This is a genomic window from Bacillus sp. LLTC93, assembly GCF_002993125.1.
Taxonomy (GTDB): domain Bacteria; phylum Bacillota; class Bacilli; order Bacillales; family Bacillaceae; genus Bacillus; species Bacillus zhangzhouensis.
The window spans coordinates 173,015-230,685 of sequence record NZ_PVME01000001.1; the positions used below are offsets into that span (position 1 = coordinate 173,015).

Consider the following 57,671-nt stretch of genomic DNA (forward strand, 5'->3'; position numbering starts at 1 on the left):
GGCTTTATGCCCCGCTTTCTTTCCTGGCTTTACTTCGAGAATAATGGTTCCTGCATCATAGTCTTGATTCGGTGAAGCGGTGAGAGCAGATATTTGTGCACCGTAGTATTGATCCTCATCACTCCACGGCAGATCAATGGAATATCTCGTATCATCAAACCAAGTGTCATCTGCTACAAGCTGCCCGCGAACTGTATGTATTCCAGCCTTTTTGACTTGTTTGGCAAGTGCTGCAAAATCCTCCTCTAATAAAGTCGGATCTCCTGTGCCGCGAAGATAAAGGTTGCCATGTAACGTTTTCTTTTGAATAGAACCATCCATCCAGATGTCTGTAGGAAATGTGTGTGTTTCTCCAAGTATATCAAGGGCGATGGCTGATGTGAGCAGTTTCATATTAGAAGCCGGAGTAAGACGGATATCAGCTTGATGTTCATAAAGAAGAGAGGTGTCAGAAGTATCGCGGACGCTGATGCCGGAGATAGCGCCCTCTAAGTCAGGTGCTGTTCGTATGAATTCGTCTAAAGCTGTGATCCATTTTGATTGATCATCACGAGCCGTGAGTTGTTCATCTTTCACTGAAAAAGGGAGAAATAAAATCGACAGGATACATATTTGTAGAAACATGAACTGTGAAAAACGCTTCACGCAATTCCTCCTTTTTAGAGAAGCAGCTAATTTTAGAAGATTATGTTCATTATACACAAAAGAACGTTTGTTCTCAAAGGTTTTTTAAACAGAAAAGTCAGCTTTCTTTGACGAAAACTGACAAGCCCTTTACCTCTTTTTTGGATTCCAGCCATCGGTGCCGCCAAGTACAGACTGAACCGTGATTTGACTTGCTTCGTTTTTTGTTAAAATCGTTGACCATTTCACGCGGTTTGTCACATTGCTTCCTGCCCCCGTTGATCCAAATTCTTTATACCGTGCAGTTCTTTCATTATCACGGTTATCCCAATTATGCCAGCCCTCTGTTTTGATATGATCATCCATTTTTGTATGAAGAAACGTCACAGCAGAATAAGGTCTCCACGGACGGCCTAAATAAACAGATTGAGCAGCAGCTGTTCCCTTATTTAACGTGGATTCAATGAAAACGTAGCCGTACTTTTGGGCTTCTGTTGTGGATGCCGCAGTAATATACCCATTTCCAAGACTTTTTATTTCAGCTCTTTTAAACACAGCCGTTGCTGAACCAAAAATGAAATCTACCGTGCCCTCGATGTAGCAGTTTTCGTAATATTGCCGGCCTGTGCCTGTTGCATAAAGCGTATCTTGATAGCCAAGGACACGTACTTGCTTGAACGCGGCCCGGTCTCCAGACACATAAAGGGCAACAGCCTGACCTGCATGTCTGCCAGCTGTGTTTTGAAAGGTGATATTTTCTGCATAAAAGTCGTTCGCACGAATCATTGTACTCGAGCTATTGGTTGTACTCCCAGTGCTAGCATTTGTATCATCATACGTCAGAATCGTCTTGTGCTGATTTTCTCCGATAAAGGACACGTACGGCTTATTTTGCGGAAGGAGAATCTTTTCTTTATAAACACCATTCTTAATATATATCGTCGTTGGCTGTTGATTGTTTGCTGGAATCGCATCAATAGCAGATTGAACCGTTCGAAATGACCCATTTCCTTTTTGATCGACCACCAGAACACGGTTTGTTTGATTCTTGTGTCCAGCCGCTTTAAGTGAAGCTGAGTCAAAAAGGAAGAAAGACAATACTATCATAAGCAGTACCCTTCCATACTTCATCACATATCTCCCCCTCGTTTTGTGAACGTTTTCATCGAAACATTCTTTTTGATCTTATTCATTGACCAGACGAAAAAACACCCACCTTTTTATATTGTGGATGTTTTTTCAGATTTCTCATATTTCATCGCATAAATGCCTTCATTTTCAATCCATTCACAAAATAGAACGTCTCGATAGGAAGAAATGTGCTGCTTTTTTAATTGCTCAATCAGCCATGACTCGTCAAATCCAGCTTCCTGTAAGTCTTTTTTTAAAATTTCCCCATCGATAATAAACGTTCTAGGCAATTTGACTTCTTTTCCTTTCACGTTCACATCTTCTGCTGTGGCTGGTGCGTATTTCATTTTCGGTAGCACGCTGACTGACCCGTCCGTTTCTAAAATGGCAAATTCAATTTCATTAAGGGCAAAATGGCCCTTCGCTCGAATAAGTGTCTGCAGCTGATTTAAATCAAGCATATTCTTCTTCAAGCGATTGTAGCGAATTTTTCCCTTATCAATCACAAGTGTTGGTCTTCCTTCTAAAAGAGCACGAATCGATTTAAATCTTTGCGAAAGCCATTCAACTGTGTAAATCAAAACGCCCCATACCGCAACAGCAAAAAGAATGTGCTGAATGCTGACTTTTGGATCAAAGATGGCGTTTCCGACCATTTCCCCTAATATCAGCGCAGAAATAAAATCAAATGGCGTGATTTGTGCAAATTGTGTTTTCCCTAATAATTTTGTAATAGAAAATAAGGCGAAAAATCCGATCAATAGTTCAATCAAAATGTTAAAAAACGGCACAAGCTTACCTTCCTTTCTTACTGCATTTATCTACAGCATGTACATGTAAGGTAGGATCTAAACCGTTTACAAAGGCAGCAAAATAAAAACGTCGTCTTCCTCAACCAATGTTTCATACGTTTTGACGCACCCGTGATCTGGTGCTTGAACGTTACCTGATGAAAGATGGATTTTCCAATCAGCGTTCTTTTAGCTGTATCTCCACTAGAGCGGGAAAAAGTGATAGTAAATCAAACCATATCTGAATCATAAAAAGCCATGATCACTATTGGATCATGGCTTTTCTATATATCATAAACACCCTTTGTTTGACCTATTTTGGCAGAACCGAACTCCCCATTAAATAACGGTCTACCTCGTGTGCCACTTGTCTGCCTTCGTTAATTGCCCAAACAATCAGACTTTGGCCACGTCTTGCATCTCCCGCTGCAAATACGCCTTCTACATTTGTTGTATATTCCCCATACTTTGCGTCAATGCGATTGTTTTTGCTGTCCACACCAAAGTGTTTCACTAGTGGCTGTTCAGTTCCCTCAAAACCAATTGCAATAAAGACAAGCTGAGCAGGCCATACCTTCTCTGTTCCTGGAATCTCATGAAATTCAAACTTCCCATGTTCGTTTTTCACCTTTTCCATTTGAATGGTATGAAGCTCTTTTAATTTCCCGTTTTTATCTGCCACAATCTTTGTGGTTTGAATCGAATATTGACGTGGGTCTTCTCCGAATTTTGCTTGTGCTTCTTCATAAGCATAATCGAGTGAGAAGACATAAGGCTGCTCTGGCCACATATTATCCCCTACACGTGTATCTGGAAGCTTTGGATGCTTTCCGAATTGAACAACACTTTTTGCTTTTTGGCGAAGCGCAGTTGCTACGCAGTCAGCACCTGTATCTCCTCCGCCAATGACAATTACGTCTTTTCCTTTTGCATCAATGAAATTTTTATCTTTAAATCCTGAATCAAGCATGCTTTTTGTTGCGAGTGTTAAATAATCCATCGCCAGGTGAATCCCTTTTGCTTCACGGCCTTCGATTAATAGGTCGCGCTGCTTTTGTGCACCTGTACAGAGGATAACCGCATCAAATTGCTCTTTTAGCTCATCGGCAGTGATATCCACGCCAATTTCTGTGTTCGTGACAAAGTCAATGCCTTCTTGTCTCAAAAGTTTCACTCTGCGCTCAACGACTTCTTTGTCCAGCTTCATATTCGGAATGCCATAGGTGAGCAGTCCGCCAAGTCGATCAGATCGTTCAAACACGGTCACGGCGTGTCCTGCTTGGTTTAATTGATCAGCACTTGCAAGTCCTGCTGGCCCTGAACCGACAATGGCAATCTTTTTCCCTGAACGGCTTGAAGGAATTCTTGGCGTAATCCATCCATTCTCAAAGCCTTTATCAATGATCGTGCGTTCGATATTTTTAATCGAAACAGCTGGATCATTGATGGCGACTGTACATGAGCCTTCGCAAGGCGCTGGACATACTCTCCCAGTAAATTCAGGAAAATTGTTCGTTTTTTGCAGTCTTTCGAGCGCTTCTTTCCATCTCCCGCGATAGACAAGGTCATTCCACTCTGGAATTAAATTGTAGATCGGGCAGCCAGACACGCCGCCCCTGATTTCCATCCCAATTTGACAAAACGGTGTTCCGCAATCCATACATCTAGCACCCTGCTTTTTCAATACCTCATCTGTATAAGGAGCTGAATATTCTTTCCAGTCATTTTGACGAGTGAGAGGGTCACGTTCATTTGGCTTTTCTCTTTGATAATCCATAAAACCTGTTGCTTTGCCCATTGTCCTCTCCCCTTTCTTAATGAGCGAGGGCTGCTTTTTGCCCGTTTGCCGTTTCTTTATTTTTCGGTTTTGTATTTGCTTCAAAAGCGAACATCACTGCTTCTTCATGACTGAGACCCGCTTGTTTTTGTTCTTCAATGCTTTGAAGCATCATTTTGTAATTTCTCGGAATGATCTTAATGAATTGATCCTTTTCTTGCGCCCAGTTTTCTAGAAGTGCTGATGCTTTTGAGCTGTTTGTATAATCAAGATGCTCCTTAATCATTTGTTTTACTTCTAGTTCTTCTTCATGATCTGTAAGCTTTTCAAACATGATCATTTCCATGTTGCACATTCTTTTGAACTGCTTTGCATCCGATGTATGCACGTAAGCCACACCGCCAGACATGCCTGCGCCAAAGTTTTTTCCGACGTCCCCTAAAATCACAACACGTCCGCCAGTCATATACTCACAGCCGTGATCGCCGATTCCTTCAACGACCACATGTACCCCAGAATTACGAACGGCAAAACGCTCACCAGCACGCCCGTTAATATAAGCCTTTCCGCTTGTTGCACCATAGAATGCGACGTTTCCGACAATCACGTTTTCATGTCCATTTTGCACAAAGTGGTCAGAGGTTTTGACAGCAATTTTGCCTCCAGAGAGTCCTTTGCCGATATAGTCATTTGAGTCACCTGTTAAATATAAGGACATACCCTTTGGCACAAATGCGCCGAAGCTTTGTCCAGCTGAACCAGTGAAACGCAGTGTAATCGTATCCTCTGGCAATCCTTCTTCCCCGTAGCGCTTAGACACTTCACTGCCAGTAATTGTTCCGGCCACACGGTTGATGTTGCGGATGTTCAGTGATAGATCCACCGGTGTTTGATGATTCAGCGCTTCCTGTACATAAGGGAGGATCTCATTCATATCAAGTGATTCATCAATTTTATGATTTTGCGGTGTTCTGAACATTCGCGGCCCTTCTGGTTGATAAAGCAGTGTTTCGAGGTCTAGCTGTCCTGCTTTCCAGTGAGATTTTGCTCGTTCACTGACCGCTAAAACGTCTGTGCGTCCAATTAGTTCATCCATTGATCTAAAGCCAAGTTCAGCTAAGATTTCTCTTACTTCCTCTGCAATATACATCATGAAGTTCACAATGTGATCAGGGTTACCCATAAATTTTTTACGAAGCTCTGGATTTTGTGTCGCAACACCGACCGGGCAAGTATCTAAATGGCATGCTCTCATCATCACGCAGCCTAAAACGACTAGTGGAGCTGTCGCAAAGCCGTATTCTTCTGCTCCTAAAATCGCAGCCATGACAACATCGCGGCCTGTCATTAACTTTCCGTCAGTTTCAAGAACGACTCTCTCGCGAAGACCGTTTAAGACAAGGGTTTGATGTGCCTCTGCCAAACCGAGCTCCCAAGGAAGTCCTGTATGTTTAATACTTGTTTTCGGCGATGCCCCTGTGCCGCCATCGTATCCGCTGATCACAATGACATCGGCAGTACCTTTTGCTACACCTGCTGCAATGGTGCCAACGCCAGCTTTAGACACAAGCTTGACACTGATGCGTGCGTCACGGTTCGCGTTTTTCAAATCATGGATCAGCTGAGCCAAATCCTCGATGGAATAAATATCATGATGCGGAGGTGGTGAAATCAGGCCAACACCCGGCGTAGAACCACGTACATCTGCGACCCAAGGATACACTTTATTTCCTGGAAGCTGACCGCCTTCTCCAGGCTTTGCGCCTTGCGCCATTTTAATTTGCAGTTCATCTGCATTCACCAAATAATGACTTTTGACACCAAAACGGCCTGAAGCAATTTGTTTAATCGCACTTCTGCGATCATCGCCGCGTTCATCTACTGTAAAGCGAGCAGGATCTTCTCCGCCTTCTCCGCTGTTACTTTTACCGCCAATTCGGTTCATCGCAATGGCAAGTGCCTCATGTGCTTCCTTACTTAATGAACCAAATGACATCGCACCCGTCTTAAAGCGGCGCACAATGGATTGAGCAGATTCAACCTCTTCAAGAGAAACTGGCTTTTGTTTCGGATGAAAAGCGAATAGATTTCTAAGGAAGCCCATTCTTTCTTCATCTGCTGCCTTCGTATATTGTTTAAATAGATCATAATCTTCGTTGCGGCAAGCCCACTGAAGGGTATGAATAGTTTTTGGGTTAAAGGCATGATGCTCTCCGTTTTTTCTCCACTGGAATTCACTGCCTGATTCGAGTGTTTGGTCAGTAGCTGCCTGATATCCTGCTTCATGACGAAGCTTTGCCTCACTAGCAATGGTGTCAAGATCAATTCCGCCAAGCTGCGATGCTGTTCCTGTGAAATACGTCTGAATGACGTCTTCACTAATGCCGACTGCTTCAAAGATTTGCGCCCCTCTATAACTTTGCACAGTGGAAATACCCACTTTAGACATGACTTTGACGACACCCTCGGTCACGCTTTTGCCAAACTTTGTGACAGCCTCATCAAAGCTGATAGAGATGGCTTCTTCTGCAATAAGCTGTTTGTATGTTTCATAGACGAGATAAGGGTGAATCGCATCTGCTCCGTAGCCAATGAGTGCTGCAAAATGATGGACTTCTCTTACTTCTCCAGATTCGACGATCAGACTCACCTTTGTTCGTAAGCCTTGACGCACCAGATGCTGGTGAAGTGCACTTAACGCAAGAAGTGGTGGAATCGGCACTTTTTCTTCCGTCATTTCACGATCTGAAAGAATGAATAAAGACACGCCCGCGCGAATGGCTTTTTCCGCCTCTTCAAACATCGCATCCAGCCCGCGCTTTAGATCACCGGTGAAAAGTGTATGAATCGTTTTGCTTTTAAAGGCATTATGAACAATCGTTTTCAAACCGTTAAATTGCCCGCTCGTTAAGACCGGTGTATAAAGTTTAATTCTTCGGCATGAATATTCATTCGGGTGTAAAATATCTCCCTCGGCACCTAACCAAGTCATGGTCGATGTGACAAGCTGCTCACGAATCGCATCAATCGGCGGATTCGTTACTTGTGCAAACAGCTGCTTGAAATAATTAAAGAGAGACTGTGCACGATCTGATAAAACAGCAAGCGGTGTGTCACTTCCCATTGAACCGATTGGGTCCTTGCCTTCCTCTAGTAACGGAATTAAATACTTTTGAATGTCTTCGTACGTATAATGGAAAGCACGCTGACGTGTCAATAAATCATCGATTATACTAGAATTTTCTGAATTTTCTTCAGAGCGATTGACGTGGACCATTTCTTCATCGAGCCACTTTTGATAAGGAAGCTCATTCGCAATCGTCGACTTCACTTCTTCATCAGAAATAATTCTTCCTTCTTCTAAATCGATTAACAGCATTTTTCCTGGCTCAAGACGGTCTTTATATTTGACATCTTCTTCATTTGTGTCGATCACGCCGACTTCAGAAGAGAAAATGATATGATCGTCATTTGTGACATAATATCTTGCCGGTCTTAATCCGTTTCGGTCTAAGATGGCCCCGATTTGTTTACCGTCAGTAAAGGAAATCGCTGTTGGTCCATCCCATGGCTCCATGAGAGAACTATGGTATTCATAAAATGCCCGTTTCTCTTTCGACATGTGCGTATTTTCAGTCCACGGCTCAGGAATGAGCATCATGGCTGTATGAGCAGGTGTACGGCCTGCAAGTACAAAAAATTCAAAGGCATTGTCTAAAATGGATGAATCACTTCCGTCTGCATTCAGCACTGGCAAAATCTTGTCTAGATCTTCTCCGAAGGCTTCAGACACGAATTGTTGTTCTCTCGCTCTCATCCAATTGATGTTTCCTCTTAATGTGTTGATTTCTCCGTTGTGAATTAAGTAACGGTTTGGATGGGCTCTCTCCCATGTAGGGAATGTATTTGTACTAAATCTTGAATGAACAAGCGAAAATGCAGAAACAAATGTTTCATCCTGGAGATCAAGATAAAAAGTATCGACTTGATCTGACGTTAAAAGCCCTTTATATACAATGGTTTGACTGGATAGACTGACAAAGTAAAATTGTTTTTCCTCTGCTGTTCCCCAGTTTTCAGCCTGTTTACGAATGACATATAATTTTCTTTCAAATGACAAACGATCTGTTACGTTGTCGTTTGCCCCGATAAAGACTTGCCTGACAACCGGACAGCTCTTCGCTGCAACAGTACCAATTTTCCCTGCATCGACAGGAACCGTTCTCCAGCCAATTAATGTTTGACCTTCTTGTTTAATGAATCCGTTGATTTTCTGTTCGATGGCTTGACGCGTTTTTTCATCATCATCTTTTGAAAAGAAGACCATTCCTACCCCGTAACGGCCCTTTTCAGGAAGCGCAAATTCTTTGCAGTTCTTTCTAAAGAAAGCGTCTGGCAGCTGTACCATTAAGCCAGCACCATCACCTGTATACGGATCACTGCCTTGCCCGCCGCGGTGATCAAGCTGGCACAGCATTTGCAATCCCTTTTTGACGATGCTGTGTGTCGCCTCCCCTTTTAAATGGGCGTACAGTCCGATTCCACATGCATCATGTTCAAATTCAGGACGGTAGAGACCTTGTGGTTGTGGTAGTTGATTATAAGTCATCGTTTCTCTCCCCCGTTTAAAAGATCCGTTTTTTCACAGTAATAAAATCTCACAAACTCTGTAACTTATTTTAAGTTTTCAAATTAATATAAACAATATATAATTTAGATCAAAACAATCTCTTTTTGAGATAGATGGGTGTGAAGTGCAAAAATGGAGCTTCGTCAGTTACGTTATTTTGTAGAAGTTGCGGACCGTGAACACGTGTCAGAAGCAGCTGAAAACTTACATGTTGCCCAATCTGCCATCAGCCGGCAGATTGCCAATTTAGAAGAAGAACTTGGAGTAGCTTTATTCGAACGAGAAGGACGAAATATTAAATTAACGAAGATCGGCAGACAATTTTTAGAGCATGTCAGAACGGCACTAAAGGCCATCGATTACGCGAAGGAGCAAGTCGATGAATACTTAGACCCGCACAAAGGAACGGTAAATATTGGCTTCCCTACAAGTCTAGCAAGCCAAGTTCTTCCTTCTGTCATATCCGCATTTAAGCAGGAATATCCAGAGGTCGATTTTTTACTTCGTCAAGGATCGTATAAATTTCTCATTGAAGCTGTCAAAAATCGAGATATTGATCTCGCTTTTTTAGGACCCGTACCGACAAACGATACTCAAATAGAAGGAAATATTTTGTTTTCAGAAAGCATTTATGCCCTTTTGCCTATTAGCCACCCCTTTAGCGGACAAAGGAGTATTCATTTAAGTGATTTAAGAAAGGATCATTTCGTTTTATTTCCTGAAGGATATGTGCTGAGACAAATTGCGGTCGATGCTTGCAAGCAGGCAGGCTATGAGCCAACCATTTCATCTGAAGGAGAAGATTTGGATGCTATTAAAGGTCTCGTGTCAGCTGGTATGGGCGTTACCTTATTACCCGAAAGTGCCTTTTATGAAACAACACCACGATTTACAGTGAAAATTCCGATCGACTTTCCACAAGTGAGAAGAACCGTTGGAATTATCGCGTCTAAGTCACGAGAGATGTCTCCATCTGCACATGATTTCTATGTGTTTGTGAAGGATTTCTTTTCTAAAATTGAACAATATAAATAATTCATTAAAAAAAGACATTTCATTTGTAGAAATAATCCCTCTTTGTATATGATGGGTTACAGAACAACAGACTATATGGAAGAAAGGTATTCGTATGAAATCAATTTTATCGTTTTTAAAGCCATATCGGCTATCCGTTGTGTCCATTGTCATCCTGACTTTTTTAAGCAGTATGCTCCAGCTATATTTACCGACTTTGACGGCAGATATCGTAGATGTCGGGATCGTACAAGGAGATATCGCTTACATATGGAAGGTTGGCGGCTGGATGGTTGCCTGTTCTTTACTTGCCATATTACTCACGATTTGGAAGTCCTACCTGTCATCAAAGACTGCACTTGGCTTCGGCCGTGATATGAGAAGACAACTGTTCGTTCATGTCGAACAATTTTCACTAGAAGAATTTCAAAAGATCGGGACGTCTTCATTTGTTACAAGATCAACAAATGACGTGAAGCAAGTCCAAGATGTAACGATCATGATCTTACAAATGATGACGAGAGCCCCTCTCATGCTCGTGGGCGGAATTATTTTGGCTGTTTCTAGAGATGCCGTCCTGTCTCTGATCTTTTTAGCAGCCCTTCCCCTGCTTGGCGGGTTTATCTATTTTGTTTCAAGAAAAGCTATACCACTATTCGGCCAGCTTCAGAAAAAAACAGACCGTCTGAATTTAATTATGAGAGAGTCTCTTTCAGGCATCCGGGTCATTCGAGCTTTTAATCGTGTCGATGATGAAAAGGAACGTTTTCAAGAAGCCAACACATCCTATAAAGATACTGGCCTCAAGGTCAACAGATTAATGGCATACTTGTTTCCATTTATGCTCATCATTATGAACTTCACGAATATTGGCATTGTCTGGCTTGGTGCAAACCGGATTGATGCCGGAGAGATGGAAGTCGGGAATCTCATTGCCTTCATTCAATATGCGATGATGATTTTAATGGCTCTCATCATGCTATCAATGAGCTTTATTATGGTCCCAAGAGCACAGGCATCAGCTAAACGTATGAACGAAGTGTTAAACATGGAACCGAAGATTAAAGACAAAGAAGAATCTATTGCCAAGCTTCATCAACCCGCACAATCCATTCGCTTTGAGGATGTTTCATTTTATTACTCAAATGCTGAGAAACCGGCCGTTCAACAAATTACGTTTGAAGCGAAAACCGGTGAAACAACTGCCATTATCGGAAGTACAGGCTCAGGAAAAACGACTCTCCTCCAGCTGATGACGCGCTTTTACGAAGCGACAGAAGGACGGATTACACTAGATGGTGTAGATATCAGAGAGCTGCCCCAGCAGAAACTGAGAGGTCAGATAGGCTATGTCGCTCAAAAAGCCGTTTTGTTCAGCGGAAGTATTGCCGATAATGTGCGCTTTGGCCGGCACGATGCGAGCGATGAAGACATTTGGCAGGCGCTGCGAACCGCACAGGCTGAGGAATTTGTTTTGCAGAAAGATGGCGGAATCGATGCTGAGATTGACCAAGGTGGATCAAATCTCTCTGGTGGTCAAAAGCAGCGGCTTTCCATTGCAAGAGCACTAGTGAGAAAACCCTCATTCTATCTGTTTGACGATAGCTTCTCTGCACTTGATTACAAAACGGACGCAAAGCTTCGGGCAGCATTAGAAGTTGAAAAAGAGCATGCAGCCCTTATCATTGTCGCCCAAAGAATCAGTACAGTGAAGCATAGCGATAAAATCATTGTGCTAGATGAAGGAAAAATCGCAGGTATCGGAACACATGAACAATTACTAAAGGACAATCTTGTATATCAAGAGATTGTCGCATCACAGGAAGGTCAGGAGGTGGAGCAAGGATGAGTAAGAAAATGTCTTCTGGAATGGGCCATAAAGGCGGTCACCCTAGAGGGCCGGTCGCAAAACCGAAGGAATTTAAAAAAACACTTCTTCGTTTGACTGGCTATTTAAAACCGAGGAAATTTCAGCTGATTATCGTACTGATTGCAGCGATCGGTTCAACCGTCTTTAGCGTGATTAGTCCTAAACTACTTGGGGATGCCACCTCTTCCCTATTTGAAAGCTTTACACAAGGAACAGCCGTTCAATTTGATGTCATTTCACGCATTTTATTGCTGCTTGTCGTGTTATACGTCGTTTCCTCTCTTTTTTCATTCGTTCAGCAATACGTGATGGCAGGTGTTTCCCAAGAGACCATTGCTGAATTACGGCAAGAAGCAAATGACAAGCTCACACGTGTTCCCCTTCGTTATTTTGATAAAACAACCCATGGGGACACGCTGAGCCGAGTGATGAACGATATCGATAATATTAATACATCGCTTCAGCAAGCACTCACCCAGGTGATTACATCTGTAATTACGGTCATTGGGATTGTCGTCATGATGCTTTTCATTAGTCCGTTACTCACCTTGCTTGTTTGTTTAACACTACCACTTAGTCTATTTGCGATTCGTGGCATCACGTCATTTTCTCAAAAGCATTTTAAGGCGCAGCAAAAAGAGCTCGGTATGATCAATGGACATATTAATGAAATGTTCACAGGACATCAGACCGTTCGTGCGTATGGCTATGAAAAGAAAGCGATCGATACATTTGATCAATTAAACGAAAAGCTGTATGAATCATCAAGAAAGGCCCAGTTTATTTCCGGTTTAATGATGCCGATGATGACCTTTATCGGGAACCTTGGCTATGTGGCAGTAAGTGTAGCCGGCGGTATTCTTGTCATTAACGGGAATATTCGTGTTGGGGATGTGCAGGCATTTATCCAATACACGCAGCAATTGTCTCAGCCGCTTGTGCAAGCATCAAGTGTCGCAAACTTAGTTCAATCTGCGATCGCTTCTGCTGAAAGGGTCTTTGAAATCCTGGATGAGGAAGAAGAAAGTACCGAAGAGGATGCGGCGATTGATCTTGAATCACTTTCAGGAGATGTAACCTTTGAACAAGTTCAATTCGGATATGAGAAAGATCATCCGATTATTAAAGATTTGAGTTTACATGTCCAGGAAGGACAAACGGTTGCCATTGTCGGGCCAACAGGCGCGGGAAAAACAACCATCATCAATCTATTAATGCGCTTTTATGAATTAGATCAAGGCTCCATTCACATTGGCGGCGTCAAAACAACTGATCTCAGCCGTCAGCAAGTACGTGACTTATTTGCGATGGTTCTTCAGGATACGTGGCTTTTTGAAGGGACGATTTACGACAATATTGCATATGGCAGGCAGCATGTCGCAAAAGAGGATGTCATCAAAGCCGCAAAGCATGCCTATGCAGATGATTTCATCCGCACGCTTCCAGACGGATATGACACGCTCTTAACAGAAGATGCAGGTAACCTGTCACAAGGTCAGCGTCAGCTGTTAACCATCGCCCGTGCGATTTTATCTGATCCGAAGATTTTGATATTAGATGAAGCGACTAGTAGTGTGGATACTCGGACAGAGATGCACATTCAAAAAGCGATGAATGAACTGATGAAAGGCAGAACGAGCTTCGTCATTGCACACAGACTTTCGACGATCAAGGATGCCGACCTCATTTTAGTCATGAAAGATGGCACCATCATTGAAAAAGGAACTCACAGTGAACTTTTGAAAGAAAAAGGCTTTTATGCTGACTTATACATGAGTCAATTTACCGACCATCAAGTGGGTTAAAATCAAAAAAGAGGATAGTCAGCATGGAAAATGCGTGTCTATCCTCTTTTTCATTTCTTAATCTGCTCGCTTTTTCACTTTTACACTAAGTTTTGTCATATATTCTGCTTCATTTTTAGACATGAGCGAATGAAGCAAATATTCCTCAAATACATCTCCATCCAGCACCATGTCCTCTTTCTCGATGTCAGCTAACAGACGTGAATAGGCTGATTCTAGCTCTTCATATGTTCCTTGATCATACATGACCGCATAGAGGCCAGCAGGTTTTTGGACTGCACCTGGTCCTTCCATTCGACAAAACAGCACATCTGACTGATGAAAGTTGCGCTGAAGGAACTGCTCCTTTTTTAAAACAGAACCATTTGCCGCAGCGCCTTTAATGCCAATTTCCTTTAGAAATTCTCCTACAATTCGAGATATTTCTTCTATGGGCGTGTTCAAATCAATCGGATGTGATGCACTAAGTATGACCGGTTCTTCTGGCAGTTCTTGAAACAAGACCTCCCCTGTTTTCACAGATGATAATTCATTCGTCGTCTCAATCACGCGCAAAAGAAAAGACTGGATATCCTGAAGTTTTTCAATCTCCTGCTTGACCTTCTCTACTTGTTCGGTCGCAAGGCTTTGAAGTCTGTCCCGGGAAGGCTCTGTGAAGTATTGTTTTAACTCTTTAATAGGAAATTGAACAGCTCGAAGGGACTGAATCGCAATAAAGTGATCAAATTGCTCGAGAGTATAGTAACGGTACCCATTTTCATGGACCCCAGCCGGCTTAAACAAATTGATTTTATCATAATAAAGCAGCGTATCTTTCTTCACATCGAATAGCTTTGCAAATTCCCCAGTGAGAAATGTTTTTTGAACATCATTGATCATCTACATGTCTCCTCTCTTGACCATGGAGTTACTCCATCCTTTATCATAACATGTAGCAACACCACATACGTGGAGAAAGGATATAAAAATGAACAAAATATCTCAACACCAAGTCACATTATCACTTGCACATAAAGAGGACTTCCCTTCTATGAAAAAAGAATTACAGGAGGCTTTTACAGCTGGCGTAATCGAGGCATTTGGCGATGCACAAGGTGGACCGATTCCTCCAGATGAAGCAATTGATGAATCTTTTCATGCGGCCGGGGCCCTTATTTATCATATTTTGCTAAATGGTGAAAAAGCTGGAGGCGTAGTATTAAAAATCAACCCACAAACAGATCACAATTCGGTGGACTTACTTTACATCTCTTCATCATCACACAGCCGGGGCATTGGTCAGGCTGCATGGAAAGCGATTGAGGCTCAATATCCAGAAACCAAAGTATGGGAGGTTGTGACCCCTTATTTTGAAAAACGGAACATTCATTTTTATGTCAATAAATGTGGGTTTCAAATTGTAGAGTTCTATCACTTACATCATCCAGACCCGAACTTTCCTCTTACTAGTGATAAAGAAAATGACTCTTTAGCACCTGAGACATTTGAGTTTTTTAAATTTGAGAAAGTCATGAAAAAAGACTGTTCAAATGAATGAAAGCATTGAACCTATTAAAAAAACTCCCTATACGAGGGAGTTTCAGATTGTTGACAAAGGGCTAAAATGTTTTTTTTGCCCTTTGTCTTCTTTATAAAGAAGGTAGTGTTTTTAACAATGATTCTCAGCTTCTAATCTGACCATCACCAGACAGAAGCAGCTTAGTTGTCGTAAGTGCAGGAAGCCCCATTGGCCCTCTTGCATGCAGTTTTTGAGTGGAGATGCCTATTTCAGCCCCATATCCAAGTGCGCCGCCGTCTGTAAAACGAGTGGATGCGTTATGATAAACCGCAGCCGCATCTACTTCGTTTAGAAACGTCAGTGCATTTTTTTCATCTTCTGTCACGATGGCTTCTGAATGTTTTGTGCCGTACTGGTCAATATGGTCAATCGCTTCCTCGATTGAATCCACTACTTTTATCGCAAGATCAAGACTTAAATACTCATCTGTCCAATCCACTTCCTCAGCAGGAACCGCATTTGAAAAGAAAGATTGTGCTTCCTGATCGCCATGTACAGTGACTTGATGGTGAAGTAGTGCTTCGTTCAATGCTGCGCCATTCTCTTTCAGCCAATCACGATGAATGAGGAGTGTCTCAAGTGCATTACAAACAGCTGGACGATTCGTTTTCGCATTGATGACAATCTCAATGGCCTTATCGATATTCGCTGTTTGATCAATAAAAACATGGCAGTTCCCTGTTCCAGTTTCAAGGACTGGGATGGTTGATTCTTCAACAACTGTTTTGATTAAAGAAGCCCCTCCTCTAGGAATTAACACATCGATCCATTCCTTTAGATGAAACATCGCTTGAACAGATGAACGGTCTGTTTGTTCAATAAATTGGACCGCATCACGAGGGATCTTTGTATGATCTAATGCTTCATGAATAACGCTTACGATGGCTTTGTTGGAAGAAATAGCGGAGGAACCGCCTTTTAAAATCACTGAATTACCCGCCTTCAAGGCAAGTCCTGCTGCATCGACAGTGACATTCGGTCTCGCTTCATAGATCATACCGATCACGCCGAGCGGTACTCTTCGGCTTTTCACATGTAAGCCGTTTTCAAGAGTCCATTCATCCAATATTTCTCCAACAGGATCTGTTAATCTCGTCACAAGGCGCAAACTTTCTGCAAACTCATGAATTCTCTCCTCATTTAACATTAATCGATCCATCAATGCCTCAGAGAAGCCCTTTTCTTTTCCTGCGTCTAAATCCTTTTGATTCTCCTGTAAAATGAAGCTGCTTTGCTGTTCTAACGCTTCAGCTATTTTAAGCAGCGCCTCATTCTTTTCCTCTGTTTGAAGTAAACCTAGTTTTTTTGATACGTACTTTGCTTTTTTCGCTTTTTCTTTGACCGATGTGACAACTTCAGCTGTCAGTGTCATGAAATTCCTCCCTTTTGGTTAGCAAACTGGTATAGATAAATCTAAATGACAAACAAATGCTTCAAGATCGACGACATGAACAACTTCATCTTGTAACAAGCCACTGTTTAGCGCAAGTTCGTCAGACGTATAATTCACAATGCCAAGCCCTATTTCTCTTCTATCTTGATCTAAAATACGGACAACATCGCCTTTTTTAAACGAACCTTTCACATCTACAATGCCATCAGAATCAAGGCTTTTCTCACGGTGCATGAGGTCCTCCTGTGTTTTCTCTTGAACAACGATCTCGCCTTTTGGTCCAGAATGAAAGGCAATCCACTGCTTCTTATAATTCAGCGGCGCTAAATTTTCATCAGCTGTAAAATATGTGCCGTCCTCTGTGCCATTGATCGCTTTGTCTAAAATGTGAGGCGTATCCGCTTTTCCTAGAAAGCCATTGATGCCTGCGGCCATTGATATTTTAAAGGCGTCGAGCTTCGATTTCATTCCGCCTGTTCCAACGCTGCTCCCTGCATCTCCAGCAGCTGCTTCGATGTCTTCAGTAATTTCTGTGACTTCGAGAATTCTCTTCGCATTTGGGTTTGTATGCGGGTTATCTTCATACAAGCCATCAATATCAGATAAAATGGCAAGAAAATCAGCATCAATCAGTCCTGCTACTTTTGCAGACAATGTATCATTATCTCCGAACTTCAACCGATTGATCGTCACTGTATCATTTTCATTGATAATCGGGATGATGCCTCTATCTAATAACACATTCATAGTGTTTCGCACATTTTGATAGCGCGTTTCATCTGAAAAATCACTTCTTGTGATTAGTAGCTGTGAGGCAATATAACCGTGCGATAAAAATAAAGTAGAATATGATTCCATTAAAAGCCCTTGCCCTATGGAGGCAGATGCCTGCTTTTCTGGTAGTGTTTTGGGTCTATCGATAAATCCTAGTTTTCGGTAACCAGCTGCAACCGCACCTGATGAAACCAAAATGACTTCGTGTCCTTCATCTTTCAGTTTCACAATTTGATTGACGAGGTTTTCTAGTTTTTTTAAACTAATCTCACCTTGAAAGCTAGTAAGAGAGCTGCTTCCGATTTTTACAACAATTCGTTTTCTCTCTTTATCTGCGTACACCTTATCACTCCTGTATTGAGGCTCTATTTATATCGTTACTTTTTGTTTTTGCTGTTCGCTTATCTCTTTTGATCGATTGGCGGCATGTTTGACGGCCTGCTTGATCGCTTCTCCCCCGCCAAAATCATCTAATGCATTCAGTCCTGCTGCAGTTGTTCCATTCGGTGACGTGATTTTTTCTCTTAGGACAGAAGGGTTTTCAGCTGTTTCTTGCAGCATTTTCGCTGCACCAAGTAGTGTCTGTGCACCGATTTGGCGAGACATTTCCTTTGATAAACCTGCTTCTTCTCCTGCTTCTTCGATTCTTTCCATTAAGAAATAAAAATAAGCTGGCCCGCTTCCGGCAATTCCTGTGAAAATATCCATTTGCTCTTCCTGAATGGTATAGACTTCTCCCATTTCAGATAAAAGGGCCTGACTCATACTTACATGTTCTTTTTTCACATAACGTCCTGCAGATAAAGCGGTCGCTGACGCCCCGATCGTACTTGACGTATTTGGCATCACCCTCATGACGGGCTGCCCTTCATGTAGCATGTCTTCAATATACGATTGCTTAACACCTGCAAGTACAGACAAGATGAGCTGATCTGGCTGAATATGAGATTTTAATGATTCTAGTGCTGTTTCAGCATCCTTTGGCTTCATTGCCAGGATCAAGATATCCATTTCTTCAAAAGGAAATGAATCCATTGTGGCTGTTTGTATCCCGTATCGTTTCGTTAGTTCATTCAATCGAAGTTGATTTTTTTTGTTTGTTGCGTAAATTTGGCCTAGCGGCATCTGTCCTGATCGCACAATACCTGCAATCATTCCTTCTGCCATAGAACCTGCTCCAATGAAAGCAACTTTCTTTTGATCAATGATATTGATCCTCTCCCTTGTTCGCTTTTTGTTCGTGTTTTTCGCACGTTAGTTATCGTAACATGATGAGAAATCGTGTCAAGAAAGAGCCAGCGCTTTTCAAAAGTCCCGAATGCACGGTGAACAGCTTGCTGTATGTATGTTAGCCACGTTTTTTCAAATCAGTAATTTAGATCAAAAGAACTATACGGATTTGAATCATAGTACCCTTTCGTTCGACTGAATTCACCATTTTATTTTTGGTTTCGGTGACTTCAATTCTATTTTTTAGAAAGCGCTATCATTTTTAGTGACTTTCTATTTTCCTATACGATGAATGTGCTTGAATATTTCGATTAGACTATTGACATATTTTAGAAAACATGTCCGTTGAAATGAACTTTTTGTGGTGATACGGTGAAAGGGAAATCATGCGAAAAAGGAGCGTTCATAATGAAAGTGAAAGAAAACTACGTCAATGTCATTCCAATGAAAGAAATCCGATCCACTGAGGACCTTCTTTTCCCGTTCCCTATTTACAATGATTTACGTGCGCACGGTGATATTAGATACGATGAGACAAGAAAGTGCTGGGATCTCTTTCGATATGCTGATATCCAGTCCGTTCTTAGGCAGCCAAAAGTGTTCTCATCACAGCGAGGAAGAAGCACGTCTAAAACGAGTATTTTAACAATGGACCCTCCAAAACATACAAAGATGAGAGCACTCGTGAATAAAGCATTCACGCCAAAAGCGATCAAGCAATTAGAAGATAAGATCAAAGACCTGACACATGATCTGTTAAAACAAGTCAAGGATCAACGTACATTTGATATGGTTCAAGATCTAGCAGCTCCCCTGCCTGTGATGATCATCGCTGAGCTACTCGGTGCAGAGGTAAAGGACAGAGAGCTGATTAAAAAACACTCTGATGCTCTTGTGGCAGGTGCTAAGGATGATTCAGAAGAAGCCATTCAGACTGTTGTAGAGATGCAGAAACGCGCAGAAGAAGAGCTGTCCGTTTATTTTGCTCATTTGATCCAAAAACGAAAAGAAACGCCTGCTGATGATTTGATTTCTCTTCTCATTCAAGCAGAAATCGATGGTGAGCGTTTAACAGAAAATGAACTGCTTGGCTTTTGTATTCTATTACTCGTTGCAGGTAATGAGACAACGACCAATTTAATCACAAATGCAGTGCGACTGCTTACAGAGCAGCCACATATCGCCGAATCAGTGCGGCAAGATCCTTCTCTTATTCCTCAATTAACAGAGGAAACATTACGCTATTATCCGCCTGTTCAAGCAATTGGGCGAATTGCAGCAGAGGATGTTGAGATCGCAGGCTCACGTATTGAAAAAGGAGACTACCTCATTAGCTGGGTGGCTTCTGCGAATCGTGATGAACGGAAGTTCGAAGACCCTGATACGTTCCGCCTTGACCGGAAATCAAATCCTCATATGAGCTTTGGTTTTGGTATTCACTTTTGTCTTGGGGCCCCACTTGCCCGGCTTGAGAGCAATATTGCGCTTGACATATTGCTGAATACGTTTCAGGAGATCACCTGTGCAGCAGATAAGCTAAAACCGATTCAAAGCACGTTTGTTTTTGGGGTAAAAGAATTTCCAGTACAGGTCACTCGTTTTTAAAAGTCCCTTTTAAGGGGCTTTTTTTCATTTTCTTCAATTTATCATCTCTTCCTTACCTTCCATCTCTGAACATGCTAAAATATAGTCCATACAAAGCGATAACGGAATGCAGAAAGGAAGCCAAAAACTTATGACCGATTATACAGCAATGAAAGACGGAATATTCAAATCAGTTTGTTCGTTAGATTGCCCAGATCAGTGCGGTCTTTTAATACATAAAGAAAACGGAAAGATCGTGAAAGTTCAGGGAGATCCAGACCATCCCGTGACACAAGGAAACATATGCAACAAAGTGCGGAATGTCACAGCCCGCTTATATGATGCAAAACGATTGACGACTCCTTTAAAACGTATTGGTCGAAAAGGAGATGGTCAGTTTGAGCCCATTACGTGGGAAGAAGCCATTGAAACCATTCGGCAAAAATGGACAAAGCTGATAGAAGAAAAAGGTTCAGAAAGTATTTTACCTTACAGCTTCTATGGAAACATGGGCAATCTTAATGCAGAAGGAATGGACCGACGCTTTTTCTATCGCCTTGGTTCAAGTCAGTTGGATCGAACCATCTGTCAGTCAGCCGGAACGACTGGCTATAAATATACAATGGGCGCAAGCATTGGGACAGATCCAGAAGACACCATTCATACGAAACTATTTATCTTTTGGGGCATTAATGCTGTGTCGACCAATATGCACCAAATTACCTTGGCACAAAAAGCTCGAAAGCAAGGGGCAAAGATTGTTGTCATTGATGTTCACAAAAATCAAACCGGCCGGATGGCTGATTGGTTCATCCCGCTTCGACCTGGCACTGACAGTGCACTTGCCCTTGGCATCATGCATGTCCTTTTTGAAGAGGATCGTACAGATGCTTCATTTTTAGAGACTTACACAGTCGGCCATAAAGAGCTGCGCGAGCATGTGAAGCAGTATGATCCAGAAACTGTTGAGCACATCACGGGTGTCCCTAAAAACGATATCATCACACTTGCGAGAATGTATGCCGAAACATCGCCCTCTCTGATTCGCATTGGCAATGGTTTGCAGCATCATGATAATGGAGGAATGAGTATACGAACCATCGCCTGCCTCCCTGCCCTGACTGGTCAATGGCTGCACAAAGGCGGCGGTGCGATGAAATCGAACTCTTCTTTTCTCAGCTATAATGAAACAGCTCTTCAGCGGCCGGATCTATTAAAGGAACGCACGCCTAGAACATTTAATATGAATCAGCTAGGTAGTGTGCTGACGAATGCAAAGCCTTCCGTAGATTCACTCTTTGTCTACTCTTGCAACCCAGCCGTCGTAACACCTGAAGCAAATAAAGTCAGAGAAGGTTTGCTGAGAGAGGACTTATTTACAGTTGTTCATGACTTGTTCCTTACAGAGACAGCCACATATGCAGACATTGTCCTGCCGGCGACATCCGCCTTTGAAAACGAGGATTTCTATACATCGTACTGGCATCATTATATTCAAATTCAAGAGCCAGTCATTGAGCGCTATGGAGAAAGCAAATCCAACACTGAAGTATTTCGCCTTTTGGCTCATGCCATGGGCTTTGAAGATGAAGCCTTCCACGAAACAGATGCGGAACTCATGAAACAAGCCCTTCATCACCCGGAAAACCCGCATTATGAAGACATTTCATATGAAGCATTAAAAGAGAAAAAGTGGATCAAAGCTAAACGAGGAGCTTTCCAGGACTTAAAGCTTCCTACCCCAAGCGGGAAAATTGAGTTTTACTCTGAACAAATGAAGCAAGACGGATATCCAGCACTACCAACCTATGTACCCCTTTATCAGGAAAGTGATTATCCGCTTACCTTTATACCGGGGCCGAACCATAATTTTCTTAATTCCACCTTCTCACTTCATGAAAAGCATCAAAAGCTTGAGAAATTTCCGAAGCTTCACATGAATGAAAAGGATGCAAAGGAAAGAAAGATTGAGGATGGGGACATGGTGCGTGTGCTGAATGACCGAGGAGAATGTGAGCTTGTCGTTTCAGTCGGTCACAATGTGTTATCTGGTGTTGTGGTCAGTCAAGGATTATGGGCAGATCAAAAAGGCAAAAAGCATTTGGTCAATGGGTTAACACCTGATCGTTTGGCAGATATGGGCGGCGGCGCCACGTTCTTTTCTGGAAGAGTCGAGGTTGAAAAATTATCATAGGAAGGGGAAAAAGCCAGCAACGAGACTGCTGGCTTTTCTTTATGATCTTTTTTAACGCCCAATAAACAACTGGTTGGTCATCACATTCGCACTTCCGCTGCTTTGGTAGCCTTCTACAGTAAATGCCGTTTCATACATTCTGCCCATTGGCATCCCTAAGCTTTCCCATTTATTAAAATGCGCACTGACGGAGACCGTTCCGCTTGTACGCTTTGTTTGACGTACACTCCAATATTGCTTGAAGGTCGCGATCCCGATAATGGAAGGCTGATTGACGCGGGTCGTTTCATAAATGTCATATGTGCCCCCGTCTGCATAAAACGTTCCTTTATGTGCTCCTGTTGGACGATACGTGCCCCATGAATCAACAATGTAGTATTCTGCTAGTGGAGATTGTGTCCAGCCATAGACACATAAATAAGAATTCCCGCCTGGGTTAAAGCTTGCGTTGTAATTGATGGAGATGTTGCCAAGTTGATGATGAGTTTTAGTGGAATCAAACTTCTTTCCTTTCCGAAATAAGGCATTTCCGATATTGTTCCAGCCTGCACTAAATGCCCCGCCGTTATTGAGTGTCATCGATGTATTTCCATAATCCTTCCATAATTCATAATCGTAGCCGCTATGGTTACCCATTTGATTGTTGGTAATCGTCATTGCATGAGCTGGTACAGCAGTCAGTATAAGCGTCAGTCCAATGCACATCACAAACAATAGCCTCAATCTTTTGAAATTCATTCTTTATTCCTCCCTTTTTTCATCAGTATTGTTCTGTCATCCCTATGATGAAACGAGCCCATCACCTCCTTTCATGTAACGACTCTCTGCTAAATGGAACGATACTGCTTTAAATCGACATGTATGTCTCTTGTTTTTGTATAAATGCTTTGATACAAACGAAATAGATGGGCATAGACATCAACACGCTGCTGATTTGGCTCATATACGGCCGCTTGATGGATAAACTGATCAGCACATGCTTCAAGTGATGGATACCATCCACAGCCAACCGCCGCAAGCATGGCTGCACCTAAAGCAGGCCCTTGTTCATTTTCTAACTGGATGACCTCCGCCTGAAAAATGTCTGCTTGCATGTGAAGCCATGTTTGACTTCTCGCCCCGCCGCCAATGGACACAATAGAATCGATTCTTTTTCCTGCCTGCCTAAATAAAGCAATTGATTCATTTAACGAAAAGGTGATCCCCTCTAGCACAGCTCTAACCATATGCGTCCTTTCATGCCTGCTATCTAATCCAATCAAGCTCCCGCGAATGATTGAATCCGCATAAGGCGTTCTTTCCCCAACTAAATAAGGGGTAAAAAGCAATCCATTCGCCCCGGGCGCTACATCAGCCACACCCTCTAAAAGCGCTTGGAACGATTCCTCTGGAGCCAATAAGGATTTTGTCCAATCAAGGCTATATCCTGCTGAAAGAGTGACACCCATCGTATAAAAAGCGTCTTTTTTTGCATGATGAAACAAATGCAAGTTTCCTTGCAGCTCTCTTTCACAGTCCTCTTCGTAGGAGAGAATGACACCGGATGTGCCAATGCTGCATAACGTGTGACCGGATGACAAAATACCTGCACCGATTGCCCCGCATGCATTATCTGCTCCCCCTGCAAAGACTTTTGCACCTTCTTTGATCCCAGTCTCCCGTGCAACTTGCGGCAAAAGTGTACCGACCTCCGCCTCTGATGAGACAAGCGGCGGGCAAATATGAGAAGGAATATCAAATGCCTGACAAATCTCCTCACTCCACGTCTGTTCTCCGATATCTAACAGTAAAGTGCCAGCCGCATCGGAATAATCAATATGAATAGCGCCGGTTAATCGAAATCTGACGTAATCTTTCGGGAGTAAAAACAAGTCGATTTGTTGATCAATATTTGGTTCATGTTCCTTCACCCATAATAATTTTGGCAGTGTGAATCCTTCTAGCGCCTGGTTTTTAGTGATCTTTTGCAGCCGGTCTCCTAGCTTTTTTGTGATGCGTGTACATTGCTCTGTCGTTCTTGTATCATTCCACAAGATTGCGGGGCGGAGCACTTGGTGTGATTCATCTAATAAAACCAAACCATGCATCTGTCCAGAAAAGCTGATGCCTTCTACTTGCCTTGAATGAGCAGGCTGCCTCGCCATGAGTTCTCTCATTGCGGCAATCGTCTGCTCTACCCAATCCTCAGGATGCTGCTCACAATATCCAGGTTTATCTTGAATGAGGCGGTAAGGTTTAGAGGTTTCACAGCACACCTTTCCATTCTCATCTACTAATATCGCTTTGACTCCGCTCGTTCCAAGATCAATTCCCATCACATACTTCATCTTTTCACTCCTTCAAAACAGGTCCGCCTATTCAATCAATTTTCTAACAAGTATTGATTCAATCGTGCTTTCAACTGTTCCTCTCTTCCCGATTCGTTTCTGATTAAAGGATGCTTCAAAGCATATTCTTCTAATGTATGAAAGTTTGCTTTTCCTTCTGAAATGTCGCGTCCAATTCCTTCAGAAAAGCTGCGGTATCGGTGCTTGATCACATCTTCAAACACACGATCTTCGATGAGTCTATGAGCCACCCGCAGCCCTTTTGCGAACGCATCCATTCCCGCAATATGGGCATACAAAATATCTTCAAGTTCAAAGGAAGCTCTTCTGACCTTTGCATCAAAATTGAGTCCTCCAGTTCCAAGTCCGTCATTTTGCAGGATTTCATACATGGCCAGTGTTGTGGCATATAAATCGGTTGGAAATTCATCAGTGTCCCAGCCTAGAAGCGAATTTCCTTGGTTCGCATCAACAGACCCGAGCAGTCCATGAATTCTTGCTACACGTAATTCGTGCTCAAATGTATGACCAGCTAGTGTCGCATGATTGGCCTCGATATTTAATTTAAAATGTGAATCTAATCCGTATTGCTTTAAAAAGGCGATAGATGTCGCTGCATCTGAGTCGTATTGGTGGGTTGTCGGCTCCTTTGGCTTTGGCTCAATTAAAAATTGACCGGTGTACCCAATTTCTTTTGCATAATCAACAGCCATGTGCAAAAAAGTCGCCATGTGGTCAAGCTCTCTTTTCATATCTGTATTTAGCAGTGTGTCGTAACCTTCTCGTCCTCCCCAGAAAACGTAATTTTCTGCGCCGAGGTCTTTTGCTGTTTCAATTCCTTTCTTGACTTGCGCGGCCGCATAGGCAAATACATCTGCATGACAAGATGTTGCAGCGCCGTGTACAAACCGGGGATGCTTGAACATGTTGGCAGTGTTCCACAGCAGCTTCACCCCGCTTTGCTGCATGTAATCTTTCATTCTTTCTAAAATGATGTCTAACTGTTGGTTCGTCTCTTGAAGCGTGTCTCCCTCAGGCGCAATATCACGGTCATGGAATGAAAAATATGGAACATCCAATAGGTCAAAAAGCTGAAAAGCCACTTCTAATCTAGCTTTCGCCAAATCCATTCCACTATAGGAATCCCAAGCTCTTTGCATGGTGCCCGTTCCAAACATATCTGTTCCATCAGCAGTCAATGTGTGCCAATAAGCGACTGAGAAACGCAGGTGGTCTTTCATTGTTTTTCCGCCAATCATTTCGTTCGGATTATAATATTTAAAAGCAAGTGGGTTTTTTGATTGTTTTCCTTCATATTGAATTTTGCCGATTCCCTCTAAGCTGTGTAAGGATTTCATATTTGATTTGACCATACTTGATTCCTCCTATGAATTCACTTTGTAAGTTGATTCAACAAACTAATGATCAATCTGTCATCAAATCTCTTTGAATTTTCCATATTTTTTAGTTTTTTAGAAATATTTTCGTTATAATAAAGTTAAAATCATTCTTCTCATGAAATACATTCTTAAAAAAGAACCTTTTTTCAACTTAATCTAAAGACGAAACAAATGGAGTGGATAATGTGGATATCGCTGATCAGAACTTTGTGAAAAAAATAAATCAAAAGCTATTACTAAAAGAAATCCTCCAACATGCGCCAATCTCTAGAGCGAAATTATCTGAACGCACTGGTTTAAATAAATCGACTGTTTCTTCTCAAGTGAGTACGTTAATGAAAGAACATCTCGTCTATGAACTCGGTCAAGGTGAATCTAGCGGCGGGAGAAGACCTGTTTTACTCATGTTTAATAAACATGCTGGCTACTCGATAGGCATTGATGTTGGTGTTGATTATGTCAATGGCATTTTAACAGACCTTGAAGGGTCTATTCTTCTTGAAGAGCAGCTCAAGCTCCCATCCAGTTCACCTGATGTGACCACACGCATATTAATTGAATTGATTCAGCAGTTGATCTCACAAATCCCTTCTTCTCCATACGGGCTTATTGGCATTGGCCTTTGTATACCTGGGTTAGTGGATGCAGATGAACAAATCGTGTTTACACCTCATTCAAAATGGAAAAATGTTGACCTGAAAACAACACTCCAAGATACCTTCCAAGTACCGGTCTTCATTGAAAACGAAGCAAATGCCGGTGCATATGGCGAAAAAATCTTTGGTGCCGCTAAACACTATGAACATCTTATCTATGCAAGTATCGGCACTGGAATTGGAATCGGTATCATTATCAATCATCATTTATACAGAGGCGCATACGGATTTTCTGGTGAGATGGGACATATGACGATCGACTTTAATGGACCAACATGCAGCTGTGGAAACCGTGGATGCTGGGAGCTGTATGCATCTGAGAAAGCATTGTTTCAGTCACTTCAAACAAAGGACCAGCACGTATCCTATCCAGACATTGAACAGCTGGCGAAGTTAAATGATATGAAAACGCTCAATGCCTTGCGCAACTTTGGTTTTTACCTTGGCGTGGGTCTCACGAACGTCCTGCATACCTTTAACCCACAAGCTGTTGTTTTAAGAAACAGGGTCATTGAATCACAGCCAACGGTTCTGAGTGTCATTCAAGACGAAGTATCTTCAAGAATGAATGCACAATTCAGCTCACGTGTTGAGCTACTCCCTTCGTCATTAGGACACAACGCACCAGCGTTAGGAATGACATCTCTTGTGACTGAAGCTTTCCTGCATGATGCTACCCTTTCACAATGAACCGCTAACTGATAAAAAAAGACAGCTTTTAGAGCGTTGTCTTTTTTTATTTACCTGTTTCTTCATAGCGAAAATAGTTGAAATCAGCAGGCAAACGCTCGCCGCTTGTATCTTGGCACTGCATGCCGACAAATGCCCCTGTAAAAAATCCCCCTCCGCGAATGAAATCATCAGATAAATGGCTGGATTCAAACGGCACATCAATCTCCTCCCACTCTTGCTGATCAAAAGAATAAGAATATTTGTACGTGTCTTTCCGAACGGTCACTTTTAAATACACATATCTGACCTCGTCTGGAATGACGATTTTATTTGTCAACGGCTGAGAAAAGGTAAGGTTTTGACAGACAGATAATTCAAGGATACGACCAAGTTCCTCATCGTATGTCACCTGAAGGGCTGTCCAGTTTTCCGTATTATAATAATTCACAAGACCAGCAGCTTGCTGAAAATTTGCTGGAAAGAATGAAACAGCTGTCTCAGCTTCAAAATAAAAACTTTGCCAGCGCCTTGCAACAAACGCTTGGGTAAATTTAGACGTCAGAGACTCCTGACCGTATAGCCTTAAATGACGAGGGTTCTCCGTCAATGAACCAATTTGATTCGTAAAAGGGATTCTTAATGTTTGGAAATGTCTATTTAACACCGATTCTTTAAATTCATCGACTGTATGGTGCGTTGGAGAGAAGACCTTTTCGCTTATTGCTGGCGCTTCAACCTCCAGTGCTCCTTCTTTCCCTCCTACAACATAAGGCCAACCATCTTTCCATTCGAGCTTTTGAATCGCTGTCTCTCTTCCTAAAGGACACCAACCTCTTTGTTGAAAAATAGATTCCTTACTTGATCGAATCGGACGGCCCGTGAGATGAGCCAAGTACCATTCATTTGTATGCGTTTGAACAATTGAGGCATGCCCGCATTTTTGAAGCGGATGGCTAGGCACATGGAAAGCACTTAAAATCGGGTTATCAGGATGCACCTCATAAGGTCCTTCAATATGTGAGGACCGGGCAATCGTGGCCGCATGCTCGTACCGAGTGCCCCCTTCTGCCGTTAATAAATAATAGTAATCACCGATGTGATAAAGATGCGGGGCTTCCGTCAGTTTAATAGACGTGCCTTTAAAAATGACCTTCCGCTGACCGATCAGTTTCTTTTCAGACACACTGTATTCCTGCAAGGCAATGCCTGCAAAGGAATGATGCTTTTCTCTATGATCCCACAGCATATTTAATACGTATTTCTTCCCGCTTTGATCATGGAATAAAGACGGATCAAATCCAGAGCTATTGAGTCGAATCGGTTCGCTCCACTCGCCATCGACTTCGCTTGCTGTGACCAAATAATTATGACCATCCTTAAACGGACCATCCACTACTTTGATATCTGAATAGATGAGCCAAAACTGGCCATCCGCATAGCTTAAGCACGGTGCCCATACCCCGCCAGAATCGGGATTTCCTTTCATGTCTAGTTGCGTCGTTTTTTGCAAAGGGCGCGCAACGAGCCGCCAATGGACGAGATCCTTCGAATGATAAATTTGAACCCCCGGAAACCATTCAAATGTAGAGACCGCAATGTAATAATCGTCTCCTACACGGCAAATACTCGGGTCCGGGTTAAACCCTTTTAGCACTGGATTGGTAATCTTCATTGAACTCCCTCCTCTTTAAGATGACACTACATTTTGAAATCATCGATATGATCCACATACACCTGATCTCTATTCTCTAGCTCCCTCACGACTTTTTGATGTTTTTCTTCATCCAGGTTATAAAAATTAATATCAATCATCGCTAAAATAAGTAAACATACAGGAATAACCGTTGTGGTGATTAAAATGCCAAGTAATGCTTCTGGTGTTTGTATTTGGTTCGCTACATAGCCAAATCGATCGAGTACAAGCCCTGGAACGATTCCGCCTAATGCCATGCCAAATTTAAAGAAGAATCCAATCACTGCGTAGATGAGCCCGCCCATCCTTTTCCCTGTTTTATATTCGCCATATTCAACAGTTTCAGGAATGAGCGCCCACATGTAAGCACCTGCTGTAATACTCCCAGCAGCAGCGACGAGTCTGAAAATAAGGATCAGAACAATTTGACTCGGTGGTATCACAAGTAGAGCAAGAAGACCTGCGATATTCAGCAATAATGAATAATTCAGCAGTTTTTTCTTTCCTAACAGCTTGTGTAGCCGCGGAATAAACGGCAGCACCATTAAAGCTGGTAGGCTGCCAATGAGTCCGTACCACTTCACTAAATCTTCTCTGCCAAGGTTATATGTCACATAATAGATTCCTACCGAGTTGCTGATTGAATTCACGCCAAAAATAATGATAAAGAAAATACTTAACACAACAAGCGGACGATTCACTCGTAACTGGACAAAGATATCGGTGAACTTAATCTTTTCCTCTGGCTTTTGAAGCGTGACACGTTCATTCGTGCTTTTAAAACAGAAAATAAGCAATGCGCCGCCAAGAACGCCGAGAAATGCCATCGTCATCTGCCAGCCAAGTGCTGTATTTCCTGTTGTATCACCTAAATAAGTCGCAAGAAAAGGAACAAAAAAAGCAACAACCAAACCGCCGAGATTTGCAAAAACCATACGAACAGACGTAATGCTGACAACCTCTTGGTTATTTCTTGTCATTGCGGATGTTAAAGCCCCATAAGGAACGTTGATGAACGTGTATGTAAGTGATAAACCGACATACGTGATGTAGGCATAAATGAGTTTGCCCATAGCGGAAAAGTCAGGTGTTGTAAAGCAAAGGATTGCGAGTACCACAAAGGGAAACGCACCGAATAACAAGTAAGGTCTAAACCGGCCAAAACGGCTGTTCGTTCGATCAACCATCGCACCAATAAATGGATCTGCCAGCGCATCGATGGCGCGAACAACCAAAAACATCGTCCCTGCTGCTGCCGCTGATAAACCATATACATCTGTATAAAAAAATAATAGATACGTAGAGACAGTTGCATAAATTAAATTACATGCGAAATCTCCTGAAGCATATCCCACTTTTTCAGACATACGAATCTTCTTTAAATTCTCACTAACCATGAGCGTTCTCCCTTCTTCACTTAGCCTCTTCTAACGATCAGATGATGCAGGGCAGCAGCAATCATTACATAAATATAAAGCGCTTTCAATTCGTTGCAAAAATGAAGCTGAATCTCTCAATCCTTCAGCTTAGCCCACATACGCAGTCAATCATTTGAATGATGGAATCATCCCCTTTAGTGAACGGATAAACAGGTAATCACCATCTTAGTTTATTGCCTAAACAAACTAAGATGAATTCATTTTATAAAATCTGATCTGACTTTTCAATATATTTCGAAAAAATAATCCAAATAATTGATATCTTGTTATTTTTTCTTTCATATGAGGATCAATATCTTCTAAAATGGCGATAAAATAAGAAAGGAATCATTTAATCATTGCAATTTAACTCATCCCATGCTATATTAATCAAGCGATGAGCTGAATTGTGTAAGTCGGGTAACACGTCTCTTTGAGACACACACGAATGTGGCGTGTGGTTATTCCGCCTCAATACGCAAAAGACATCTTCTGTTGAAGATGTCTTTTTTCTTATCCTATTTTTGTCCCATTTTCAACCGGCTCATCTGTGGCAAGCAAGACAACGTCTTCTTTTGACGGCATGCCTCCTAAGACAAGCACTTCTGATTTGAACCCTGCGATTCTTCTTGGCGGGAAATTGACGACTGCCACGATTTGTTTGCCGATAAGATTCTCAGCGGTATAACGTTTTGTCAGCTGTGCACTAGATTGCTTTAGACCAATTTCGTCACCAAAATCAATCTTTAGTTTCAATGCAGGTACTCTGGCTTCTGCAAAAAATTCTGCTTCTAATATTGTCCCAACACGAATATCTAACGCCACAAACTGTTCAATATCTGCCATATGAATCTCTCTCCTCTTCATTTAAAGGTACAAGCACACAATTCCTCTTCTGCTAGATGACCTCTGGTCTCTCGTTGATTCCTACATTGTAGCACATTCAATTTATCAAAAAACGGGTTCACAAAGCCGAGTAAGCGCCAAAATCACTCACCAGTTTACATAATAAATTTATTGTAGTCTATTAAATGTTTGCATCTTGAAAATGAATTCTGTAAAATGGCAAATAATCCTACTGCTTCCTCTCGAATATTTCAGGGAGGGTTAACACTTGTTTACATTATCAGATATGTGGACGTTTTGCTGGTCGTTTTTCGTCATTCTTCCTATCGTTGCCATCCTGCATCAGTTAGGCCATATTGTGGTCGCATGGATGTTTGGGGCAAAGGTTTCTTTTGCTCTTGGCAGAGGCAAAAAAGTGCTGAAAATAGGTGTAGTTGAAATTAGACGAATCTATTTTCTAGATGCGTTTTGCCATTATGAAGAAATGAGAAAAAATAACCGTTTGTCGCACATTCTTGTCTACTTAGGCGGATCATTATGCAACCTGCTCAGTGTTCTCATATTGAATACTATGATCGCCAATGATTTCCTGCCAGAACATCAATTTTTCTATCAATTTGCTTACTTCTCAGTCTACTATGTATTTTTTGCGCTGCTGCCAGTGCAGTATGCAGATCATCATCCGAGTGACGGGCAAGCGATTGTGAACATCATTCGGCACGGTGAACCATGTGACATCATTGACTAAAATAGATGACTCTCGCTGTCAATATGATACTGAATCGTTAAAAAAGGAATACCGAATAGCTTCATTTGATGAACCGCTGTGAGACTTTCTTCTGTCTCCGGTTTCATATGAAAGCTCTCTTCCATTGGCAGTTTCATGGTGATAAAAGGCGTATGCAAATACAATCCTTCGTCACCGGTACTGCCTTTTGGACATTTGCTTTTTAATAGAAAGTCTTCCTGCTCATTAAAAGGTTTTAAAATGGCGGTAAGCTGTGAATACGGAAGCGGCAAAGCAATATTCATATAACCCGCATCTGCATCATGATGATGAGCATAAAGTGCAAAAAAGACTTGCTCACCTTTCTCGTTGTGACGAATCCACGCACGCACATTCTCTCTTTCTTCCTTAGGGTGTTGAAATCTGCAAAGGCTTCCCAGCATTTCATACGGAATACGAGATGACCCCAAATATAGCTGACCTATTTTTTTAAAAACTGGTTGAAGTAAAAAGATAAAAGGCCTCACCCACCAATGAAAACAGACCGCTGTTTTTAACGTAAATTGCATGGGGTTCTCATAAAACCTACGAATAATAGGTGACACCCTTTCAGCTGAAAACGTCTTTCCATTTAATTCTGCAAGCGAATCTACTAAACCTATCTTCTCGCTATCATGCATTCTTTCATTTTGAAAAGACATCAACTGAAAACGACCGTGTACCCTCGAAATCGGAAATCCCTTCTTGTTCAATTGATCAGCCGGCTTTTCGATCAGCCATCCAATCAGACCTGGTAAAATAACAAAACATGCGTTGATACTACCATGGAACCAAATCATTTGATCAATGCTTATGTAGGTCACACGCATGAGCATGCCAGCAGAATAAAGAAGAGATAACACGATGGTCCCCATTAACATACAGCTAGAAAACACAACCAGCCCTTTTGCCACAGTTGAACGAAATCCTGTTTTCATACAAAGGATTCCATACACGTGAAGTGCAATCACATAAAGAATGACGCTGAACGTATCAAACAGACGAGAAAAACTAATCCCAACAGCAATCATCACAGGTGACAGCAAAATCACCCAGCCACCCACTTTGTATAACATCGTCTCTGTTTTCCGCTGCCTCCCTAATAACCCATAAAAAATCGGGATAAAAAAAGCGGAGTAATGAAAATGAATAGCGGTCAAAAGAACAATAAACGGCGAAAATGTCATCACTTGTATATCTGCCGTGTACAGCCAAAACCAAATCCCACCTAAAGCGATATACATAAATGCACCATCTATCATCAGCTCATGCAGTGGAAAGGTTCCTCTTTTCAGCAAACGAGTGAAGCCAAATAACGCCAGAATGATGGTATAAAAAAACCATCCCAATGCAAGCCAAGCGGAATGATAGATGAATGCGCCGGTAGCACAGAGAGCAGCTAATGGAAAGGCTTTCATTATAAAGCCGATAAGCCCCTGCTGCCGCTTCTTTCCTTCCTGATCGAAAAAGTGTAATACAGCGGGAAGAAAAAATAAAATCGCAAGAAGAACAAAGAATTCTGCGATCGGACCTGTCAACATACGGGTGGCGAGAAAACAAGACATAAAGATCATGCTAGACGTCAAATGCCATTTATTCATCATGAGACACACTTTCAGTAAACCGGCCTTTATAAGTAAAAAGAGTTCCAAAAAGGCGATTTTTCACATGCACATCAATTGTATACTCACCTGCATGTTCGTCGTAGCTTTCCGTTACATCTGACACACCATAAAGCCACGAAGGCAGCGGCCACTCCCGTCGTAACATCAAAAACTTTTGCTTACCGGAATGAATGTGCAGACATCCATTTTCCGTTACTGTAAAATGAAGCTCCGACATCAGAAGTCTTGGTTTTCCAAAGTAGTCTAGTACTTTATGACTCTTCTGATCAATGATCATATCTGCATCAAAATGTCTTTCCTTCTCAGGGAAATAGAACGTACGAAACCAGTGCATGCCTTCCTCTCCCTTGCTTGTCATAAAGGGTTCGTTCACAATTCGAAAGGGAATGTTTTTCCCTCTCTCAGGGAAAAAACAGCGAAACAATGGACCTATTCTGAATAAAAATCGGATGAGCTTCGTCCCGCCGCCTATTTCATCCATGATCCCTTCGGCAGTAAACGCGCGGTTGTACCGCTCTTTTAATTTCGGATGCAGCTTATCGTAATCCTTTACTTGGTGATGATGAACGACCATGTCTACCTCCCCTTTTTCGTTTGATCGAAAACACATCTACACAATCTTTTAAATTAATCATTCCTGCAATCGACAAAATGAAAAATGCACTCACCACAAGCGGCTCATGAAGGGTCGTTTCTGGGGATAGGATTCCTATACAAAGCATCATAAGCAGAAAAATGCTTTGCAAAATGAAGAGATATATCTTTGGTAGCTTAGGAATCAGCCATAATACGCCTAAAAGGGCATAAAAGAAACGAAACCCGGTGCTATGATCAAAAGCAGAATGTGAAAAAGGAATGATCGCTTGGAATAACCAGACGATAGCAAACAGCAAACAAATCCCGTAATGAGCAAGTGTTCTCTCTAGCAGCAAACGGGGATGTGTTCCCTTTTCAAGCCACGTCTTTAATGCCCCAAAACTAAAGGCTGTCATAAAGCCTATCATCGGCCGAAAAAAGAATCGATTTGCCCATTTCCACCCTTTTCCTTCTTTCGTTTCATAATCAAATTGAGTTTGAAACACAATGTGATCGTTCGTTTTCATGTACTTCCAATAGCCGCCACCTTCTTTAATGAAAGATAAAGGATGTGACGATTTGAATTTGAGCGAGGACGCTCTTTTATCACGCTCATCCATCACTCTTGTTCGATACGCTCCTGTCCCTGTCACACTTATACCGAATCCAAGATGTTTTTCATACAAGAAAGTTTGAGGCTGTTCATCTCTAGTTTCATTTAATGAAATGGTTGAAAATCGCAAATCCCACTGTTCATGAAGCTTTGGATTTTGCGTATATTCCCATACTTTCTCTATAGGTGCATGAATGGTTGTTTCCACATAAACAGGCTTTCTTTTCATCTGCCTCTACTCCCCTATGTGAATTATTTCACATAATAAGCATACCATGTTTCACAAAACTGTCAAATCTTTATTGGTTTTCTGTCAAAAGAATTTGGTCTCCACATTGCCATCCCCTTCATGATATCCGTTCACTATATAAAAAAAGACCTGTCAATGAGACAGATCTTCTTTTTGCTGTACGCCGGCGATATAAAGACGGACCGCATAGCTCACACTATCTTCAAGCTGTTCTTTTCGTTGAAATCCCTTTTTATTTGTAATGTCTCCAAAGCCGTGCAGTAAGCTTCTGAGTCCTCTTACTACATGCGTCATTTCATCTTCTTTTACACCAAATCGTGACATGATGGATTGGACAAACTCAGTAAGGCGCTCTGCAGCAACACTCACTTCTTTTTCATTCATCTGTGAAAAGGCGGCTTCATAAAGACCTGGATGTTCACGGACAAATTGAACATATTGTCTTGCAAAGGCTAAAACAGCGGCTTCTTTTTCTAGCCCTTCCGTTACCTGAATTCCTTTTTCACAAAGCATTGACAGCCCTCTAACTGAGAGAGCCGCCTGAATCTCATGAAGACCGGATACATGATTATAAAGGGAGGGTGGCCTGATGTTCAGCCGCTTAGACAATGTAGCAATTGTCAAAGCGGAAAAGCCCTCTTCATCAACAAATTCAGAGGCTGTATCCATGATTTTCTCTTGCGTGATACCCATTCTTGGAGACACGATTTACTGCCTCCCTTTCTTTAACTGATGCTGCCTTTTTGTAATGGCAGCTTGAAGCTTTGCATGAGGTTTCATGATAAGATCACCATGTCCTACTGCAAGACAGGATAAGGGAAGTGCCAGCAATTTTTCGGCACTTTTGAGTGCTGTTTCTGCATCCCAAGTGGCAAAAGCCGGGAACGGGAAGGTTAAGCGAAACTCACCCGTTACGAATAAACCGCCTTTTGTCACAAGTGCATCTCCTGCAATGACAACCCCTGACCTTTCATCGTATAAAGAAATGCTTCCAGGTGTATGTCCTGGTGTTGCGATAACTTTAAGTGGCCCAATCTCGTCCCCTTCTTCGACAAGCACATCTGGTTTTGTGTGAATGTCTTTTGAAAAACTGCCTTTAATTTTTTGCTGAGGTTCACCAGGAAGCAAGGAAAAATCACCTTCAAAAAGGAGGGCATCGCGTTTTGATAAATAAACGACTGCCTCTGGAAAAGCCTTTTTCACTTCATCTAGTGCACCGATATGATCCATATGACTATGAGTGAGAATAATCTTGTTGATTGGCTTGTCTTTTTTGTGCGCAAATTCAATGATCGAGCTTGCTGCCATTTTTAAAGCAGCATCAATTAATATCAATCCATTCTCTTCCTCAAATACATAGCAATTTACCGGAAATAGACGCGGCATCAATGTGAGCTGGTGAAGGCGATCAAAAGTTGTCAATCTCATCATGTGTCCTCCTAAAACTAATATCGTTAGTTTTATATTAACTAATGGTATTAGTTTTAGCAACTATTTTTTCATCGACCGCAATATAAATATCGATTTGCGCTTCTTTTGGATCAATAGACCTTTCATCGTACCATTCAAAATCCCCTGTATATGTGCGAAAATAGCGCTGATCCCAATTCCAAATCTGCTGCCATGTTTCAAGCACAACTTCTTCAATCGGTCCCTTTCTCGTTCGAAATCTTGCGTACGTGGACGGGGGAATTTCTTTTACATGTTCTAGATGCTGATCCACAAAGTGTCCAGCTGTGAATAAATAAGAGCCATTTTCATCTGTTTCATAATCTGAATACAGCCCTATGACTGGGGCTTGCCCTCCATGAAGCTGCTGCGCAAAAAATTGCTGCCAAAGAGGTGCAATCTTTCGCTCTTTTGTCAGCTCCATTTCGTTCGTTGTTCGAACAGACAAGCCTTTGATCAAATATTTCTCTAATGTCACGATATCGTACATACATTCTCATCTCCTTTTTTTCATCATATAAAAAGAAACCTGACAACACTGTGTCAAGTTCCTTTTCTTTTGAGAAATTGTTTCAACTGGAGATCAAATGCTTTCTGAACATGCTGCGGGGAGATAATGTCGACATCTGGTCCTAAATGGAATAGGAAACTATATAACCAATCATCTTGAGGCAGGCTGATTGTTGCAAGATAGGTTCCGTCTGAACAGACGATTAATTCGTTCTCATCCACCCACTCCTTCACTCTGCCAACTGATGCTTCAGTTAGCCTTAGCATCAGTGTGCTGACTGAAGGTTCTTCGTGCCAAGAGTCATTCCAAGGCTTCTCTTCGTTTTTGATCCTTTTCGGTTGGAAAAATCCTGAAATCGTGATGAGGTCTGTCATTCTTGTGAGTTTGAACAGACGAAAGGCTTTTTTCACACAACAAAACGCATACAAATACCAATGCCTTCCTTTTAAGACGAGCGTATAAGGCTCCACTTTCCGAGGAAGTGTTTCTCCTTTCGCATTGCGATAGGTAAACTGAATATATTGGTGCTCTGAGGCAGCTGTATGAATCAGCTGGAGCTTCTTCTCTGCCTGGCTGTCTTTTCCCCAGGAGCTTAAATCAATGAAGATATGGTGCTGCTTTTCGTTTTCATCTGTTTGAGACGGAATCAGAGATTTGATTTTTTTCAGTACATGCTCACTTTCTTTAAAGCTGTATGCACTCGTCATGCTTTCAAGGGCTGTTAAAATGAGCTCGATGTCATCATCGGTGAATAATTTTTTCTCTAAACGATAGTCGTCAACAAGTGAAATGCCTCCGCCTGCTCCTTGCGTTGTCACAACAGGAATCCCAGCTTGATTGATGGTATCAATATCACGATAAATGGTCCTCACGCTCACTTCATGAAGTTCAGCGAGCTCTTTCGCTTGAACTTGCTTCTTGCTAATGAGCAGCATCACAATAGACAGAATGCGATCAATTTTCATGACTTTTCCTCTTTTTCATAAATGTAGGTTTTGATTTGATAAAAAAAGAAAGAATGGTAAAGATAAGTAACAGCCAGCATTCGTTTACATCCCTGCACGTGCAGGAGGAGGTTGCATCATGACACATAACGTGTGGCAGTTGTTCATGATTGGGATCATCATTTTGATCTGCATGATCATTCGAATGAATCGAATGAGACGCTATCAGCTTGTGCGCCCAGTAAGTCTTTTGATGAGAATGTATGTATTTGGTTTCACTGCCCTTATTCTCCTATCAGAAGGATGGCAAAATCACAGTATTTTCATCTATGCCGCCATAGGCATGATCTTCGGTAGCAGTCTGGCCGTTCACGCCTATCAGACGATTCGCAAGAAAGAAGAAAATGGCCGGCTTTATGTCAAAACGAGTAAATGGATTGAAAGCTTCATTTTATGTTTGTTTTTATCTAGATTTGCCTTTAAATTGGTTGAGCTGACAAAACACTCTATGACGAAGATCGATGTCATTGAATTGTATCAGCATATAGTGAGCGACGATGCCTTGACCATGCTCAGCTTTTTTCTGCTTGCTGCTTACTATATTGTTTTTTCTTATCACATGATGAAAGCAAATAAAAGATCAACTCATGTTCATCATGCATAAAAACCTTCCTATATGAAAGTAGGAAGGTTTTTTATCAATCATGCTGTGCATGGTGAATCATTTGTTCAAGCACTTCCATCACATGCTGATCTTCAGGACTGTAGAAAATCGAGGTCCCTGCTCGTCTAGATTTCACGAGACGAAGGTTTTTTAAAAAGCGCAGCTGATGAGAAACGGTTGATTGCATAAGATTCAGTGTTTCCGCGATATCATTTACCGAGTGTTCACCTTGAGACAGCAGGTGCAGGATACGAATACGTGTCGGGTCCGATAAGGCTTTAAATGTTTGTGAGACAAGAAATAGACTTTCTTCGTCCAGCTCCATCCGCTCCTGCTCTTGATTTGTATTCAGTTCTTCCTTCATTTCGCTTCACCTTTCTTGTCAGTCAAATCACGACTTATTCTATGTATCATCATATACCAAATCGTACGGTGTGCAAAGCTTACACACCTTTAGAAAAAAGATTTATTCAAATAGCATTGACACTTGGTAGCATTCTTTTTAAAATGAGCATTATTTATTCATTTTTTTAGAGGAGATGATAGGCAAATTGACTGAAGAGCCAAGACTAAAACGCAGCCTGACTGTCTTTCCACTTGTTGTGATCGGGCTTGCTTATATGGATCCACTTGTCGTATTTGATTCATACGGCATTGTTGCTCAGCTGACGAAAGGACACGTAGCTGCAGCTTATATATTTACTTTACTAGCATTACTATTGACAGCGCTTAGCTATGGGAATATGGTGAAGGCTTTTCCAAAAGCAGGATCTGCTTATACATATGCGCAAAAAAGTATTCATCCTCACGTCGGCTTCCTAGTGGGCTGGACGCTTTTGCTTGATTATTTATTTTTGCCTATGGTGAATTTTGCAATCGGAAGTGCTTATTTAACCGCAGCCTTTCCTGATGTACCTCATTACATTTGGATCATCATACTTGCTATCGCCATAACGACTGTCAATGTAATCGGTATTCGGCTTACAGCCAACATTACGGCACTATTTGTTACCTTTCAGGTCATTGTCGCCGCCACCTTTGTTGGGTTTATTATTTATGGACTCACGCAAAACGCAGGCAGCGGAGAATTATTCTCAGCCCGTCCTTTTTATTCAGCGAGCTTAGACCCGGCTCTTATTTTTTCAGGGGCGACCATTTTATGTTTTTCTTTTCTAGGGTTTGATGCGATTTCGACCTTGTCTGAGGAAACCATTAAGCCGAAAAAGACAATCCCTCTTGCGATTTTCTTAACGGTCACCATTGGAGGCGCGCTGTTTACTCTCACCTCATATTTTTTACAGCAGGTGTTTCCAAATTTCCAGCAGTTCAAGCATCCAGATGCGGCCTCACTTGAAATTGCGGAATTTGTGGGTGGCGCATTTCTCCACTCGTTCTTTTTAGCTGGCACGATGGTCGCTGTCATCTCTTCTTCCTTATCGTCACACGCGAGTGCAGCAAGGCTGTTATATGCAATGGGAAGAGATCAATCGTTACCGAAGCGTTTCTTCGGTTATATTCATCCGACATTGAAAACCCCTGTTTTTAATATTTTATTAATTGGTGTTTTCTCTTTAACCGCAGTTATTGGCGAGCTTGAAGTCATTTATTCATTTATCAGCTTCGGCGCATTGATTGGATTCACTTTTGTGAACTTGTCTGTTTTTGCGTACTATTTCGTCAGACATAAACAAAGAGGTGTACTGAACACATTGAGATATGCAATGATCCCTCTTTGCGGAACGGCCTTTTGTATTTGGCTGTTAACAAGCATTCATACAAATGCATTAATCATTGGAATGGCCTGGCTCATTATCGGTTTCCTTTATTTCTGCCACAGGCTGAAAACAAGACCTGAATTTACGTTTGGGTATGATTGATCATAAGGTTTTCACTTGGTATCCGGTGCAGGATGTGGCATAATAAAAAGGCTGTACTTCCCTTTTAAAAGCGGGGCAAAACAGGGGTGAACTGACCTTGAAAAAGAAAAAAACAGGATGTTTTGCCATTTCAGGCTGTTTCACGATTTTTCTGTTTGTTTTCGTATTAGCAGCCATTGTCATTTCCTTTAATCAAAAGGAGTTAAAAAAGCTGCCAATTGATACGGAATCAATTGTTTTGTCGAGATTGGATGATTACAAACCGCTTGTAGAAACTGAGTTAAGAGATCAAGATTTAGATCAATATACCGCGTTAATCCTCGGTATGATGTATCAAGAATCAAAAGGCAGAGGTGGAGATCCAATGCAATCCTCTGAATCTCTTGGTTTGAAACGAAATGAAATCAATGACCCTCAGAAAAGCATTAGACAAGGAGTCCATCATTTTTCGACCATGTACAAGCATGGGAAGAAAAAAGGCGTTGATTTGGAAACCATTATTCAAAGCTATAACATGGGAATCGGCTATATTGATTTTGTTGCAAAAAACGGGGGAAAACATTCCGAGAAATTGGCAAAGCAATACTCCAAAAAGCAAGTGAAACGAAACCCCGAAGTTTATACGTGTGGGGGCAACAAAGATAACTTCCGCTATCCTTATTGCTACGGTGATTTCACTTATGCTGAAAAAGTAAAAGAAAAAACGAAAACAGTTGAAGAAAAGATGAAATTGGCTTCATCATCCACACCATCATCGTAAAAAAAAGCACTTCCTTTAAGGAAGTGCTTTTCATTTTTTTATGAATGTTCCTTACCGATTTCCGGCAGAATCGTTTTTGCTAAATGTTGATCCATTTCCTCATAGTCATCATAATGAATCGTTTCATACAGCTCTTTTCTCGTTTGCATGTCCTTCAGCATTCCTTGCTGCGTGCCCTTCTCCATGATTTCTGTAAATAAACGCTCATACGCTTTTGCAGCGACTCTGAGTGATGACACAGGGTATATGACCATTTGAAATCCAAACATCGAAAATTCATCTGCATGATAATAAGGCGTCTTGCCAAACTCCGTCATGTTTGCAAGGAGCGGCCCTTGAATATGGTTTGAAGCATGCGTGAAGTCTTCTGCTGTGATGAGCGCTTCAGGAAAAATTGCATCCGCTCCTGCTTCGACATAGAGATTGGCCCGGCGGATGACATCCTCCATCCCATTTACGGACTTTGCATCGGTTCTCGCAATGACCAAAAGCGATGGTGCCGCTTGTTTGATGGCTTTGATTTTCGCGATCATCTCTTCTACTGGAACAAGTGACTTCCCATTTAAATGCCCGCATTTTTTCGGCATTTGCTGATCTTCGATTTGAACAGCCGCTACCTTGCTCTCAACCATTTCTTTTGCTGCCCTTGCTGCATTTAATACTCCGCCATAGCCAGTGTCCAGATCCACCAAAAGAGGCAGTTGGGAAGCTCGAATGATTTCCTTCGCTTTTTCAGCCATTTCTGTTGAATGGATCATGCCGAGATCAGGAAGTCCTTTGCTCGCGCAAAAGGCTGCACCTGATAAATAGAGCCCTTGAAAGCCCGTTTTTTTCGCATAGAGCGCAGACATCCCATCGTGAACACCTGGGATTTGAAATAGAGCTGATCTGTTCATTTGCTCTTTAAAGGCTGCGGCTAAATCAGCTTGACTCGTTTCATCATTCACGATCCACACGCTAGTTCCCCCTTCCTTATATCACGAATAAGTCCATAAATGCTGGTACTGTCGTTGTTTTTAATTGATTTGGATTTTCGCAAAGTGACACAATTTGATCGACTTGTTTTTGTGGAAATTTTGTCTTCAAATGATAGACCCATTTCTTTTCAAGCAGCGGAATGCCTTCCTGTCTTCTTCTGCGATGACCTAGCGGATATTCAATTTCGATTCGGTCTGTCATCGTCCCGTCTTTAAAGAAAATTTGAACACAGTTTGCAATCGATCTCTTTTTCGGATCTAAATAGTCAGCTGTATAACGTTTATCTTCCTTCACAACCATTTGATCACGCAAACGATCAATGACCGGATTTTGCGCAGTTTCTTCTTCATAATGATCAGCTGTCACCTCACCATAGATCAACCCAATGGCGGTAATATATTGCAAGCAATGATCACGGTCTGCCGGATTGTATAGCGGCCCTTTCTTGTCAATAATTCGAATCGCTGACTCATGTGTCGTAATTTCCACCCGGTCGATCTCATCTAATCGATTTTTCACAGCGTCGTGCAGCATCACAGCAGCCTCTGCAGCAGTCTGCGCATGAAATTCAGCAGGATAAGCAATTTTGAAAAGCACATTTTCTATGACATAAGATCCGAGCGGCTGAGCAAGTGTGAGTGGTTTTCCTTTCATTAGAACATCTTCAAACCCCCACTTCTCTGCACTGAGCGGCGTTTGATAGCCGATTTCCCCTTTCAGTGTCATCATCGCCAGTCTCACCCCGCGGCTTGTTGCATCTCCTGCTGCCCACGATTTCCTTGATCCTGTGTTCGGGGCGTGACGGTACGTTCTAAGCGGAGAGTTGTCAACAAAGGCTTGCGATAAAACATGCTGCACTTCTTCCTTCGTTCCGCCAAGCATCGCACAAACGACCGCACTTGTTGCCACCTTGACAAATAAAACATGATCCAAGCCATTTCGATTCAGACAATTTTCTAAAGCAAGCACACCTTGTATTTCGTGTGCCTTGACAATCGCATGCAGTACGTCATTCATCGTGAGCGGTTCTTCTCCGTTTGCAAGCCGCGTTCTGCTGATATAATCACTTACAGCTAATATCCCGCCTAGGTTATCAGACGGATGTCCCCACTCCTGTGCAAGCCACGTGTCATTATAATCTAACCAGCGAATCATACACCCTATATCAAAAGCAGCTTGGACTGGATCTAACACAAACGAAGTGCCAGGCACTCTTGCTCCGTTAGGCACAACTGTTCCAGGTACAATCGGCCCGAGGTGCTTCGTGCATTCTGGAAAATTGAGCGCCAGCATTCCGCAGCCGAGCGTGTCCATGAGCACATACCGTGCCGTTTCAATTGCCTCTTTGCTCGTAATTTCTCCGTCCACTGCATAGGCTGCGATTTCTTCTAATAGCTGATCTGTTTGATTGACTACTGCTGTTTTATTCATGTTCATTCCCCCGTTTTTCCATCATCATTTGAGACTTTTAATCCTCTTGGCCCTAAATACCGTACTCTCGGTCTAAAAATACGATTATGCAAATGTTGTTCAATGACATGGGCAGCTAACCCGCTTGCTCTTGCAGCAAAGAAAATGGGTGTATAAAGTGAAATAGGAATTCCAAGCACGTAATAAATAGGTGCGGCATAATAATCAAGATTCGGATAAAGGTTTTTCTGCTCTTTCATGTATGCCTCTCCTGCCACACACATGTCATATAGCGTCGTGTCTCCCTTTGATTCCGTAAGCGTTTTCAACGATTGCTTTAAAAGAGCGGCTCGCGGGTCCATTTTTCTCATGTATACTCTGTGGCCAAAGCCCATCATTTTTTCTTTTGCGGCTAATTTTCGTTCAATGAGCGCAAGGAATCCTTCCGTTGTTTTTCCTTCAAGAAGCATATGCATGACAGCTTCATTCGCTCCTCCGTGCAAGTCACCTTTTAATGAAGAAATGGCTCCAGTAAAAGCACCATACATGTCAGAATGTGTAGATGCAATGACTCTCGCCGCAAACGTTGAATTCGGTAGCTCATGTTCACTATATAATGTGAGTGTTTGGTCAAAAGCAGTGATTTCATCTTCTGTCGGGGTGCGTCCTGTTAGCATGGCTAAAAAGTTTTCGGTGTAGGATTTGGTCTGATCTGAGGAAATAGCGGCGTCTTTTGTGAGAATGTGATAGCTTCCAGCAACAATGGCCGGCAGCTGGCCTAATAATCGAACTGCACGCCTTAGCTGGCATGCTTCTGATCGATCATGTAATGCTTCATCATATCCTGCAAGAGCAGATAAACATGTTCTCATCGCATCCATCGGATGAGTGGCTTTTGGTAGCTTGGTTAAAATGGTTTGAATGGTTGGATGTAAGTTGGTTTGAGAGGAAATGTCTTGCTGAAATTGGTGATATTCCATCGTATCTGGTAATTTTCCATAAATAAGCAGATAGGCTGTTTCTAGATATGTCTTGCTTTGTGCTAGCTCAATGAGGTCATACCCGCGAATCACAATTTCTTCTTGCTCCACATCTAAGTATGATATGGACGTTTCGCTTGCCACAATGTCTTCAAGCCCCGGTTTATACTGCAATTGTTCAGTCATCATATAACCCCCGTTTCGTTCAATTGTTGATCTCCAAACGAGCAAACGGCCAGAAATGATGTGAATCTATAGATGGGAAGATACCGTGCAAGTCGGATACCCAATTCCCATTTTATCCAAAGCACTTCATCTTGTAAATAAAAGAACGTATGTCCAGTGGGACATACGTTAGCTGTAGTATGGAGAAATCATGATATATACAATGACGCCAGTGAGGCTAACATAGAGCCAAAGCGGCATCGTCCAGCGGGCAATTTTACGGTGACGCTCGACCTGCATCTGTGCGCCTCTAAATAGAGTAATCAGTGCAAGCGGTACAATTATAGCTGATAGCACAATATGTGTAATCAAAATAAAGAAGTAAATTGGACGGATGATCCCTTCTCCTCCGAAGTGTGTATCAGCTGCCATTGAATGATATGTCACATACGAAATTAAAAAGACAAGTGTTGTTGAAAAAGCGGCAAAGATAAATCGTCTATGTGCTTTAATGTTCTTTTGTTTAATCATGATGAGCGCTGAAAGTAAAAAGATAAACGTAAAGCTATTCATCACGGCATTGAGTAACGGCAGAAATGTAATATCCAGATGACTAAATTTATCTGTTTTTGGCATTAAAAATAATAAAGCAATTAATCCGTTTATGGCAATTGTTAAGATGACAACAATGCCGGTGAAATTTTTCGGTTTTTGATTCTGTTCTTTCATGTTTGAAAACCTCTCTTTATTAGTTCCGACTAAGAGTATGTTATTTAACTTTCTCTATAAAGTCAATAAATTCGCTATCTTCGTCGAATTTTAGACAAACTTGCCGATTGCCGGCCTTCTAGCGGCTTGAAAGATCCATCCACTTCCTTTAGAATGGAAATTTGTGTGGTTTTTATGATCTCTTATAGGAAAGGAGCAATGGACTTGTCAATCTTACAGGAAACAACCAAAGATGTGAAGATGTTAGAGAAAGAATTACAGCAATTGCAGTTCCAAATGTATCGAATGCAAGAAAATATGAAAGATATTTCGAAAAAAGCGAAGATCATTGGAATTGATCAAGCCAAAGAAGATGAGTGGATGATCGTCTCTGCCATTGAAAGTGCTGATACTTGTAAAATCATGTTAAGCGATTGTGAAAAAGCTTTTCGTGGACAATCTGATTTTTCCTTAATTGCGGAATATCCTGAAGAAGGAAAAATTCATATTGCCGATATTAAAGGCCCACCAGACAATGGCTACGGCTCAATATGTATGAAGCATTTAAAAGAAATCGCAAGAGAACAGAACATTCCAGTGATTACTGGTGATCTCGTAAAAAGAGATTGGAATCATGTGGACCGCCTGATTCATTTTTATGAAAAACACCATTTTGAAGTCCAAATCAATTGGAAAGAACAAAGCGGAGAAATTTATTGGGTGGACAGCTAACGACAAAAACCAGCGTATATCTCATCATAAACGCTGGTTTTTTGTCGAAAATGCAAATTTTTCAGAAAAATAAGTGTATTTTTGACCAAAAAAAGGGTACAATAAAAGCATCAGGCCGCCACCTGATGCTTTCTTCCAAAAAACAATAGACTACTAGTTAAGTACTTTTACTTTGACTGATTTTACACCCCAATTTTTTGCTTGGGATTTGCTTGGTACATGTACATCAATTTTGTTACCTTTAATTGCGCCGCCAGTATCTGCTGCGATGGCTTCACCGTAGCCTTCAACATAAACCTTACTACCTAATGGAATGACATTAGGGTCTACTGCAATGACTTTTGCATTCGGGTTTTTGTTTAAGTTTACCCCTGTTGCAGTAATACCTGAGATGCCACCATCATTTGCTGTATAAGCCGTAGCTGTTACAGTCATTTCTTTTTGAACACTTTGACTAGCAGAAGATGATTCTGCTTTAGCTGTTTCCTTTTTAGGAGCAGCTTTTTTCGTTGTTTGCTCTTTTTGGACAGGTGCCTGTTTTTGAACAGGTTCTGAGCTTACCGGAGCTGAGCTTTGACCAGCAACACTTAGTGTTGAACCAATCATAATTATATCTGAGTTTAAGTTATTCCAAGACTTAATATCGCTAATTGACACATTGAATTTTTGAGCGATTTTCCAGAGGCTGTCCCCCTTCTGGACTTTGTACTGCTCCTGAGTTTTCTCTTTTGAAGAGATTGTCAATTTATCTCCTACATAGATCATGTCTGTAGATAAATTGTTCCAACCCTTTAGGTCCTTTAGAGACACATCATTTTTTTGAGAGATTCCCCAAAGTGTATCACCTTTCTGTACAGTGATTTCCTTTGCAGAAGCTTGCTGCGCTCCAAATGCTGTTGTTGAGATTGCTGCAACAGCAACCAAGGACATAATAGTCTTCTTCATAAAGTAAATCCTCCCTTGTTAGCTTTTTATGGCGGCTAACGAGTGCTATCGTAACATATGTAAATGTCATTTCAATAACAAAACGATATGTTTTAGATTACAGTTCCTTTACATGAAACATCTCTCTCCATTGGTAAATCAGACCACAAAATGGCTCAATTCCGCACCATATCAAGGGTTTGCAAGGGTGGAAAACATTCTGATGAAAACGTGTCCAATCTCAGCGAAAAAAATTTATTTTTCTTCTTCAAACTCTTTATTTTTTCTCTTTTTCTATAAATAAACGAATTTCTTCTAAAAAAACATCCCCGTATTTCTCTCTTTTTTGAGCTCCGATACCCTTAATATGGAGAAGTTCTTCTTCCGTTTTAGGTTCCACTGCTGACATTTCCTTCAAAGTTTGATCAGAAAATACAACAAATGGCGGGACGCCCTGTTCTCTCGCCAACTTCATTCTCACAGCTCTCAATCGCTCAAATAATGCGCCGTTTTCTTGAATGGCCTCTCTTTTGATCGCCTGCTTTTTATATACAGCCTCTTGTCCAACTATCACTTTCTTTCCTTTATGTGTCACCTTTAGCGTTGGATAAGCCCCTTCAGACATGTGCAAATACTCTTCTGTAATTAAAAATTCGATGAAGTCACTAATTTGCTGGGCTGAATGCTGCTTCATTAAAGCATATGTAGGAAGCCGGTCGAAACCAAGGTCCAGCACTTTTTTGTTTTTAGAGCCCGCCAGTACTTGGGCAATCATCATTTTTCCGAATCGTTCATTCATTCTAACTGTACAAGATAAAACCATTTGCGCTTCTCTTGTCACCTCTTCACGCTCTCTCTCGTCTAGGCAATTGCTGCACTTTTGGCAAGGGGCGCTTGTTGATTGATCAAAATAGTCCATGACAAATTGCTGTAGACACTGCTCGGTATGACAGTAATCCACCATTTGTCTTAGTTTCAGCAGTTCATGCTGATACCGTACTTCATCTTCTGTCGACTGTTCAATGAGAAAACGCTGTACTCGTACGCCTTGGGGTGAAAACAGTAAAATACATTCACTTTCAAGCCCATCTCTGCCGGCACGCCCAGCTTCTTGATAATAACTTTCAATATCTCTTGGAATTTGATGATGAATCACAAAACGTACATTCGACTTATTGATTCCCATGCCAAATGCAGACGTGGCGACCATCACCTGGATGTGATCATTTAAAAAGAGGTTTTGCTGCTCTTCCCTCACATCGTCATCTAACCCACCGTGATAAACGCCTGCTTTGATCTTTTGTTTCTTTAGGCGATTGTAAATGTTGTCCGCTTCTTTTCTTGTAGCTGTATAAATAATGCCAGACTCAAGCTTGTTTTTCTTCATATATTGTGTGATAAAACGGTCACTATTTTCACCTTTGATTACTTGAAAAGACAAATTTTCTCTAGCAAACCCAGTAAAGATGGTTTCTTGCTCGTTCATGCCAAGCTGTTCACATATATCTTGGTGGACCTTTTTCGTTGCCGTAGCTGTTAATGCGATAATCACTGGCCTTTTTGACAGCTTGTTTAAGCATTCTTGAATATAGCGATAGCTTGGCCTAAAGTCATGCCCCCACTCAGATATACAGTGCGCTTCATCAATGGCGATTAAGGGGATCGTCAATCGGTCAAGCAGCTGAAAGAAGCGCTCATTTTGTAAGCGTTCAGGCGTGATATAAAGCAGCTCATATTCCCCATTTTCGCATTTTTTCAGCCTTTCATTCATTTCGCCTGCTGACAGTGTACTGTTTAAAAAGGACGACCGTATCCCCATCTCATTTAACGCATCGACCTGATCTTTCATTAAAGAAATAAGTGGAGATACAACGATCGTCGTTCCTTCCATCATAAGGGCAGGAATCTGGTAGCAAACCGATTTCCCCCCGCCTGTCGGCATGATGCAGACGGTATCCTTCTGTTTGTTTACAATCGATTCAATGGCCTGTTTCTGCCCCTGCCTAAAGGCATCAAAGCCATAGTATTGTTTAAGATGTGCTTCTGCTTGTTCTAACATCCAATTCCCTCTCCGTCATTTGTTTTGTCTATTTTAACATACATTCATGCCTCTACATGCCGTCTGTTCAATTTCGTCTTTTCACAAAATAAAAAGCCATTTTCCAAAATGGAAAATGGCTTGAATCATCCTAGGAAAAGCTGCGGATGCCGTAACCTAAGTAAGAAAGTTTTAAACCACCACTCCTCAAAGTGGGTGTTTGCAGAAACGTTCCTGTCTTCCTCTCTAAGGAGGCATGACATTCCGGCTTCAATATAAAACTCCCTATTACAGCTTAAAGGTTAAAACTTAATTAACATTACGCACATCGCAGCCTTTAAACTATACTACACGAAAGTTAATTAAATTTCAAGAGATCTTTTTTCTTTCAAAGACTCATGTATACTATACATTTGTGATTGCGTATACAGGAAAACATTATCCTGAAAAAATTTTACTTCTTCTTATCATCTATTTTTCCTCATCTAAATCAACATCTTGTTCTTCCTCTAATCTTTCATACGTGTCTGAATGCATTTGATCCATTGTTTCTCTATTTGTTAAATCACGCATTTGATCGGAAAACGACCGGTCAAACTCATTCGGATCTTGAGTGGTTTCTTCGTTCTTCTTTGCATCGATTGAATAACGTGTATATGGTACTGCTTTTAAACGTTCGTATGGAATATCTTTTCCTGTTTTTTCACATTTCCCATATGTCCCGTCTTCCATTCGTTTCAGCGCTGCATCAATTTCACCTTCAAGCTGATCATCTACTTGATCTAGCGTTTGTTCTGTCATTCGGTCTAAATAGATGCTCCCATGATCAGCGATGTGATTCCCAACACCATTTGAAATCTCATTTGATTCCACCAGCATGGATTCTTCTTTCTTTTTTGATCCTTTCACATCCTCTTTTAATTCAATCAGTCTTTCGTATAAATCAGCTTTTTGTTCTTTCGTTAAGCCCACGACCAATCACTCCTTTCTCATTACCTTCCCGCTACAAGGTAAATGAAAACATCAAAAAAGCTGCCGCCTCTTTGGCAGCAGCTTTTTTCACTTAAAGCGTACGAAGCGCTTGTTCTATTGGTTTGTCGCCTTTAATTAAGTCAAATGACTTATTTTTCACATTGGATTCTGTTAAGCTTTCCACAAGAACGATGGCTACATCTTCTCTTGAAATCTCAATGTTTTGATCATCTGGGATATGCGCAGCAGCTTCGATTTTCCCTCCCTTTTCCTCATGCAGCAAGGCACCTGGACGGACAATGGTATAGGAAAGACCAGATTGTTTTAAATGTTCATCTGCTTTTCTTTTCGCTTCATAATAAATTTCCATACTTCCTTGCCCTTTTCCTTGGTTAGGATCATCGGCATTATAGGAACTCAGCATAACAAAATGCTGAATGTTTTCTTTTTTGGCTGTATCAATGAGGCGTTTGGCACCTTCTTGATCCACTGCAATGGTCTTATCTGCACCTGTTTTTGAGCCTGAACCAGCTGCAAAGATGACAGCTTCCGCTTGTTTCACAGCAGATGTAACATCCTTTTCAAGATCACCGATGACAGGTGTTGCACCAAGTTCTTTTAGTGCATCAGCTTGTTTTTCATCTCGAATGAGAGCAAGCGGCTCATGTCCTTTTTCTTTTAAATAACGTATGACAAGTCTACCTGTATGTCCATTTGCTCCAGCAACTAATACGTTCATTGATCATTCTCCTTTCTGTATCTGTTTCATCTTTATCCTTTTTTGTCATCATTCAAACACGCAAGCAGAAAAAAGCCTTTCCCACCTATTATGGGAAAGGCTTAGGCAATATGCGATAGTTAATAATAAGAACAAAGAATGAGAAAAGTGCATGTGATCTATGTAATCGCAACGTTGATCAGCAAAGGTGTTTTGTTAAAATGGCTTGCACATCACTCAAATCTGTATCTTTAGAAAAATCGAGTTCAAATACTTTTGAGCTTGTGACGAGCAGCATACCTGTGTCCTGATCAAACACGCCAGCTTCTTGAATGGCAAAACTTTCAATTGATCGATACGGCAAGGAGACCCTGACTTTCTTCTTAGAAAATACGCGGTTATCGCCAAAGATCAGTCGTTTATTGGTGAAACAAATTTGGTCGTGACGCAGTCTGTAAACAGCCTCAATTCTTTCCCCTTCAATCAATAAGGATTCGAATTTTTTATGATCATTTTGTTTACTGACAGAAAAAATACCCACGTAAACCCCCTCTTCCTGCATCAAATTCCTTTATGACAAAACGGCCACACGGCTCTGTGGGTACGTTTTATTCTCACTTATAGAATACGCTATAAATGGTCGTTATTCCATTACGAATAGATTAAATTTCATTTAACTTTTTCTTTTTGATCCGATGCTCTTTCCTCTACTTATTTAGACTGTTAAAGCAGGAAAAAAGTTTCAGTTCTTTTCGAGAAAAAATGCTTCATCATCCCATAAAAAAAAACAGTGATTGTTCAAAATCACTGTTTTATATGGCTATTCATCTTTTGGTGTATCAATGGTTCCCTCGGCATACACATCAGAAATCTGTTCAAGCGTAATCGCCATATCAGCATCCTCGTTATCGTGCCAAGCATGTTGGTTTTTCTGCTCGTCTGTTTGCTGCTTTTTCATCATCATCACCCTTTACTATTTTTCTTAGTATGAGTGATGATCCTTAAAATCATTCAGCAGAAATATCTTCGAAATACTCTTTGTAATACCCGCCTACTTTACCCGTATTATCAACAACAAAGAGGAATTCTTCTGTTTCATTTTTCACTTCATATGTGCTTCCAACCGTTAATGCCCGGTCGACCATATATTTTTTCGCATTCGTATGTACACATTTTACTTGTTTGAGCGTTTGAGCCGTTTGCCAGTTTTGATGGATCATGATATAAAAACTCCTTTTTTCATCTATACATTTATTGTAGCCAATTTTTCATGAAATGCAATGAGTGTTATAGATTGCTTTCAAACATGTCCTATAATATGATGAGTGTATACGTTTACATATATGTGACGTATACAGATTTAATTGCTTCATGTCCACTTTTTTCACCTAGAACTCGCAGAACAACCCATATCTTTAAGGAGGTTTGTTTATTTATGAGCTCTACAACACTTCAAATTAGTTCAAAACTCGAATCTTTTCTCCAGGGGACAAAAAAACTCTACATCAACGGCCAGTTTGTCACAAGTCACGATCATAAAACCTTTTCTACCCCTAACCCAGCCACAGGCGAAACCCTTATTGATGTATATGAAGCAGGTGCGAAAGATATTGATGAGGCAGTGAAAGCTGCTAAAAAAGCCTTTCATGGTCCTTGGCGCTCAATGTCTGCCGCTGAACGCGCTCGGCTTATGTTTAAGCTTGCAGATTTAATGGAAGAAAACCAAGAAGAACTTGCTCAGCTTGAAACACTTGATAACGGAAAACCAATTAATGAAACAACAAATGCGGATGTTCCTCTCGCCATTGAGCACATGCGCTATTACGCAGGCTGGACCACAAAAATGACTGGACAAACCATTCCTGTCAGTCAGGGATATTTTAATTATACCCGCCATGAGCCTGTTGGCGTTGTGGGACAAATCATTCCTTGGAACTTCCCGCTACTGATGGCCATGTGGAAAATGGGTGCTGCCCTCGCAACAGGCTGTACCATCGTTTTAAAGCCAGCAGAACAAACACCACTCTCTGCTCTTTATTTAGCTGAATTAGTGGATAAAGCCGGCTTCCCAGAAGGCGTGATTAACATCGTTCCCGGGTTCGGTGAAACAGCCGGGAATGCATTAACCGATCACCCTGATGTCGACAAGCTAGCCTTCACAGGGTCAACAAGTGTTGGGAAATTAATCATGGAGAAAGCCGCTAAATCCATTAAACGCGTTACATTAGAACTTGGCGGAAAATCGCCAAACATTATTTTACCAGATGCAGATTTAAAGAAAGCCATTCCAGGTGCTTTAAACGGCGTCATGTTTAACCAAGGCCAGGTTTGCTCTGCAGGTTCACGGGTCTATGTTCACCGGAGTCAATACGATGAAGTGGTCGATCAAATGGCCGAATATGCGACATCACTTAAGCAAGGCGCCGGTCTCCATCAAGATACGCAAATCGGACCTCTTGTGAGTAAAGAGCAGCACGAACGCGTGTTAGGCTATATCGAAAAAGGGAAATCAGAAGGTGCAACAGCCGTTGTCGGTGGTGATTGCCCTTATGAGGCAGGCTATTTCGTCTCTCCTACTGTTTTTAAAGATGTAGAAGATGACATGATCATCGCTAAGGAAGAAATTTTCGGACCTGTCTTATCTGCGATTCCTTATGATTCCATTGATGAAGTGGTCGAACGGGCCAATCAATCTGACTATGGATTAGCCGCAGGACTTTGGACAGAAAACTTAAAGCATGCCCATGATATTGCTGCACGTCTTGAAGCAGGAACGATCTGGGTCAACTGCTATAATGTCTTTGATGCCGCCTCCCCGTTTGGAGGATATAAGCAGTCAGGTTTAGGCAGAGAAATGGGTTCATATGCGTTGAATAATTACACTGAAGTGAAAAGTGTATGGATTAACCTCCAAGATTAATGGACACACAGCAAAGCCGATGGCAATGTCATCGGCTTTTTTGTGATTGCATGTGACAGGCAGGCTCCTGAATATAGTATAAAGGAAAGGAGCATGGCCGAAAATGCAAGATTTCAAAACGAGAGTAAACGAGTATATTGAAGAACTGCACAAACAAGTAGAACGCAGACAGCGAGAAGATGGCGCTTTTGTTTTCTGCTTTGAAGGCCCCATGATGACAAATGCTTTTTTGATTATGCTGTTAAAAGCTGTCGGCGATCCTGACCAGGCATTGATTCATCAATTGGCGGAAGCGATACGCACGAAGCAAAATGAGAATGGTTCTTTTTCTTTGTATCATGATCAAACGGGACATTTAACAGCCACAGTGCAAGGCTATTGCGGAATGCTCGTTTCAGGCAGGTTTCAACAAGATGAGCCTCATATGGAAAAGGCAGCACAATATATTCGATCAAAAGGTGGTTTAAAGAACGTTCATTTTATGACAAAGTGGATGCTCGCCGTCAACGGCATGCACCCTTGGCCCTACTTCTATGCACCCCTTTCTTTTTTACTCATCCCTACATCCTTTCCACTACACTTCTACCATCTTAGTGCATATGCAAGAATTCATTTTGTGCCGATGATGATTGCACTGAATAAGCGGTATACCTCACATGCAAAGTTTCCATCCTTAGCACACCTTGATGAGAGCATGTCTAAAAATCCATTTGATTGGTTTATGGCAAGAGAAGAACGTTCAACTCACCACTTTTTGACGTATATGCGATCATATGTAGCCTTAGACAGCCGACTGGACTTTTTCGGGTATGAAGCGGCTAAACGATATATGTTTGACCGTCTTGAAAAGGATGGCACGCTGTACAGCTACTTAAGTGCGACCATCTTTATGATCTATGCGCTCATGAGCCTTGGTTCCTCTCCGGGACATCATCTCATCCAAAAAGCAGTCAAAGGCATGAAAAAGCTTGTCACCTCCTGTCAAGGCGAGCTGTATGCTGAGAATTCTACATCCACAGTATGGGATACTGCGCTTGTCAGCTATGCTTCTCAAAAAGCAGGCAGAAAACGAGAAGATCCCGTCATCACAAGGTCTTTCACATACTTGTTGAATCGGCAGCAAATGAAGAAAGCAGATTGGGCGATTCATAACCGCCATGCCGCTCCGGGGGGGTTTGGTTTCTCAGATATCAATACAAATAACCCTGATTGTGATGACACCCAAATTGTGTTAAAAGCCATTCCTAAAGCATGCGCACCGGTTCAATGGAAACGAGGTTTTGATTGGCTCCTTTCCATGCAAAACCGTGATGGCGGCTTTTCTGCTTTCGAAAAAAATCAAGATCACTTCTTGCTTCGTCATTTACCGCTCGAATCTGCGGAGGATGCCGCCATTGATCCATCTACTCCCGATATTACAGGCCGCGTGCTTCATCTTATTGGTTTAGAGGAGAAAAACATTTCTCCATCCATGCTCAGGCAGAAAGATCAATGTGTAAAATGGCTCCTTGATCATCAAGAGAAAAACGGATCATGGTTTGGCAGATGGGGCGTTTGCTATATTTATGGAACCTGGGCCGCATTAACAGGACTCAAAGCTGCTGGCATCCCCTACTCACACCCTGCCGTTCAGAAAGCGTGTCGTTTCTTAAAACAGATTCAACTAGAAGATGGTAGCTTCGGGGAATCGTGCCAAAGTGCAGAGGTCAAAACGTTTGTCTCGCTCCCATTTGGCACAGTGGTTCAAACTGCTTGGGCCGCAGAGGCTCTGTTGCAATACGAGAAGCCAGATGACACATCGATTTTTAAAGCCATCTCATTTTTGGTGAATCATCAGCATTCCAATGAAGCCTTGTATTATCCAGTGGGCATTGGCCTTCCAAAGCAGTTTTATATCACCTATCATAGCTATCCATTTGTATTTCCAATGATGGCTTGTTCCACATTTTTAGAAGAAATGAGGCGTATCAATGAATAAGGAAGAATATCGAATGCAGCTCAAAGAGTGGCTTAGCTCTTTTCAAAACGTGGTTCAGGATGAAGAGATCCGTCAGAAAGCAGAAAATTTATTGTTAAAAATGAATGATGAGTGCTCCAGTGAACAAGAGTGGTATGAACTTGCTGAAAGTATTGCAGCTGACATGAACCAGCCCGAAGCACTGCGAGATGTAGCAGCTGGAGGTCACCAATTACCACCTCTCCCTTATCGGTATGAAGCACTAGAACCCTATATTTCAAAAGAGATTATGTATTTGCATCACCAGAAGCATCATCAATCATATGTCGATGGTCTGAACAAAGCTGAGGTTGCGTTAAAAAAAGCGAGAAGAACCAATGATTTTACGATGATCAAGCACTGGGAACGTGAGCTTGCCTTCCATGGAGCGGGACATTATTTACATTGTATCTTTTGGTTTTCCATGAGTCCCTCTGGAAAAAGAAAGCCTACTGGTCAAATGCTCCGCCTGATTGAGCATTCGTTTGACAGCTATGACGCATTCAAATCCCAATTTTCAGCAGCTGCCAAACAAGTAGAAGGTGTCGGTTGGGCTATTCTCGTATGGGCGCCCCGGTCACAGCGTTTAGAGATTTTACAGGCAGAACGTCATCAACTTTTATCACAATGGGATGTCATCCCTCTTCTGGCTCTTGATGTATGGGAGCATGCCTACTACCTTCAATATCTGAATGAAAAGGCGCAATACGTAGACAGGTGGTGGAATGTAGTTGACTGGCGTGAGCCAGAAGCAAGACTAAAGCAAGCTCAACAAGTCAAATGGACACCCTTTTGAGACTTTACTCCATGTAGGCAAATGCCTATGTGGCGTATTTTTAGTTTACATAATTTTATTATTGACACCAATCTAAAGAATGGGTTGTTTTTTCAGAAAATTCATTTAAAATAAGAAAGATATGTGAGGAAAGAGAGTTGAAGCAATGAATGAAGATTCTATTAACCATTAGTCACTTTGCAGGAAGAACCTTTGCGATTTGGGTCATTTTATTTGCGTGTCTTGGATTTGCCTTTCCTGCCGAATTTTCTAAGATTGGACCTTATATTCCTTTTTTACTCGGTATTATTATGTTTGGGATGGGGCTTACCCTGTCTGCTGAAGATTTTAAAGAGCTGTTTCGAAAACCTCTCTATGTGCTGATTGGGGTTCTAGCGCAGTACACACTTATGCCGCTTATTGCCTTTCTGTTAGCTTATGGATTACGGCTGCCTTCTGAAATCGCTGTAGGCGTTATTCTCGTAGGCTGCTGCCCAGGTGGTACAGCATCCAATGTCATGACCTTTTTGGCGAAAGGAAATACGGCATTATCTGTAGCCGTCACAACCATTTCGACGCTCCTTGCCCCCTTTTTGACGCCTGTCTTTATTTTAATCTTTGCAAGATCTTGGTTACCAGTATCACCCGGGGCTCTGTTTTTGTCGATTGTACAAGTTGTGCTGATTCCAATTATTTTGGGCGTCATCATTCAGTTGTTTTTCAAAAAACAAGTGACATATGCGGTTCAAGCACTGCCGCTTGTCTCCGTTGCCGGAATTGTGGTGATCATTGCAGCGGTTGTCAGTGCAAATAAAGAACAGATTCTTCAATCTGGATTGCTTATATTTGCAGTTGTCGTTTTACATAATGGTCTCGGTCTTTTATTTGGTTACCTTATTGCCAAATGGTGCAAAATGGATATCCCTTCACAAC

General features: G+C 41.7%; 50 protein-coding genes, 1 other RNA gene and 1 pseudogene (2 of these 52 running past the window's edge). 16 read left to right on the forward strand and 36 right to left on the reverse strand.

The window, feature by feature from the left end; genetic code table 11:
* The 6 genes and pseudogenes from dacB to gltB form a co-directional block, all read right to left on the reverse strand.
* Positions 1–645, reverse strand: partial view of a D-alanyl-D-alanine carboxypeptidase/D-alanyl-D-alanine endopeptidase gene (gene dacB / locus C6W18_RS00895; RefSeq protein WP_105925404.1) — the 5' portion only. 840 nt of this gene lie to the left of the window's left edge; the window shows 645 of its 1,485 coding nt (coding positions 1–645); it begins with the start codon at positions 643–645; its stop codon lies beyond the left edge, outside the window.
* A gap of 129 nt (positions 646–774) precedes the next feature.
* On the reverse strand, positions 775–1,755 hold the full coding sequence (locus C6W18_RS00900) for a pectinesterase family protein (RefSeq protein WP_105925406.1): 981 nt from the start codon (positions 1,753–1,755) through the stop codon (positions 775–777).
* Between the two features lie 89 nt (positions 1,756–1,844).
* On the reverse strand, positions 1,845–2,546 hold the full coding sequence (locus tag C6W18_RS00905; protein WP_105925408.1) for a DUF421 domain-containing protein: 702 nt from the start codon (positions 2,544–2,546) through the stop codon (positions 1,845–1,847).
* A gap of 66 nt (positions 2,547–2,612) precedes the next feature.
* Positions 2,613–2,726, reverse strand: a pseudogene (locus C6W18_RS20225) (nitrite reductase small subunit NirD); the annotation flags it as partial.
* Positions 2,727–2,859: 133 nt separating this feature from the next.
* The gene (gltD, locus tag C6W18_RS00915) at positions 2,860–4,344 is read right to left on the reverse strand and encodes a glutamate synthase small subunit (RefSeq protein ID WP_105925410.1); all 1,485 of its coding nucleotides are present in this window, start codon (positions 4,342–4,344) and stop codon (positions 2,860–2,862) included.
* 16 nt (positions 4,345–4,360) lie between these two features.
* On the reverse strand, positions 4,361–8,932 hold the full coding sequence (gltB, locus tag C6W18_RS00920; RefSeq protein ID WP_105925412.1) for a glutamate synthase large subunit: 4,572 nt from the start codon (positions 8,930–8,932) through the stop codon (positions 4,361–4,363).
* A gap of 153 nt (positions 8,933–9,085) precedes the next feature.
* On the opposite strand from gltB, the gene gltC reads away from it, so the two are divergent.
* From gltC to C6W18_RS00935, 3 genes are all read left to right on the forward strand, one after another.
* Positions 9,086–9,988, forward strand: a complete 903-nt coding sequence (gltC, locus tag C6W18_RS00925; RefSeq protein ID WP_105925414.1) for a glutamate biosynthesis transcriptional regulator GltC — start codon at positions 9,086–9,088, stop codon at positions 9,986–9,988.
* A gap of 94 nt (positions 9,989–10,082) precedes the next feature.
* The gene (locus C6W18_RS00930; RefSeq protein ID WP_105925416.1) at positions 10,083–11,816 is read left to right on the forward strand and encodes an ABC transporter ATP-binding protein; all 1,734 of its coding nucleotides are present in this window, start codon (positions 10,083–10,085) and stop codon (positions 11,814–11,816) included.
* Positions 11,813–13,642, forward strand: coding sequence for an ABC transporter ATP-binding protein (locus C6W18_RS00935; RefSeq protein ID WP_105925418.1), 1,830 nt, complete (start codon positions 11,813–11,815; stop codon positions 13,640–13,642). The genes C6W18_RS00930 and C6W18_RS00935 overlap by 4 nt, the downstream gene beginning before the upstream one ends.
* A gap of 57 nt (positions 13,643–13,699) precedes the next feature.
* On the opposite strand, the gene C6W18_RS00940 is transcribed toward C6W18_RS00935, so the two are convergent.
* On the reverse strand, positions 13,700–14,521 hold the full coding sequence (locus C6W18_RS00940) for a MerR family transcriptional regulator (protein WP_105925421.1): 822 nt from the start codon (positions 14,519–14,521) through the stop codon (positions 13,700–13,702).
* Positions 14,522–14,609: 88 nt separating this feature from the next.
* Here C6W18_RS00940 and C6W18_RS00945 point away from each other — a divergent pair, with 88 nt between their 5' ends.
* The gene (locus tag C6W18_RS00945; protein ID WP_105925423.1) at positions 14,610–15,179 is read left to right on the forward strand and encodes a GNAT family N-acetyltransferase; all 570 of its coding nucleotides are present in this window, start codon (positions 14,610–14,612) and stop codon (positions 15,177–15,179) included.
* A 124-nt stretch (positions 15,180–15,303) separates the two neighbouring features.
* Here C6W18_RS00945 and C6W18_RS00950 read toward each other — a convergent pair whose 3' ends face one another.
* From C6W18_RS00950 to proC, 3 genes are read right to left on the reverse strand one after another with little or no spacing between them, the layout of a single operon-like run.
* Positions 15,304–16,572, reverse strand: coding sequence for a glutamate-5-semialdehyde dehydrogenase (locus tag C6W18_RS00950; protein WP_105925425.1), 1,269 nt, complete (start codon positions 16,570–16,572; stop codon positions 15,304–15,306).
* An 18-nt stretch (positions 16,573–16,590) separates the two neighbouring features.
* Positions 16,591–17,709: a glutamate 5-kinase gene (proB, locus tag C6W18_RS00955; protein WP_105925427.1), complete on the reverse strand. Its 1,119-nt coding sequence runs from the start codon at positions 17,707–17,709 to the stop codon at positions 16,591–16,593.
* 27 nt (positions 17,710–17,736) lie between these two features.
* Positions 17,737–18,534: a pyrroline-5-carboxylate reductase gene (proC, locus tag C6W18_RS00960; protein ID WP_411266065.1), complete on the reverse strand. Its 798-nt coding sequence runs from the start codon at positions 18,532–18,534 to the stop codon at positions 17,737–17,739.
* 471 nt (positions 18,535–19,005) lie between these two features.
* Between proC and C6W18_RS00965 the strand changes: the two genes are divergently transcribed.
* Together C6W18_RS00965 and C6W18_RS00970 are read left to right on the forward strand one after the other, a co-directional pair.
* Entirely contained in the window at positions 19,006–20,202 is a 1,197-nt protein-coding gene (locus C6W18_RS00965; protein WP_105925431.1) for a cytochrome P450, read from the forward strand.
* Positions 20,203–20,332: 130 nt separating this feature from the next.
* A complete protein-coding gene (locus C6W18_RS00970) occupies positions 20,333–22,375 on the forward strand; it encodes a molybdopterin oxidoreductase family protein (protein WP_105925433.1) in 2,043 nt (680 codons plus the stop codon).
* A 51-nt stretch (positions 22,376–22,426) separates the two neighbouring features.
* Here the strand turns inward: C6W18_RS00970 and C6W18_RS00975 are convergent, their stop codons facing one another.
* The 3 genes from C6W18_RS00975 to xylA all read right to left on the reverse strand — a co-directional run bounded on the left by C6W18_RS00975 (position 22,427) and on the right by xylA (position 26,075).
* On the reverse strand, positions 22,427–23,113 hold the full coding sequence (locus C6W18_RS00975) for a glycoside hydrolase family 11 protein (RefSeq protein ID WP_105925435.1): 687 nt from the start codon (positions 23,111–23,113) through the stop codon (positions 22,427–22,429).
* A gap of 89 nt (positions 23,114–23,202) precedes the next feature.
* Positions 23,203–24,702 (reverse strand): xylulokinase, encoded by a 1,500-nt coding sequence (gene xylB, locus C6W18_RS00980; RefSeq protein ID WP_105925437.1) that lies wholly within the window; start codon positions 24,700–24,702, stop codon positions 23,203–23,205.
* A gap of 35 nt (positions 24,703–24,737) precedes the next feature.
* The gene (gene xylA / locus C6W18_RS00985; protein ID WP_105925439.1) at positions 24,738–26,075 is read right to left on the reverse strand and encodes a xylose isomerase; all 1,338 of its coding nucleotides are present in this window, start codon (positions 26,073–26,075) and stop codon (positions 24,738–24,740) included.
* Positions 26,076–26,287: 212 nt separating this feature from the next.
* Between xylA and xylR the strand changes: the two genes are divergently transcribed.
* A complete protein-coding gene (gene xylR / locus C6W18_RS00990) occupies positions 26,288–27,448 on the forward strand; it encodes a transcriptional repressor XylR (RefSeq protein WP_105925441.1) in 1,161 nt (386 codons plus the stop codon).
* A gap of 46 nt (positions 27,449–27,494) precedes the next feature.
* Here the strand turns inward: xylR and C6W18_RS00995 are convergent, their stop codons facing one another.
* The 3 genes from C6W18_RS00995 to csaA all read right to left on the reverse strand — a co-directional run bounded on the left by C6W18_RS00995 (position 27,495) and on the right by csaA (position 31,387).
* On the reverse strand, positions 27,495–29,102 hold the full coding sequence (locus C6W18_RS00995; protein WP_105925443.1) for a glycoside hydrolase family 43 protein: 1,608 nt from the start codon (positions 29,100–29,102) through the stop codon (positions 27,495–27,497).
* Positions 29,103–29,128: 26 nt separating this feature from the next.
* Entirely contained in the window at positions 29,129–30,520 is a 1,392-nt protein-coding gene (locus tag C6W18_RS01000) for an MFS transporter (RefSeq protein WP_034319305.1), read from the reverse strand.
* A 534-nt stretch (positions 30,521–31,054) separates the two neighbouring features.
* The gene (gene csaA, locus C6W18_RS01005; protein ID WP_034319302.1) at positions 31,055–31,387 is read right to left on the reverse strand and encodes a chaperone CsaA; all 333 of its coding nucleotides are present in this window, start codon (positions 31,385–31,387) and stop codon (positions 31,055–31,057) included.
* A gap of 268 nt (positions 31,388–31,655) precedes the next feature.
* Between csaA and C6W18_RS01010 the strand changes: the two genes are divergently transcribed.
* The gene (locus C6W18_RS01010; protein WP_034319300.1) at positions 31,656–32,135 is read left to right on the forward strand and encodes a site-2 protease family protein; all 480 of its coding nucleotides are present in this window, start codon (positions 31,656–31,658) and stop codon (positions 32,133–32,135) included.
* On the opposite strand, the gene C6W18_RS01015 is transcribed toward C6W18_RS01010, so the two are convergent.
* The 7 genes from C6W18_RS01015 to C6W18_RS01045 all read right to left on the reverse strand — a co-directional run bounded on the left by C6W18_RS01015 (position 32,132) and on the right by C6W18_RS01045 (position 38,142).
* Entirely contained in the window at positions 32,132–33,754 is a 1,623-nt protein-coding gene (locus C6W18_RS01015; protein ID WP_105925445.1) for a YndJ family protein, read from the reverse strand. The genes C6W18_RS01010 and C6W18_RS01015 overlap by 4 nt on opposite strands.
* Positions 33,747–34,352: a DUF4166 domain-containing protein gene (locus C6W18_RS01020; protein ID WP_105925446.1), complete on the reverse strand. Its 606-nt coding sequence runs from the start codon at positions 34,350–34,352 to the stop codon at positions 33,747–33,749. Before C6W18_RS01020 ends, C6W18_RS01015 begins: the two co-directional genes overlap by 8 nt.
* Entirely contained in the window at positions 34,315–35,196 is an 882-nt protein-coding gene (locus tag C6W18_RS01025; protein WP_105925448.1) for a hypothetical protein, read from the reverse strand. Before C6W18_RS01025 ends, C6W18_RS01020 begins: the two co-directional genes overlap by 38 nt.
* A 153-nt stretch (positions 35,197–35,349) precedes the next feature.
* Positions 35,350–35,922, reverse strand: a complete 573-nt coding sequence (locus tag C6W18_RS01030; protein ID WP_105925450.1) for a TetR/AcrR family transcriptional regulator — start codon at positions 35,920–35,922, stop codon at positions 35,350–35,352.
* A 3-nt stretch (positions 35,923–35,925) separates the two neighbouring features.
* Positions 35,926–36,645, reverse strand: coding sequence for an MBL fold metallo-hydrolase (locus C6W18_RS01035; RefSeq protein ID WP_105925452.1), 720 nt, complete (start codon positions 36,643–36,645; stop codon positions 35,926–35,928).
* 37 nt (positions 36,646–36,682) lie between these two features.
* Complete coding sequence (locus C6W18_RS01040) at positions 36,683–37,156, reverse strand: GyrI-like domain-containing protein (protein WP_105925454.1); 474 nt, start codon at positions 37,154–37,156, stop codon at positions 36,683–36,685.
* A gap of 53 nt (positions 37,157–37,209) precedes the next feature.
* A complete protein-coding gene (locus C6W18_RS01045) occupies positions 37,210–38,142 on the reverse strand; it encodes a helix-turn-helix transcriptional regulator (RefSeq protein ID WP_105925456.1) in 933 nt (310 codons plus the stop codon).
* A 118-nt stretch (positions 38,143–38,260) separates the two neighbouring features.
* Between C6W18_RS01045 and C6W18_RS01050 the strand changes: the two genes are divergently transcribed.
* Entirely contained in the window at positions 38,261–38,785 is a 525-nt protein-coding gene (locus tag C6W18_RS01050) for a CcdC protein domain-containing protein (RefSeq protein WP_034319278.1), read from the forward strand.
* A 34-nt stretch (positions 38,786–38,819) separates the two neighbouring features.
* On the opposite strand, the gene czrA is transcribed toward C6W18_RS01050, so the two are convergent.
* Positions 38,820–39,149, reverse strand: a complete 330-nt coding sequence (czrA, locus tag C6W18_RS01055) for a Zn(II)-responsive metalloregulatory transcriptional repressor CzrA (protein ID WP_007500691.1) — start codon at positions 39,147–39,149, stop codon at positions 38,820–38,822.
* A gap of 187 nt (positions 39,150–39,336) precedes the next feature.
* Between czrA and C6W18_RS01060 the strand changes: the two genes are divergently transcribed.
* Both C6W18_RS01060 and C6W18_RS01065 read left to right on the forward strand, forming a co-directional pair.
* Complete coding sequence (locus tag C6W18_RS01060) at positions 39,337–40,662, forward strand: APC family permease (RefSeq protein ID WP_105925458.1); 1,326 nt, start codon at positions 39,337–39,339, stop codon at positions 40,660–40,662.
* Between the two features lie 97 nt (positions 40,663–40,759).
* Complete coding sequence (locus C6W18_RS01065) at positions 40,760–41,422, forward strand: lysozyme family protein (RefSeq protein WP_034319273.1); 663 nt, start codon at positions 40,760–40,762, stop codon at positions 41,420–41,422.
* Between the two features lie 38 nt (positions 41,423–41,460).
* Here C6W18_RS01065 and prpB read toward each other — a convergent pair whose 3' ends face one another.
* The 4 genes from prpB to C6W18_RS01085 form a co-directional block, all read right to left on the reverse strand.
* A complete protein-coding gene (gene prpB, locus C6W18_RS01070; RefSeq protein WP_105925460.1) occupies positions 41,461–42,378 on the reverse strand; it encodes a methylisocitrate lyase in 918 nt (305 codons plus the stop codon).
* 16 nt (positions 42,379–42,394) lie between these two features.
* Positions 42,395–43,831 (reverse strand): bifunctional 2-methylcitrate dehydratase/aconitate hydratase, encoded by a 1,437-nt coding sequence (locus C6W18_RS01075; RefSeq protein ID WP_105925462.1) that lies wholly within the window; start codon positions 43,829–43,831, stop codon positions 42,395–42,397.
* Between the two features lie 2 nt (positions 43,832–43,833).
* Positions 43,834–44,976 carry a citrate synthase gene (gene mmgD / locus C6W18_RS01080; RefSeq protein ID WP_034319264.1) on the reverse strand — a complete coding sequence of 381 codons (1,143 nt, stop codon included), beginning with the start codon at positions 44,974–44,976 and terminating at the stop codon, positions 43,834–43,836.
* A 168-nt stretch (positions 44,977–45,144) separates the two neighbouring features.
* Positions 45,145–45,684, reverse strand: coding sequence for a DUF420 domain-containing protein (locus tag C6W18_RS01085; RefSeq protein WP_034319261.1), 540 nt, complete (start codon positions 45,682–45,684; stop codon positions 45,145–45,147).
* 204 nt (positions 45,685–45,888) lie between these two features.
* On the opposite strand from C6W18_RS01085, the gene C6W18_RS01090 reads away from it, so the two are divergent.
* On the forward strand, positions 45,889–46,395 hold the full coding sequence (locus C6W18_RS01090; protein ID WP_078061655.1) for a GNAT family protein: 507 nt from the start codon (positions 45,889–45,891) through the stop codon (positions 46,393–46,395).
* Positions 46,396–46,548: 153 nt separating this feature from the next.
* Here C6W18_RS01090 and C6W18_RS01095 read toward each other — a convergent pair whose 3' ends face one another.
* From C6W18_RS01095 to C6W18_RS01130, 8 genes are all read right to left on the reverse strand, one after another.
* On the reverse strand, positions 46,549–47,340 hold the full coding sequence (locus tag C6W18_RS01095) for a LysM peptidoglycan-binding and 3D domain-containing protein (protein ID WP_034319257.1): 792 nt from the start codon (positions 47,338–47,340) through the stop codon (positions 46,549–46,551).
* Positions 47,341–47,596: 256 nt separating this feature from the next.
* On the reverse strand, positions 47,597–49,378 hold the full coding sequence (gene recQ, locus C6W18_RS01100; protein WP_105925464.1) for a DNA helicase RecQ: 1,782 nt from the start codon (positions 49,376–49,378) through the stop codon (positions 47,597–47,599).
* 133 nt (positions 49,379–49,511) lie between these two features.
* Positions 49,512–49,697, reverse strand: a non-coding RNA gene (ssrS, locus tag C6W18_RS01105) — 6S RNA.
* Positions 49,698–49,828: 131 nt separating this feature from the next.
* The gene (locus tag C6W18_RS01110; protein ID WP_034319252.1) at positions 49,829–50,329 is read right to left on the reverse strand and encodes a TraR/DksA family transcriptional regulator; all 501 of its coding nucleotides are present in this window, start codon (positions 50,327–50,329) and stop codon (positions 49,829–49,831) included.
* Between the two features lie 91 nt (positions 50,330–50,420).
* Complete coding sequence (locus C6W18_RS01115) at positions 50,421–51,068, reverse strand: SDR family oxidoreductase (protein WP_105925466.1); 648 nt, start codon at positions 51,066–51,068, stop codon at positions 50,421–50,423.
* Between the two features lie 178 nt (positions 51,069–51,246).
* Positions 51,247–51,588 (reverse strand): PH domain-containing protein, encoded by a 342-nt coding sequence (locus C6W18_RS01120; protein WP_008346505.1) that lies wholly within the window; start codon positions 51,586–51,588, stop codon positions 51,247–51,249.
* 279 nt (positions 51,589–51,867) lie between these two features.
* Positions 51,868–52,005 (reverse strand): DUF4025 domain-containing protein, encoded by a 138-nt coding sequence (locus tag C6W18_RS01125; protein WP_223251603.1) that lies wholly within the window; start codon positions 52,003–52,005, stop codon positions 51,868–51,870.
* Between the two features lie 49 nt (positions 52,006–52,054).
* The gene (locus C6W18_RS01130) at positions 52,055–52,267 is read right to left on the reverse strand and encodes a DUF6501 family protein (RefSeq protein WP_024422683.1); all 213 of its coding nucleotides are present in this window, start codon (positions 52,265–52,267) and stop codon (positions 52,055–52,057) included.
* 215 nt (positions 52,268–52,482) lie between these two features.
* On the opposite strand from C6W18_RS01130, the gene C6W18_RS01135 reads away from it, so the two are divergent.
* From C6W18_RS01135 to C6W18_RS01150, 4 genes are all read left to right on the forward strand, one after another.
* Positions 52,483–53,967 carry an aldehyde dehydrogenase family protein gene (locus tag C6W18_RS01135; protein WP_105925468.1) on the forward strand — a complete coding sequence of 495 codons (1,485 nt, stop codon included), beginning with the start codon at positions 52,483–52,485 and terminating at the stop codon, positions 53,965–53,967.
* A gap of 103 nt (positions 53,968–54,070) precedes the next feature.
* Entirely contained in the window at positions 54,071–55,945 is a 1,875-nt protein-coding gene (locus C6W18_RS01140) for a terpene cyclase/mutase family protein (RefSeq protein ID WP_105925470.1), read from the forward strand.
* Entirely contained in the window at positions 55,938–56,759 is an 822-nt protein-coding gene (locus C6W18_RS01145) for a superoxide dismutase (protein ID WP_105925472.1), read from the forward strand. The genes C6W18_RS01140 and C6W18_RS01145 overlap by 8 nt, the downstream gene beginning before the upstream one ends.
* A gap of 149 nt (positions 56,760–56,908) precedes the next feature.
* Positions 56,909–57,671, forward strand: the 5' portion of a protein-coding gene (locus C6W18_RS01150; RefSeq protein WP_105925473.1) for a bile acid:sodium symporter family protein. 188 nt of this gene lie beyond the right edge of the window; 763 of the gene's 951 nt are visible here — the first part of the coding sequence; it begins with the start codon at positions 56,909–56,911; the stop codon falls past the right edge of the window.

Excerpts from the sequence above, each read along its gene's own strand:
- C6W18_RS01130 (WP_024422683.1), bottom strand. The coding sequence starts at position 52,267 with ATGATCCATCAAAACTGGCAAACGGCTCAAACGCTCAAACAAGTAAAA.
- proC (WP_411266065.1), bottom strand. The coding sequence starts at position 18,534 with ATGGCAGAAGGAATGATTGCAGGTATTGTGCGATCAGGACAGATGCCG.
- xylA (WP_105925439.1), bottom strand. The coding sequence starts at position 26,075 with ATGGTCAAATCAAATATGAAATCCTTACACAGCTTAGAGGGAATCGGC.
- C6W18_RS01115 (WP_105925466.1), bottom strand. The coding sequence starts at position 51,068 with ATGAACGTATTAGTTGCTGGAGCAAATGGACATACAGGTAGACTTGTC.
- mmgD (WP_034319264.1), bottom strand. The coding sequence starts at position 44,976 with ATGACTGAACAATTGCAGTATAAACCGGGGCTTGAAGACATTGTGGCA.
- C6W18_RS01015 (WP_105925445.1), bottom strand. The coding sequence starts at position 33,754 with ATGAATAAATGGCATTTGACGTCTAGCATGATCTTTATGTCTTGTTTT.
- czrA (WP_007500691.1), bottom strand. The coding sequence starts at position 39,149 with ATGAAGGAAGAACTGAATACAAATCAAGAGCAGGAGCGGATGGAGCTG.
- C6W18_RS01085 (WP_034319261.1), bottom strand. The coding sequence starts at position 45,684 with ATGAAAGAACAGAATCAAAAACCGAAAAATTTCACCGGCATTGTTGTC.
- C6W18_RS01025 (WP_105925448.1), bottom strand. The coding sequence starts at position 35,196 with ATGAAAAGAAAGCCTGTTTATGTGGAAACAACCATTCATGCACCTATA.
- C6W18_RS01140 (WP_105925470.1), top strand. The coding sequence starts at position 54,071 with ATGCAAGATTTCAAAACGAGAGTAAACGAGTATATTGAAGAACTGCAC.
- C6W18_RS01135 (WP_105925468.1), top strand. The coding sequence starts at position 52,483 with ATGAGCTCTACAACACTTCAAATTAGTTCAAAACTCGAATCTTTTCTC.
- C6W18_RS01040 (WP_105925454.1), bottom strand. The coding sequence starts at position 37,156 with ATGTACGATATCGTGACATTAGAGAAATATTTGATCAAAGGCTTGTCT.
- C6W18_RS01020 (WP_105925446.1), bottom strand. The coding sequence starts at position 34,352 with ATGGTCGTTCATCATCACCAAGTAAAGGATTACGATAAGCTGCATCCG.
- C6W18_RS01050 (WP_034319278.1), top strand. The coding sequence starts at position 38,261 with ATGACACATAACGTGTGGCAGTTGTTCATGATTGGGATCATCATTTTG.
- C6W18_RS00965 (WP_105925431.1), top strand. The coding sequence starts at position 19,006 with ATGAAAGTGAAAGAAAACTACGTCAATGTCATTCCAATGAAAGAAATC.
- csaA (WP_034319302.1), bottom strand. The coding sequence starts at position 31,387 with ATGGCAGATATTGAACAGTTTGTGGCGTTAGATATTCGTGTTGGGACA.
- C6W18_RS00945 (WP_105925423.1), top strand. The coding sequence starts at position 14,610 with ATGAACAAAATATCTCAACACCAAGTCACATTATCACTTGCACATAAA.
- C6W18_RS00940 (WP_105925421.1), bottom strand. The coding sequence starts at position 14,521 with ATGATCAATGATGTTCAAAAAACATTTCTCACTGGGGAATTTGCAAAG.
- C6W18_RS01125 (WP_223251603.1), bottom strand. The coding sequence starts at position 52,005 with ATGAAAAAGCAGCAAACAGACGAGCAGAAAAACCAACATGCTTGGCAC.
- C6W18_RS00900 (WP_105925406.1), bottom strand. The coding sequence starts at position 1,755 with ATGAAGTATGGAAGGGTACTGCTTATGATAGTATTGTCTTTCTTCCTT.
- C6W18_RS00970 (WP_105925433.1), top strand. The coding sequence starts at position 20,333 with ATGACCGATTATACAGCAATGAAAGACGGAATATTCAAATCAGTTTGT.
- C6W18_RS00995 (WP_105925443.1), bottom strand. The coding sequence starts at position 29,102 with ATGAAGATTACCAATCCAGTGCTAAAAGGGTTTAACCCGGACCCGAGT.
- gltD (WP_105925410.1), bottom strand. The coding sequence starts at position 4,344 with ATGGGCAAAGCAACAGGTTTTATGGATTATCAAAGAGAAAAGCCAAAT.
- C6W18_RS01075 (WP_105925462.1), bottom strand. The coding sequence starts at position 43,831 with ATGAATAAAACAGCAGTAGTCAATCAAACAGATCAGCTATTAGAAGAA.
- gltB (WP_105925412.1), bottom strand. The coding sequence starts at position 8,932 with ATGACTTATAATCAACTACCACAACCACAAGGTCTCTACCGTCCTGAA.
- C6W18_RS00935 (WP_105925418.1), top strand. The coding sequence starts at position 11,813 with ATGAGTAAGAAAATGTCTTCTGGAATGGGCCATAAAGGCGGTCACCCT.
- C6W18_RS01045 (WP_105925456.1), bottom strand. The coding sequence starts at position 38,142 with ATGAAAATTGATCGCATTCTGTCTATTGTGATGCTGCTCATTAGCAAG.
- C6W18_RS00975 (WP_105925435.1), bottom strand. The coding sequence starts at position 23,113 with ATGAATTTCAAAAGATTGAGGCTATTGTTTGTGATGTGCATTGGACTG.
- C6W18_RS01035 (WP_105925452.1), bottom strand. The coding sequence starts at position 36,645 with ATGAGATTGACAACTTTTGATCGCCTTCACCAGCTCACATTGATGCCG.
- C6W18_RS00930 (WP_105925416.1), top strand. The coding sequence starts at position 10,083 with ATGAAATCAATTTTATCGTTTTTAAAGCCATATCGGCTATCCGTTGTG.
- gltC (WP_105925414.1), top strand. The coding sequence starts at position 9,086 with ATGGAGCTTCGTCAGTTACGTTATTTTGTAGAAGTTGCGGACCGTGAA.
- recQ (WP_105925464.1), bottom strand. The coding sequence starts at position 49,378 with ATGTTAGAACAAGCAGAAGCACATCTTAAACAATACTATGGCTTTGAT.
- C6W18_RS01145 (WP_105925472.1), top strand. The coding sequence starts at position 55,938 with ATGAATAAGGAAGAATATCGAATGCAGCTCAAAGAGTGGCTTAGCTCT.
- C6W18_RS00950 (WP_105925425.1), bottom strand. The coding sequence starts at position 16,572 with ATGACACTGACAGCTGAAGTTGTCACATCGGTCAAAGAAAAAGCGAAA.
- C6W18_RS01000 (WP_034319305.1), bottom strand. The coding sequence starts at position 30,520 with ATGGTTAGTGAGAATTTAAAGAAGATTCGTATGTCTGAAAAAGTGGGA.
- C6W18_RS01095 (WP_034319257.1), bottom strand. The coding sequence starts at position 47,340 with ATGAAGAAGACTATTATGTCCTTGGTTGCTGTTGCAGCAATCTCAACA.
- xylB (WP_105925437.1), bottom strand. The coding sequence starts at position 24,702 with ATGAAGTATGTGATGGGAATTGATCTTGGAACGAGCGGAGTCAAAGCG.